At 72.2% G+C, this 57,149-nt stretch carries 48 protein-coding genes and 1 pseudogene (2 of these 49 running past the window's edge); 23 read left to right on the forward strand and 26 right to left on the reverse strand.

The window, feature by feature from the left end:
* Both MMF93_RS27185 and MMF93_RS27190 read right to left on the reverse strand, forming a co-directional pair.
* A pseudogene (locus MMF93_RS27185) lies at positions 1-34 on the reverse strand (MarR family winged helix-turn-helix transcriptional regulator); its annotated part reaches 449 nt to the left of the window's first position; the annotation flags it as partial.
* Between the two features lie 143 nt (positions 35-177).
* Positions 178-1,782, reverse strand: coding sequence for a CocE/NonD family hydrolase (locus tag MMF93_RS27190; RefSeq protein ID WP_242755567.1), 1,605 nt, complete (start codon positions 1,780-1,782; stop codon positions 178-180).
* 226 nt (positions 1,783-2,008) lie between these two features.
* On the opposite strand from MMF93_RS27190, the gene MMF93_RS27195 reads away from it, so the two are divergent.
* The 4 genes from MMF93_RS27195 to MMF93_RS27210 all read left to right on the forward strand — a co-directional run bounded on the left by MMF93_RS27195 (position 2,009) and on the right by MMF93_RS27210 (position 6,677).
* A complete protein-coding gene (locus MMF93_RS27195) occupies positions 2,009-2,851 on the forward strand; it encodes a nitrilase-related carbon-nitrogen hydrolase (RefSeq protein WP_242755568.1) in 843 nt (280 codons plus the stop codon).
* A gap of 116 nt (positions 2,852-2,967) precedes the next feature.
* Positions 2,968-4,242 (forward strand): aspartate aminotransferase family protein, encoded by a 1,275-nt coding sequence (locus MMF93_RS27200; protein ID WP_242757805.1) that lies wholly within the window; start codon positions 2,968-2,970, stop codon positions 4,240-4,242.
* Positions 4,239-5,639, forward strand: coding sequence for a dihydropyrimidinase (hydA, locus tag MMF93_RS27205; RefSeq protein ID WP_242755569.1), 1,401 nt, complete (start codon positions 4,239-4,241; stop codon positions 5,637-5,639). Before MMF93_RS27200 ends, hydA begins: the two co-directional genes overlap by 4 nt.
* Positions 5,640-5,651: 12 nt before the next feature.
* Positions 5,652-6,677 (forward strand): TIGR03842 family LLM class F420-dependent oxidoreductase, encoded by a 1,026-nt coding sequence (locus tag MMF93_RS27210; protein WP_242755570.1) that lies wholly within the window; start codon positions 5,652-5,654, stop codon positions 6,675-6,677.
* A 64-nt stretch (positions 6,678-6,741) separates the two neighbouring features.
* Here MMF93_RS27210 and MMF93_RS27215 read toward each other — a convergent pair whose 3' ends face one another.
* The 3 genes from MMF93_RS27215 to MMF93_RS27225 all read right to left on the reverse strand — a co-directional run bounded on the left by MMF93_RS27215 (position 6,742) and on the right by MMF93_RS27225 (position 10,282).
* Positions 6,742-7,071 (reverse strand): GNAT family N-acetyltransferase, encoded by a 330-nt coding sequence (locus MMF93_RS27215; protein WP_242755571.1) that lies wholly within the window; start codon positions 7,069-7,071, stop codon positions 6,742-6,744.
* A gap of 39 nt (positions 7,072-7,110) precedes the next feature.
* On the reverse strand, positions 7,111-7,713 hold the full coding sequence (locus MMF93_RS27220) for a thioredoxin domain-containing protein (protein WP_242755572.1): 603 nt from the start codon (positions 7,711-7,713) through the stop codon (positions 7,111-7,113).
* A 115-nt stretch (positions 7,714-7,828) separates the two neighbouring features.
* On the reverse strand, positions 7,829-10,282 hold the full coding sequence (locus tag MMF93_RS27225) for a penicillin acylase family protein (protein ID WP_242755573.1): 2,454 nt from the start codon (positions 10,280-10,282) through the stop codon (positions 7,829-7,831).
* A gap of 254 nt (positions 10,283-10,536) precedes the next feature.
* On the opposite strand from MMF93_RS27225, the gene MMF93_RS27230 reads away from it, so the two are divergent.
* A complete protein-coding gene (locus tag MMF93_RS27230) occupies positions 10,537-11,433 on the forward strand; it encodes an SDR family oxidoreductase (RefSeq protein WP_242755574.1) in 897 nt (298 codons plus the stop codon).
* 119 nt (positions 11,434-11,552) lie between these two features.
* On the opposite strand, the gene MMF93_RS27235 is transcribed toward MMF93_RS27230, so the two are convergent.
* Together MMF93_RS27235 and MMF93_RS27240 are read right to left on the reverse strand one after the other, a co-directional pair.
* Complete coding sequence (locus MMF93_RS27235) at positions 11,553-12,608, reverse strand: lipoate-protein ligase LplAB (RefSeq protein WP_242755575.1); 1,056 nt, start codon at positions 12,606-12,608, stop codon at positions 11,553-11,555.
* 10 nt (positions 12,609-12,618) lie between these two features.
* A complete protein-coding gene (locus MMF93_RS27240; RefSeq protein ID WP_242755576.1) occupies positions 12,619-13,116 on the reverse strand; it encodes a hypothetical protein in 498 nt (165 codons plus the stop codon).
* Positions 13,117-13,676: 560 nt separating this feature from the next.
* On the opposite strand from MMF93_RS27240, the gene MMF93_RS27245 reads away from it, so the two are divergent.
* Together MMF93_RS27245 and MMF93_RS27250 are read left to right on the forward strand one after the other, a co-directional pair.
* Positions 13,677-14,021 carry a DUF3870 domain-containing protein gene (locus tag MMF93_RS27245; protein ID WP_242755577.1) on the forward strand — a complete coding sequence of 115 codons (345 nt, stop codon included), beginning with the start codon at positions 13,677-13,679 and terminating at the stop codon, positions 14,019-14,021.
* 159 nt (positions 14,022-14,180) lie between these two features.
* The gene (locus MMF93_RS27250; RefSeq protein ID WP_242755578.1) at positions 14,181-15,326 is read left to right on the forward strand and encodes a DUF819 family protein; all 1,146 of its coding nucleotides are present in this window, start codon (positions 14,181-14,183) and stop codon (positions 15,324-15,326) included.
* A 112-nt stretch (positions 15,327-15,438) separates the two neighbouring features.
* On the opposite strand, the gene MMF93_RS27255 is transcribed toward MMF93_RS27250, so the two are convergent.
* The 3 genes from MMF93_RS27255 to MMF93_RS27265 form a co-directional block, all read right to left on the reverse strand.
* Positions 15,439-16,494 (reverse strand): C40 family peptidase, encoded by a 1,056-nt coding sequence (locus MMF93_RS27255; RefSeq protein WP_274709508.1) that lies wholly within the window; start codon positions 16,492-16,494, stop codon positions 15,439-15,441.
* A 149-nt stretch (positions 16,495-16,643) separates the two neighbouring features.
* Positions 16,644-17,747, reverse strand: a complete 1,104-nt coding sequence (locus MMF93_RS27260; protein ID WP_242755580.1) for a mandelate racemase/muconate lactonizing enzyme family protein — start codon at positions 17,745-17,747, stop codon at positions 16,644-16,646.
* A 2-nt stretch (positions 17,748-17,749) separates the two neighbouring features.
* Positions 17,750-18,688 carry a serine hydrolase gene (locus MMF93_RS27265; RefSeq protein ID WP_242755582.1) on the reverse strand — a complete coding sequence of 313 codons (939 nt, stop codon included), beginning with the start codon at positions 18,686-18,688 and terminating at the stop codon, positions 17,750-17,752.
* A 272-nt stretch (positions 18,689-18,960) separates the two neighbouring features.
* Here MMF93_RS27265 and MMF93_RS27270 point away from each other — a divergent pair, with 272 nt between their 5' ends.
* Positions 18,961-19,761: a FadR/GntR family transcriptional regulator gene (locus tag MMF93_RS27270; protein ID WP_242755584.1), complete on the forward strand. Its 801-nt coding sequence runs from the start codon at positions 18,961-18,963 to the stop codon at positions 19,759-19,761.
* Between the two features lie 115 nt (positions 19,762-19,876).
* On the opposite strand, the gene MMF93_RS27275 is transcribed toward MMF93_RS27270, so the two are convergent.
* Positions 19,877-20,686 (reverse strand): 3-oxoacyl-ACP reductase family protein, encoded by an 810-nt coding sequence (locus MMF93_RS27275; protein ID WP_423835537.1) that lies wholly within the window; start codon positions 20,684-20,686, stop codon positions 19,877-19,879.
* Positions 20,687-20,840: 154 nt separating this feature from the next.
* On the opposite strand from MMF93_RS27275, the gene MMF93_RS27280 reads away from it, so the two are divergent.
* Complete coding sequence (locus tag MMF93_RS27280) at positions 20,841-21,536, forward strand: B3/B4 domain-containing protein (protein ID WP_242755586.1); 696 nt, start codon at positions 20,841-20,843, stop codon at positions 21,534-21,536.
* Positions 21,537-21,638: 102 nt separating this feature from the next.
* On the opposite strand, the gene MMF93_RS27285 is transcribed toward MMF93_RS27280, so the two are convergent.
* Positions 21,639-22,412 carry an SIR2 family NAD-dependent protein deacylase gene (locus tag MMF93_RS27285; protein WP_242755588.1) on the reverse strand — a complete coding sequence of 258 codons (774 nt, stop codon included), beginning with the start codon at positions 22,410-22,412 and terminating at the stop codon, positions 21,639-21,641.
* Between the two features lie 77 nt (positions 22,413-22,489).
* Between MMF93_RS27285 and MMF93_RS27290 the strand changes: the two genes are divergently transcribed.
* The 3 genes from MMF93_RS27290 (at position 22,490) to MMF93_RS27300 (ending at position 26,001) form a co-directional block, all read left to right on the forward strand.
* Positions 22,490-23,293, forward strand: coding sequence for an inositol monophosphatase family protein (locus MMF93_RS27290; protein WP_242757808.1), 804 nt, complete (start codon positions 22,490-22,492; stop codon positions 23,291-23,293).
* An 18-nt stretch (positions 23,294-23,311) separates the two neighbouring features.
* Positions 23,312-24,742, forward strand: coding sequence for a phytoene desaturase family protein (locus MMF93_RS27295; RefSeq protein WP_242755590.1), 1,431 nt, complete (start codon positions 23,312-23,314; stop codon positions 24,740-24,742).
* A gap of 158 nt (positions 24,743-24,900) precedes the next feature.
* Positions 24,901-26,001 (forward strand): glycerate kinase, encoded by a 1,101-nt coding sequence (locus tag MMF93_RS27300; RefSeq protein ID WP_242757809.1) that lies wholly within the window; start codon positions 24,901-24,903, stop codon positions 25,999-26,001.
* Positions 26,002-26,210: 209 nt separating this feature from the next.
* Here MMF93_RS27300 and MMF93_RS27305 read toward each other — a convergent pair whose 3' ends face one another.
* The 10 genes from MMF93_RS27305 to MMF93_RS27350 all read right to left on the reverse strand — a co-directional run bounded on the left by MMF93_RS27305 (position 26,211) and on the right by MMF93_RS27350 (position 38,933).
* On the reverse strand, positions 26,211-27,119 hold the full coding sequence (locus MMF93_RS27305) for a CDP-alcohol phosphatidyltransferase family protein (protein ID WP_242755592.1): 909 nt from the start codon (positions 27,117-27,119) through the stop codon (positions 26,211-26,213).
* Positions 27,106-27,795 (reverse strand): phosphatidylserine decarboxylase, encoded by a 690-nt coding sequence (locus tag MMF93_RS27310; protein ID WP_242755593.1) that lies wholly within the window; start codon positions 27,793-27,795, stop codon positions 27,106-27,108. Before MMF93_RS27310 ends, MMF93_RS27305 begins: the two co-directional genes overlap by 14 nt.
* A 169-nt stretch (positions 27,796-27,964) precedes the next feature.
* A complete protein-coding gene (locus MMF93_RS27315; RefSeq protein WP_242755596.1) occupies positions 27,965-29,179 on the reverse strand; it encodes an acyl-CoA dehydrogenase family protein in 1,215 nt (404 codons plus the stop codon).
* Between the two features lies 1 nt (position 29,180).
* Positions 29,181-29,705 (reverse strand): MaoC family dehydratase, encoded by a 525-nt coding sequence (locus tag MMF93_RS27320; protein ID WP_242755598.1) that lies wholly within the window; start codon positions 29,703-29,705, stop codon positions 29,181-29,183.
* A 1-nt stretch (position 29,706) separates the two neighbouring features.
* On the reverse strand, positions 29,707-30,678 hold the full coding sequence (locus MMF93_RS27325) for an HpcH/HpaI aldolase/citrate lyase family protein (protein ID WP_242755599.1): 972 nt from the start codon (positions 30,676-30,678) through the stop codon (positions 29,707-29,709).
* Entirely contained in the window at positions 30,679-32,784 is a 2,106-nt protein-coding gene (locus MMF93_RS27330; protein WP_242755600.1) for a protein meaA, read from the reverse strand.
* Between the two features lie 8 nt (positions 32,785-32,792).
* On the reverse strand, positions 32,793-34,166 hold the full coding sequence (gene ccrA, locus MMF93_RS27335; RefSeq protein ID WP_242755601.1) for a crotonyl-CoA carboxylase/reductase: 1,374 nt from the start codon (positions 34,164-34,166) through the stop codon (positions 32,793-32,795).
* Positions 34,167-34,585: 419 nt separating this feature from the next.
* Positions 34,586-36,073: an amino acid permease gene (locus MMF93_RS27340; protein ID WP_242755602.1), complete on the reverse strand. Its 1,488-nt coding sequence runs from the start codon at positions 36,071-36,073 to the stop codon at positions 34,586-34,588.
* Between the two features lie 194 nt (positions 36,074-36,267).
* Positions 36,268-37,059, reverse strand: a complete 792-nt coding sequence (locus tag MMF93_RS27345; RefSeq protein WP_242755603.1) for a TetR family transcriptional regulator — start codon at positions 37,057-37,059, stop codon at positions 36,268-36,270.
* 89 nt (positions 37,060-37,148) lie between these two features.
* On the reverse strand, positions 37,149-38,933 hold the full coding sequence (locus MMF93_RS27350) for a 3-hydroxyacyl-CoA dehydrogenase family protein (RefSeq protein ID WP_242755604.1): 1,785 nt from the start codon (positions 38,931-38,933) through the stop codon (positions 37,149-37,151).
* 354 nt (positions 38,934-39,287) lie between these two features.
* Here MMF93_RS27350 and MMF93_RS27355 point away from each other — a divergent pair, with 354 nt between their 5' ends.
* The gene (locus tag MMF93_RS27355) at positions 39,288-39,872 is read left to right on the forward strand and encodes a HEAT repeat domain-containing protein (RefSeq protein WP_114017676.1); all 585 of its coding nucleotides are present in this window, start codon (positions 39,288-39,290) and stop codon (positions 39,870-39,872) included.
* Positions 39,873-39,930: 58 nt separating this feature from the next.
* The gene (locus MMF93_RS27360) at positions 39,931-40,533 is read left to right on the forward strand and encodes a pyridoxamine 5'-phosphate oxidase family protein (RefSeq protein ID WP_242755606.1); all 603 of its coding nucleotides are present in this window, start codon (positions 39,931-39,933) and stop codon (positions 40,531-40,533) included.
* A 34-nt stretch (positions 40,534-40,567) separates the two neighbouring features.
* On the opposite strand, the gene hpnR is transcribed toward MMF93_RS27360, so the two are convergent.
* The 3 genes from hpnR to MMF93_RS27375 all read right to left on the reverse strand — a co-directional run bounded on the left by hpnR (position 40,568) and on the right by MMF93_RS27375 (position 43,756).
* Positions 40,568-42,076 carry a hopanoid C-3 methylase HpnR gene (hpnR, locus tag MMF93_RS27365; RefSeq protein WP_242755608.1) on the reverse strand — a complete coding sequence of 503 codons (1,509 nt, stop codon included), beginning with the start codon at positions 42,074-42,076 and terminating at the stop codon, positions 40,568-40,570.
* A 165-nt stretch (positions 42,077-42,241) separates the two neighbouring features.
* Positions 42,242-42,655, reverse strand: a complete 414-nt coding sequence (locus MMF93_RS27370) for a RidA family protein (RefSeq protein ID WP_242755610.1) — start codon at positions 42,653-42,655, stop codon at positions 42,242-42,244.
* A 12-nt stretch (positions 42,656-42,667) separates the two neighbouring features.
* Positions 42,668-43,756: an Rv2578c family radical SAM protein gene (locus tag MMF93_RS27375; protein WP_242755612.1), complete on the reverse strand. Its 1,089-nt coding sequence runs from the start codon at positions 43,754-43,756 to the stop codon at positions 42,668-42,670.
* Between the two features lie 201 nt (positions 43,757-43,957).
* On the opposite strand from MMF93_RS27375, the gene MMF93_RS27380 reads away from it, so the two are divergent.
* From MMF93_RS27380 to MMF93_RS27405, 6 genes are all read left to right on the forward strand, one after another.
* Complete coding sequence (locus tag MMF93_RS27380) at positions 43,958-44,401, forward strand: SRPBCC family protein (protein WP_242755614.1); 444 nt, start codon at positions 43,958-43,960, stop codon at positions 44,399-44,401.
* A gap of 322 nt (positions 44,402-44,723) precedes the next feature.
* Positions 44,724-47,555 carry an MFS transporter gene (locus tag MMF93_RS27385; RefSeq protein ID WP_242755616.1) on the forward strand — a complete coding sequence of 944 codons (2,832 nt, stop codon included), beginning with the start codon at positions 44,724-44,726 and terminating at the stop codon, positions 47,553-47,555.
* A 377-nt stretch (positions 47,556-47,932) separates the two neighbouring features.
* Complete coding sequence (locus MMF93_RS27390; protein ID WP_242755618.1) at positions 47,933-48,766, forward strand: M55 family metallopeptidase; 834 nt, start codon at positions 47,933-47,935, stop codon at positions 48,764-48,766.
* Positions 48,759-50,246, forward strand: a complete 1,488-nt coding sequence (locus tag MMF93_RS27395; RefSeq protein WP_242755620.1) for a M20/M25/M40 family metallo-hydrolase — start codon at positions 48,759-48,761, stop codon at positions 50,244-50,246. Before MMF93_RS27390 ends, MMF93_RS27395 begins: the two co-directional genes overlap by 8 nt.
* Before the next feature lie 6 nt (positions 50,247-50,252).
* Positions 50,253-52,295, forward strand: coding sequence for a prolyl oligopeptidase family serine peptidase (locus tag MMF93_RS27400; protein ID WP_242755622.1), 2,043 nt, complete (start codon positions 50,253-50,255; stop codon positions 52,293-52,295).
* Entirely contained in the window at positions 52,292-52,825 is a 534-nt protein-coding gene (locus tag MMF93_RS27405) for a DinB family protein (protein ID WP_242755624.1), read from the forward strand. The genes MMF93_RS27400 and MMF93_RS27405 overlap by 4 nt, the downstream gene beginning before the upstream one ends.
* A 168-nt stretch (positions 52,826-52,993) precedes the next feature.
* Here the strand turns inward: MMF93_RS27405 and MMF93_RS27410 are convergent, their stop codons facing one another.
* On the reverse strand, positions 52,994-53,908 hold the full coding sequence (locus tag MMF93_RS27410) for an aminoglycoside phosphotransferase family protein (RefSeq protein ID WP_242755626.1): 915 nt from the start codon (positions 53,906-53,908) through the stop codon (positions 52,994-52,996).
* 367 nt (positions 53,909-54,275) lie between these two features.
* Between MMF93_RS27410 and MMF93_RS27415 the strand changes: the two genes are divergently transcribed.
* The 3 genes from MMF93_RS27415 to MMF93_RS27425 all read left to right on the forward strand — a co-directional run.
* The gene (locus MMF93_RS27415) at positions 54,276-55,100 is read left to right on the forward strand and encodes a 4'-phosphopantetheinyl transferase family protein (RefSeq protein WP_242755628.1); all 825 of its coding nucleotides are present in this window, start codon (positions 54,276-54,278) and stop codon (positions 55,098-55,100) included.
* Positions 55,097-56,005 (forward strand): arginase family protein, encoded by a 909-nt coding sequence (locus MMF93_RS27420; protein WP_242755630.1) that lies wholly within the window; start codon positions 55,097-55,099, stop codon positions 56,003-56,005. Before MMF93_RS27415 ends, MMF93_RS27420 begins: the two co-directional genes overlap by 4 nt.
* 222 nt (positions 56,006-56,227) lie before the next feature.
* A protein-coding gene (locus MMF93_RS27425) for a DUF5107 domain-containing protein (protein ID WP_242755632.1) crosses the window boundary here: on the forward strand, positions 56,228-57,149 show its beginning. The gene runs 1,070 nt beyond the window's last position; 922 of the gene's 1,992 nt are visible here — the first part of the coding sequence; it begins with the start codon at positions 56,228-56,230; its stop codon lies off the right edge, out of view.

A 57,149-nucleotide genomic window follows, 5' to 3' on the forward strand; every position in this document is an offset into this window, starting at 1 on the left:
GCTTACGGGCGCGTCCGCTGTCCTTGTGCGGCATACGTCGAGCCTACGATTTCGACAGGGAAACTTGCAAGTTTCCCTGTCGACGCGCTGCGCTCCGCACGCCGTCGGGCGGAGGTCCGCGGACGTCCGCTGGTGGGTGTCCGGTGGGCGTCCGCGCTCCGGCGGACGCCCACCAGCTCAGCCGGCGTCCGTCGGCCTCCCCGTCGGAACGGTCACGTTCGAGGGGTCGGCGGCCGGAGAGGTGAAGTCCAGGCGGGCGTCGTCCGGGTTGTGCTCGGCGTACAGCGGGTCGACGGTGTCGATGACGACGGCGAGCTTGTGGCCCTTCGGTACGTCGTAGGCGGTGGAGAAGAGGTCCAGGTCCACGGCGAACGGCTGGTCCGGGGTGCGGTCGTGGAAGGTGTGCGGGGCGTGGGTGATCAGCCTGCCCGCGCCGAGGGGGCCCACGTCGTACAGGTAGGCGTAGAAGGTGCCGCTCTCGGCGGTGCTGGTGACGGTGGTGTGCAGCTTCGCCGTGCCGCGCACGGGCGTGTCCTCGCCGTACCGCTCCGACTCCCACACGGCGGCCCGGGAGCGCGGCAGCAGCGGCACGGAGACGACGGGCGGCAGCTTGAGGAACTGGTCGAGGAGGCCCGTCAGGAACATCGTGCCGCCGTTGGCCCCGGAGTCCTTGCCGGTGTTGAGGTCCTTCTTCCCGTCCAGGGAGATGGCCCGCTCGCCCGAAGGGACCTCCTTCCAGCTCTTGTAGCCCTCGTAGGCGCCGGTCGACCTGGATGTGAGCTGGACCGGGGGTTCGGTGTCGATGCCGTTCCTCTCGCCCTTGAGGTAGCGGTCGAACCAGTCGTGCGCGTGTGACCAGGTGTCGTTGGGCAGTCCGAGCAGGCCGGTGGCCTCCGGGGTGGCGTGGTCGCCGGGGCGGAACTCCAGCCGCTTGGGTCCGCGCAGCTTCTCGTAGAAGTCGGCGTACTGGTTGGGCGGGAAGATCGAGTCGTTCCAGGCGTTGCCGAGCATGATGGCGGCGCCGTTGTCGTTGATCCGGTCGAGGTAGGTCGCGGGGGAGCGCTTCTTGCCCCACGCGATCATCTCGTCCTCCTTGTCGAGGTTGGACTCGGTGAAGTCCTTGAGTATCTGCCGCAGTTCGGGGCTGGGCCGTCCGGTCAGCTCGCCCGCGCCGCCGAGCAGCCCCGCGGCCTGGAGGTGCTGGGTGCGGCCGCTGTAGATGGAGCCGATCAGGTCGGCCCAGCCGCTGAGCGCGGTGACGGCCTTGATGCGGGGGTCGTGGCCGGCCGCCAGCAGGCTGATGCCGGCGCCGTAGGAGACGCCGCCCATGCCGACGCGGTCCTTGTCGGCGGGGGTGTGGGCGAGGGCCCAGTCGATGACGCGGGAGGCGTCGGCGATGTCCTCGGGGCCGCCGACCTCGATCTCGCCACCGGACTGCCAGAAGCCGCGCGAGTTGTAACTGACGACGACGTACCCGGCGTCGGCGAGCTTCTTGGCCTGTGCCAGGTACTCGATCTGCGGGAGGCCCCAGCTGGTGGGGAGCACGATCAGCGGGTAGGTGCGCGCCGAGTCGGCGGAGGCGCCGTCGGGCAGGGCGACGTTGGCCTTGAGGGTGGTGCCGCCGTCGCCCTCGATGTCCACGAAGTCGATCCCCGAGGCGGTGGCGCCGGTGGCGGCCGGCGCGGTCAGGGCGGTGGCGGGGGCGAGGGTGAGGCCGGTGGCGGCGAGTGTTGTGGCGAGGAGGACCGAGGCGTAACGCACTGCGGTGGGGGAGGGGCGCATGCACGGCTCCAGACGTCATCGGTGGCCCGGGCTGGAAAGTGACTGGAGAGTAACCACGACGGGCTACCGGAGGTAACCCATCAGTAGGTTACGGAGCGGTAAAGCCGGCGGCTCCCGTGCGCCCCCGCCGGGGTTCTTGTCACGCGCTCCGAGGCGACTTACCGTCGCAACCTCACGTATGTCTACGCGTGTCGAACAGGCTGCCGCCCTCACGAAGGAGCTGCTCATGCCCGATGTCGTACGTGCCGCGCTGGTGCAGGCGACCTGGACAGGCGACACCGAGTCGATGCTCGCCAAACATGAGAAGCACGCCCACGAGGCCGCCCGCCAGGGAGCGCGGATCATCGGCTTCCAGGAGGTCTTCAACGCCCCCTACTTCTGCCAGGTGCAGGACCCCGAGCACTACCGGTGGGCCGAGCCGGTGCCGGACGGGCCCACCACCCGGCGGATGTCCGAACTGGCCAGGGAGACCGGCATGGTGGTCGTCTCCCCGGTCTTCGAGGTGGACGGCTCCGGCTTCTACTACAACACCGCCGCCGTCATCGACGCCGACGGCACCGTCCTGGGCACCTACCGCAAGCACCACATCCCGCAGCTGCCGGGCTTCTGGGAGAAGTTCTACTTCCGCCCCGGCAACCTGGGCTGGCCGGTCTTCGAGACCGCCGTCGGCAAGGTCGGCGTCTCCATCTGCTACGACCGGCACTTCCCCGAGGGCTGGCGCGCCCTCGGTCTGGCCGGCGCCCAGATCGTCTACAACCCCTCGGCCACCTCGCGCGGCCTCTCCTCCCACCTGTGGCAGCTGGAACAGCCCGCGGCCGCCGTCGCCAACGAGTACTTCGTCGCGGCCATCAACCGCGTGGGCACCGAGGAATACGGCGACAACGACTTCTACGGCACCAGCTACTTCGTCGACCCGCGCGGCCGGTTCGTCGGGCAGCCCGCCTCGGACACGGAGGAGGAACTGCTGGTCCGCGACCTCGATCTGGGCATGATCGACGAGGTGCGGCAGCAGTGGGCCTTCTACCGGGACAGGCGCCCCGACGCCTACGAGGGGCTGGTGCGGCCGTGAGCCCGGAGCCCGGAGCCACCGCGGGCTCCGCCGCCACCGCCGTACCACTTACCGCCCCCTCCGCCGACGTCCACCGCGCGCTGCACGCCCGCCATCAGGCCGTGCTCCCCGACTGGATGGCCCTCTACTACGAGCAGCCCCTGGAGATCACCCACGGCGAGGGCCGCCACGTCTGGGACGCGGAGGGGCGCCGCTACCTGGACTTCTTCGGCGGCATCCTGACGACCATGACGGCCCACGCGCTGCCCGAGGTCACCAGGGCCGTCAGCGAACAGGCCGCGCGGATCGTGCACTCCTCCACCCTCTACCTCAACCGCCCCATGGTGGAGCTCGCGGAGCGGATCGCGGCGCTGTCCGGCATCCCCGACGCGCGGGTCTTCTTCACCACCTCGGGCACCGAGGCCAACGACGCCGCACTGCTGCTGGCCACCGCCTGCCGCCGCTCCCACCAGATCCTGGCGATGCGCAACAGCTACCACGGCCGCTCCTTCACCACCGTCGGCATCACCGGCAACCGCTCCTGGTCGCCCACCTCGCTCTCCCCCCTCCAGACCCTCTACGTGCACGGCGGCGTCCGCACCCGCGGCCCCTACGCGCACCTGGACGACGCCGCGTTCACCGAGGCCTGCGTCGCCGACCTGCGCGACATGCTCGGCCAGGCCGGCCCCGGTGTCGCGGCCCTGATCGCCGAACCCGTCCAGGGCGTGGGCGGGTTCACCTCGCCGCCCGACGGGCTCTACGCCGCCTTCCGCGAGGAGCTGAAGCAGCACGGCATCCTGTGGATCAGCGACGAGGTGCAGACCGGCTGGGGCCGCACCGGTGACCACTTCTGGGGCTGGCAGGCCCACGACGCGGCGGGGCCGCCCGACATGCTCACCTTCGCCAAGGGCATCGGCAACGGCATGTCCATCGGCGGCGTCGTCGCCCGCGCCGAGATCATGAACTGCCTCGACGCCCACTCCATCTCCACCTTCGGCGGCAGCCCGATCACCATGGCCGCCGCCCGGGCCAACCTCGCCCACCTGCTCGAACACGACCTCCAGGCCAACGCCCGCCGCGTGGGCGGACTGCTGCTGGAGCGGCTGCGCTCGGCCGCGGCCGGGCTCTCAGCCGTCCGCGAGGTACGCGGGCGCGGGCTGATGGCCGGCGTCGAACTCGTCGACCCGCGCACCGGCGAGCCCTCGCCGCGCGCCGCCTCGCTGGTGCTGGAGGCCGCACGCGAGGGCGGTGTCCTCATCGGCAAGGGCGGCGGCCACTCCGCCCCGAGCGTGCTGCGCATCGCCCCGCCGCTCTCGCTGACCGTCTCCGAGGCCGAGGCCGGCGCCGCCGTGCTGGAGACCGCCCTGCGCACCGCCGAGGCCGAACTTCTCCGAGGAGGAACCGCGGTATGAGCACCACCCTGATCACGGGCGGCCTGGTCGTCACCGCCGCCGAGGAGATGCAGGCCGACGTGCTGATCGAGGGCGGCCGCGTCGTCGCCGTCGTCGACCGGAACGCCGCCGCCGCGCGGAGCCTGACCGCCGACCGTGTCCTGGACGCGAGCGGCCTGTACGTCATCCCGGGCGGCGTGGACGCCCACACGCACATGGACTTCCCCTTCGGCGGCACCTTCTCCAGCGACGACTTCGCCTCCGGCACCCGCGCCGCCGCCTGGGGCGGTACGACGACCATCGTCGACTTCGCCGTCCAGACCAGGGGCCACGCGCTGCGCGAGGGCCTGGACACCTGGCACGCCAAGGCCGACGGGCAGGCCTGTGTCGACTACGCCTTCCACATGATCCTCTCCGACGTGAACGAGGGCACGCTGCGGGAGATGGACGCCCTGGTGGAGGAGGGCGTGACCTCGTTCAAGATGTTCATGGCGTATCCGGGGGTCTTCTACAGCGACGACGGCCAGATCCTGCGCGCCATGCAGCGCACCGCGGCCAACGGCGGGCTGGCCATGATGCACGCCGAGAACGGCATCGCCATCGACGTCCTGGTCGAACAGGCGCTCGCGGCAGGCCGCACCGATCCGCGCCATCACGGCGAGGTCCGCAAGGTGCTGCTGGAGGCGGAGGCCACCCACCGGGCCATCCAGCTCGCCCGCGTCGCCGGGTCGCCGCTCTACGTCGTCCACGTCTCCGCGCAGGAGGCCGTGGCGGAGCTGGCCACCGCACGCGGGATGGACCTGCCGGTCTTCGGCGAGACCTGCCCGCAGTACCTCTACCTGAGTACCGACGAGCTGGCCGAGCCCGACTTCGGCGGCGCCAAGTACGTGTGCAGTACGCCGCTGCGCCCCGCCGAGCACCAGGCGGCGCTGTGGCGGGCGCTGCGCACCGACGACCTGCAGGTCGTCTCCACCGACCACTGCCCCTTCTGCTTCACAGGACAGAAGGACCTGGGCAAGGGCGACTTCTCCAAGATCCCCAACGGGATGCCGGGCGTCGAACACCGCATGGACCTGCTCCACCAGGCCGTCGTGGACGGGCACATCACCAGGCGCCGCTGGATCGACATCGCCTGCGCGACACCGGCCAGGATGTTCGGCCTGTACCCGAAGAAGGGCACGCTCGCGCCGGGCGCCGACGCCGACGTCGTCCTCTACGATCCGCACGCCGAGCAGACTCTTTCGGCTCAAACCCACCACATGAACGTCGACTACTCCGCCTACGAGGGCAGAAACCTCACGGGCCGCGTGGTCACGGTGCTCTCCCGCGGCGAGACGGTCATCGACCGCCGTACGTACACGGGCCGCGCCGGAAGCGGCCAGTACGTGCCGCGCGGGATCTGCCAGTTCCTGAACTGAGGGGTTGTGCCCATGGACTTCGGACTCGTGCTCCAGACCGATCCCCCCGGCTCCGCCACCGTCTCCCTGATGCGCCGCGCCGAACGCAACGGCTTCACCTACGGCTGGACGTTCGACTCCCCGGTGCTGTGGCAGGAGCCGTACGTCATCCACAGCCGCATCCTCGCGCACACCACGCAGCTGACCGTCGGGCCCATGGTCACCAACCCCGGCAGCCGCGCCTGGGAGGTCACCGCCTCCACCTTCGCCACCCTCAACGAGATGTACGGCAACCGCACCGTGTGCGGCATCGGGCGTGGCGACTCGGCGATGCGGGTCGCCGGTCGGCCGCCGTCCACCCTCGCCAGACTCGGGGAGGCCATGACCGCCATCCGCGACCTGGCCGAGGGCAGGGAAGCCGTCGTGGACGGCGCCCCGATGCGGCTGCCGTGGGTGCGCGAAGGGCGGCTGCCGGTGTGGATGGCGGCCTACGGACCCAAGGCGCTGGCGCTGGCAGGCCGGGAGGCGGACGGCTTCATCCTCCAACTGGCCGACCCGGTGCTGACCGCCTGGATGGTCGGCGCCGTACGCGAGGCGGCCGTACAGGCAGGGCGGGACCCGTCGGCGGTCAAGATCTGCGTGGCGGCCCCCGCCTACGTGTGCGAGGACACCCCCGCAGCGCTCGCGCACGCCCGCGAGCAGTGCCGCTGGTTCGGCGGCATGGTCGGCAACCACGTCGCGGACCTGGTGGCACGCTACGGCGAGCACTCGGACGCGGTGCCCGCGGCGCTCACCGCCTACATCAAGGAGCGCGAGGGGTACGACTACGCCCACCACGGCCGGGCCGGCAACCCGGACACCGCCTTCGTGCCCGACGACATCGTCGACCGCTTCTGCCTGCTGGGCTCCGAGCGATCCCACGTGGCGCGGCTGCGGGAGCTGGCGCAACTGGGCGTCGACCAGTTCGCGCTCTACGCCATGCACGACGCCAAGGAGCACTCGATCGACGCCTACGGCACGGGGGTGATCCCGGCGCTGGCCGATCGCCCGCAGCGGTGAAGGCCACCCGCGCGGGGGCGACGGGCCGCTGCCGTGCGGAGCGACAGCGGGGCGCCCCGGGCGTTCAGCCGCGCTCGTGCTTGTCGTGCTTCTCGTCCTTGTCGTAGATCAGCGGCTGGTAGTCGGGGTGCTCGCGGATGTAGCGCGCGAAGTACGGGCAGACGGGTGCGACCTTCTCGCCCGCCTCCTGCACGGCCTGCAGGATGTGGTGCGAGAGGGCGCCGCCCACGCCCCTGCCCTCGAAGGCGGGTTCGACCTCGGTGTGCGTCACCGCGACCACGCCCGGGGCCCGCAGATACTGCGCCACCCCCGCCAGGGTGCCGCCGACGCGGGCCTCGTAGCGGCCCTCGGCGGCGTTGTCGCAGAACTCGATCCGCTGCTGCTCCTCGCCCATGCTGCTCACCGTGTCCCTCGGCTGTCCGCCTGCCGTTCCTCACTCCGTCGCGTCGTGGATCTGCGCCGTGAACTGTTCGGGCCGCACCGCTTCGCCCGCGGCGTCGAGTACGGCGACGGGGCGGTCGCGGAAGAGCACCGTCGGGGTCGCCTCGACCCCGCTCGCGTCGAAGGCGCGGCCGACCCGGCGGGCCCACGAGTCGTAGGCCTGGTCGAGGACGGCGTCGTCGAACGTGCGGCTGCGCAGCCTCGGCACGTCGTTGGCCAGGCCCAGCAGCATGCGTTCGGCGGCGAAGCCGTCGTGCTCCTCGTGCGGCTGGTTGCGGTAGAGCGTGTGCAGATACGTCAGGAACTGCGGCTGGCCGACATCGGCAGCGGCGCCCAGCGCGGCCAGCGCCCGGTGCGAGCCGTGCCCGCCCAACTGGGCGTCGAGGAAGGTGCCGAAGTGGTGGTGGAGCACGAACTCGCCCGCGTCGGCGAGCTGCCGCATCGTGTCCCCCAGCGCGTTCTCCACGGCCCGGCAGTAGGGGCACCGCAGGTCCAGGTACAGGTCCAGCACCGGCGGCCCGGGCTCAGGCGCCTGCGGGCCGGCGCCGTAGACGACCGTCGTGCCGCCCTCACCCGTCGTGTTCGCCGGAATCATGCCGCAAGCTTCACCGCGCGCCGCGCGGCCGGCAACGCCGGGCGGGCCACCGGAGTGACGCCGCCCGGCGCGGTGCGCGTCCGGAGCCGGGCGCGGCAGCCGCCCGGCTCCGGAATCAGTGTGCGGCGACGCGCACGGTCCGCAGCCCGGGGGCGGTGCGTACGTCCTTCTCGCAGAACCTCTCGCGGACCATGCGGCCCTGGGAGTACAGCGCCGTCTGGTCGCTGTAGTGGGGGGAGGTCGGGTCGGAGGACTGCGAGTAGGTCAGCAGCGTGTCGGCGCGGACCGGGCAGCCGCGGCGGCTGAAGGTGACGTTCTGGATGTAGCTGGAGCCGTGCCGCACCTCGCGGTAGCCGCCCCGTTCCTCGTCCCAGACCGGCTCGGTCTTGTTCCACACGCCCAGTGCCTCGGTGCCACCGGGTATGGGCAGGCGCTCGCCGTCGCGCGTCACGAACTGGTGCGCGCCCAGCGGCGCGTCCAGCGGGATGTCATGCGACCGCAGCTCGGCGGCGGCGTCCGCGAGAGCCGTGCGGAAACCGGGCGCGGCGGTGTTGAGCCCGCGCGGCGTCGCCACCGGGTGCTCCGCGTCGAACGGCACCTTCCACCGCTGCTCCGCGGGCACCTGCTGGACCAGTCGGCGCCAGAACCTGTCGAAGAGCAGCGCTCCCTCGCTCTTCGTGCGCATCGTGCGGTCCCAGCCCCGCAGGACCTCGCAGGCGCGGGAGACGTCGACCGTGTCGCCCTCGCTGGTGGCCGCCTCGCCTCCGGGGAGGGCGGCACAGGCCCGCGCCGCGTCCTCGGCCGCCAGGTCCCCTGCGGGCACCCGGTTGGCGAACTGCTGTTCGCGCAGGTCGGTGCGGGTGATGTCGCCCTTACGGGCCATCGCGTCGACGTCCCGCAGGGCACCCCTGGTCCGCATCGAGCGCTCCGTGCCCTGGTCGCCGAAGATCCGCGGGTAGCCGGTCAGCGGCCTGTCCGCGTTGGTCAGCCAGGCGCTGTCGTTGGAGTTCTCCACATACGGCACGTCCTCGAGCACCGGCATCTCCGACGGACCGAAGATGCCGGACTGCACCGCGTGGGGCCCCGTCTTCGGGGCGCAGTCGCCGCGCGAGCCGTCGAGCACGGCGAGCCCGGAGGCCGGGAACGTGGTGTGCCCGAGCGGCGTGCCGCAGCGCTCGGCCAGCTCGTCCGTCACCCGTGGCAGTACCTGCGACTGGGCCAGCAGGTTGTGTCCGGCGGAGTCCGTGGCGACGGTGTTCACCCACGGCAGGCCCTGCACCCGGTCGAGTGCGGCGCGGACCCCGTCCACGCCGCGGGCCTTGCTGAAGGCCAGCCCGGCGTCCGTCAGCCGCAGATTGCGCGCGTTGGGGTCGGCCAGTGCGAACGCGGTCGTCCTCGACCACGGCAGCTCGATGCCCTGCAACGCGCTCACCACAGGCCCGTACCGCGTCCACCACTGGGTACGGGACACCCGCTTGCCGTCCTCGGTGGTGACGGTGACCTCGCGCGGGCGCATCCGCTCGGCCTTGCCGTCGACGGTGTAGGCGGTCGGGTCGTCGGGGTCCAGCTTCAGCTGGTGCAGGTTGAGGGTGGTGCCCGTGGCTACCGTGTGGCTCCAGGCGACGTGCGCGTTGTGGCCGATGGAGATGCTGGGCGAGCCGAGCAGCGACCCGCCCGCCGCGTCCAGTTCGCCGGGTATGGTCAGGTGCGCCTGCCAGAAGCGGCGCCCGCCCGCCCACGGGTAGTGCGGGTTGCCGATGAGCGCGCCCTGGCCGTTCGCGGTCGTCGAGCCGTTGAAGGCGACGGCGTTGGACCCCATGTCGGCGGTGTCCTGGGCGAAGATGCTCCGGGCGGCGCGCGCGGCCTTCCGCGCATCGACGGCGCCGGGCTCCTCGCCGGTGCCGTGCGCGGTGGGGCCGTCCGCCGGGGGAGGGGCGGCGCTGGTGATGCCGTCGACGGCGACGCCCTGCCCGCCCAGCACAGCCAGGGCGAAGGCCCGGCGTGACAGGTCGAGTGAGGTGATGGGGCGCACCCACTTCTTCCCCGCACAGGCGGGATCGCGTATCTCGTCCTTGTGTGCGCGCAGCCAGGCGTTGTAGCCGGCCGCCCAGCCCCGCGACAGTTGCCTCACCTGGCGGCTCGGGCCCTCGGGCGCCGGCTTGGCGAGCAGTTTCTCCACCGTGTGGGAGGCGCGTACGCCCGCGAAGTACAGGTCGCTGGCGAGGTTCGTGCCGGCCGAGGAGAGGGAGCCGTCGGGCTTGCCCTCGGCTCCGAAGTGCCTGGCGCGTTCGCCGCGTACGGTCACGAAGCCCTCGGCCAGCACGCATATCTGGTCGGCTGCCTGTGCCCAGCCGTTCCCGAAGCCCAGCGAGGGGTAGTTCCCGGCCGTGATGTGGGGAATGCCGTAGTCGGTGTAGCGGATGACGGCGGACATGCCCCCGCCGGCCGGGTGGTGGATGCCGTGTGCCTCGCCCTCCTGGGCGCGCGGCGCCGCGGCGGCGGGCAGTGCCGTGACCCCGAGGGCGAGAGCGGCGCAGGCCAGCGCCGCTCTGCGGAGTCCCTGGTGCATGGGTGGTGCCTCCCAACTGCTGTGGCGGCAGAGCGCCTTGAGCATACCGAGCGGTTGGTCAGCGGTCAGGGGGTCGGAGGTGACGGAATCGCCCCGGGGGAAGCGGGAGGATCGCACCGGGGGAAGCGGGAGGATCGCACCGGGGGAAGCGGGAGCCCGTTGACGTGAAGTGCACTTCAACTCGCAGTCTGGTGTTCCACGCGGCTGACGGCGGCCGTGGTACTTCCTCACCCCGCTTCCGAAGGAGAACCACCGTGATTCTGGTGACCGGAGCCACAGGAAAGGTCGGCGGACAGGTCGCGGCACAGCTCGCGGAGGCCGGCACCCGGGTGCGCGCCCTCGTCCGCGACCCTGCCGCCGCCCGACTCCCCGACGGGGTCGAGGCCGTACGCGGCGACCTCGCCGACCCGGCGAGCCTGACGGCGGCCCTGACGGCGGAGGTGGACGGCGTCTTCCTCATGTGGCCGCTGCCCCACACACGCGGCGCCGCCGAGACCGTCGCCCTCCTCGCCGAGCGCGCCCGCCGCCTCGTCTACCTCTCCGCGCGCGGCGTACCCGAGCCCCCCGACGCCGGGCAGCCGGCCGCCGAAGCCGCCGAAGCCGCTGAAGCCGCCGAAGACAGAGAGGCGGACATCCTCGGCACCCACGCCCGTCTCGAACACCTGGTACGCGCGTCCGGCGCCGAGTGGACCCTCCTGCGTCCTGGCGGTTTCGCGAGCAACACCCTGGGGTGGGCCGCGCACGTGCGCGCGGGCGGCCCCGTACGCACCGCCTCTCCGCAGGCGGGGCGCACCCTCGTCCACGAGGCCGACATCGCGGCGCTGGCCGTCCGCGCCCTGCTGACCGACGACCTGGTGGCCACGGCCCCCGAGATCACGGGCCCCGAAGTGCTCACCCAGGCCGAACAGATCGCCACCATCCAGGACGTGGTGGGCCGCCCCCTCACGGTGCAGCGCATCTCCCGCGCCGAGTCCAGAGCCGAGCTGATCGGCGCGGGCGTCCCACCGGCCTACGCGGACGGCATCCTGGACGCCCACGCCGCGATGGAGACCACGCCGGAGACGCTCGCCCCCGACACGGCGCGCCTCCTCGGCCGCCCGCCGCTCACCTACCGCCGGTGGGTGGCCGACCACGTGGCCGACTTCAGCTGAGGAACGGTGCCGAGGGCTTCGGTGGGCTTCGGTGCGGTGGGCTTCGGTGGGCTTCCGTCAAAGGCCCCCGCCGGAGAACCTCCGTGGAGGCTCTTCGGCGGGAGAGGCCCGGCGCCCCGTCACGGCACCCGGGCCGTCCACTCCTCGCTGCTGTACCGGGAGAGCGCCAGCTCCTCGGCGCGTGCCCTCTCCTGCGGGGTCACGTGGCCCTCGGCCAGACCGTAGCGGCCGCGGAAGGAGGCGATCATCCGCTCGATGACCTCGCCGCGCGGCAGGCCCGTCTGCCGACGCAGCGGATCGACCCGCTTCTTGGCGCTCCTGGTGCCCTTGTCGGACATCTTCTCCTTGCCGATCCGCAGCACGTCGAGCATCTTGTCGACGTCGATGTCGTAGGACATCGTCACGTGGTGCAGCACCGCGCCTCCGCCCTGGGCGAGGCGCTTCTGGGCGGCACCCGCGATCTTGCCCTCCTTCGAGGCGATGTCGTTGAGCGGCACGTACCAGGCCTTGATCCCCATGTCGCCGAGCGCGGTGAGCACCCAGTCGTCCAGGTAGGCGTAGGAGTCGGCGAACGACAGGCCCGAGACGAGCGAGGCGGGCACCGAGAGCGAGTAGGTGATGGTGTTCGCTCTCTCCACGAACATGGCGCCGCCCCCGGAGATCCGCCGCACGACCGTCACCCCGTGCCGGGCGGCGCCTTCCGGATCCACCTCGTTGCCCAGCGACTGGAAGCTCCCGATGATGACCGCGGGGGAGTCCCACTCCCACACGCGCAGGGTCGGCGCCCGGCGCCCGGCGGCGACCTCCTCGGTGAGGACCTGGTCGAGAGCCATGTGGAAGGCGGGTGACTGCGGTGGCTCGTGGATGAGCTGCCAGTCGTAGTCCATCCAGTCGGTGGCCTGCGCGAGAGCGCGGCGCACGGCGACGGCGACCCCTTCGGCGGTGAGGCCGTACAGCACGGTTCCCTCGGGCAGTGCCGCCTCGACGCGGGCGGTGAGCCCGGCCGTGTCGGTGTCGGAGGGCGCGCCTTCGAGGGCCTGGTCGATGGCGGTGAGGGCCTCGTCGGGTTCGAGGAAGAAATCCCCCGCCACGCGGACGCCGCGCAGCACCCCGCCCTCGTCGTCCAGGTCCACCACCACGAGCTTGCCGCCCGGAACCTTGTACTCCCCGTGCACCCCGGACCACCTATCTACGCCATTTGCCCCGACCGGTCTCCAACCATACGTCCGTGCCCAGCCGCCGGGACCTGCGCGTGTGGCTGACCAGCAGGAAAGTGGACATCACCAGCGTGCAGGCCAGGGCGACGACGGCGAGCCGCTTGTCGTCGAACCACTCGGGCTCGTACATGCCGGGGAAGGGCCCCAGCTCGCCCACGTCCACGAACGCGTACACCAGCAGCAGCGCCAGCGCGGCCGCCGAGAGCAGCCAGGCGAAGGCGTCGGAGACGGCGCGCCACCACACCAGGACCAGCAGCGCCCCGAGCGCGGAGAGCCCCGCCTCGATGCGGAACAGGTCGCCCTGGCTGATGTCCGCGCTCACCCGGTCGTAGCCGCCGGAGAGGGTGGCGTGGACGTAGGCGTTCACGGCGAGCCCGCCCGCGGACAGCACACGGGCGCCGACCTGCACGGCGCGGTAGGCGGGGCTGTGCGCTGCGGGTGGCTGGTTGGAGCTGGTCGCGGTCATGGCCTGCGCCTGCCTCTCCCCGGGTCGGCGCCCGATATGGCTCCCCGCGGGCGCCTTCGCGCGCTGCTGGCCCGGCCCTCCGGCCCGGGGCGCTCGGCCGGTCGGTCGGGCGGCCTGCTGCGGGCCGCCCGACCAGAGCACCACGAGCGCGGTGCACCGGCCACTCGGCGGGGGCCGTCCCGCGTACGCCCACCGGCGTGCGGGCGTCCGTCGGCGCGCTGGCGTCCGTCGGCGCGCAGGCGTCCGTCGTGTGGGCACCCGTCGGCGTGCGGGTGTCCGTCGGCGTGAAAGGGAAAGGCGCTCCGGGCCCCCGCGCGAGCGGAGAAGGGGCGGCCGGACAAGCCGAAAACCAAATAGCCCCCAAGACCGGCGGTAACTCCTGCCGGGTAAGAGGGAAGGCTGTTATGGATTGCGGGTGCCGGGGGTGCGCGGAGCGGAAACCGGGAACGGCGGGAGGCTTCCGACCTGCCCTTGTGTGCCGGATGACAGTTCGATAACGTCTGCTCCCTGGCGTCTTTGACGACTATCCAACATCGACACTCCGCGTTTAGCCTGCCGCCATGCCCATGTCGTTTACCAGTACACCTTCGTCGGATTCGTCGGTCTTCGTGACCGGTGAGGCGAAAGCGTCTGCGAACAACCCGATCACCACGCAGTTCGGGATGTTCTACATCGCGCTGGTCGTCGAAAAGGGCACGCACCGAATCCTGGATGCGGAATGCTCGGCGACGTTGGCCCTGACGAACAGCTTCGTCAAGAGCTTGATCGCCGGAGAGTGCATCACGGAGGAAGGTCTCCTGGCGGAACGGATCACCACCCGCTACCACGGCTCCTCGCAGCGCGCGCTGCTCACGGCGCTCCGCAACGCCGCCACCAAGTACCGCGCCGCCGTCGGGCTCACGTAGCCACCAGGCAGGACCGAGTCGATTGCCTGGTCCCCACCGGACGCAGATCCAGTCGCCCTGCACCCCATAGGCATGTCCGTGCCGACCGTGCCCGGCTGCGTGTCGAGTACGCGCCAGGCGGCGGCACCGGCTTACCAGAAAGGCTGTGGCGACCCCCACATGATCACTGATGGCTTCCTGTACCTCGGCGTGCTGCTAGGGCTGGCGGCGTGCATCGTCTTCGTATCGCAGCGCGGCAGATCCCGCTTCTTCCGCTACGTTCCGGGATTCGTCCTGATGTACCTGGGCACCGCCGCGTTGAACACCGCGGGGCTCTTCGGAGAGTCCGACTCGGTCGAGTCGGCCGGCGGCTCGGTGCAGGACGCGCTGCTTCCCGCGATGATTCTGCTGCTGCTCTTCAAGTGCAACATCCGGCAGATCGTCAAACTCGGCCCGAAACTCCTGCTGACCTACGCCGTGACGGCGCTCAGCATCGTCGCCGGATTCGTCGTGGCGTTCCTCTTCCTGCACGGTGCGCTCGACGACGGTGCGTCGAAGGCGCTCGGCGCGCTCGCCGCCTCCTGGACCGGCGGCTCCGCCAACATGGTGGCGGTCCAGGGCGTCGTCCACGCGCCGGAGAACGTCTTCGGCTACGCCCTCATCGTGGACACCGTCATCTACTCGCTGTGGCTGCTGGTGATGTTCGGCTCGGTCGGTTTCTCCGAGCGCTTCAACCGGTGGACGAAGGCGAAGACCGCCTCCTTCGAGCAGCAGGAGACCGCCGGCGAGGAGGACCGCATGGACCTCACCTCGCTGATGACCCTCATCGGGTTCAGCCTCTTCGTCTCCGCGGCGGCGACCTGGGTCGGTGAGCAACTGCCCGAGGTCGGCGACGTCATCAACGCCACGACCTGGACGATCCTCATCGTCAGCATCCTCGGCCTGGTCATCGCGGTCACCCCGTTCGCGAAAACGGCGGGCTCGTCCGAGCTGGCCATGATCATGCTGTACCTCATCATCGGCATCATCGCCTCGGGTTCCGACTTCTCGTCGCTGACCGACGCACCGCTCTACCTGCTCGTCGGGGTCGTGGTCATGGTGGTGCACGCCGGGGTGATGGTCGTGTACGCCAAGCTCACCCGCACCGAGCTGTTCAGCCTCGCCGTGGCCAGCACCGCGAACATCGGCGGCGTCGCCTCCGCGCCGGTCGTCGCCAGCGCCTACAACCGCCAGCTGGTGCCGGTGGGCGTGCTGTTCGCGCTGATCGGCGCGTTCGCCGGCACGTTCCTCGGACTGACCACGGTCCAGATCCTCTCGGTCATCTGACGACGGAAAACGCCACGGTGCCCGGCGCGAGCCTCCTCGCGCCGGGCACCGCTCGGTCCGCGGGACCGGCTTGCGCACCCGGACTCTCCGGGTGCGCCGGCTCTGCTCGCCCTCACCCCTCCAGGAAGCGCCTCGCGCCCCAGTAGTCCCCGTCCAGCCGGGCTTCGGTGATCCGCACCGGGGTGGCCGCGTCGTACGCCTCGATCATCCGGCCGTCCCCGACGTACAGGGCGACGTGGTAGATCGACCCGTCGTCGTGCGCGTAGAAGAGCAGGTCGCCGGGGCGCAGGTCGGAGACGGCCACGGGCCGCCCGCCGCCCTCCCTGGCCTGCGCCTGAGCGTCGCGCGGGATGTCGAGGCCGAGGGTCTGGTACACGGAGGAGGTGAACCCCGAGCAGTCCAGGCCGAAACCGGAGCGCCCGCCCCACACGTAGGGGGTGTGCAGGAAGCTCTTGGCGTAGGTGACGACGTCGGCGCCTGTGGGCGTGGGGATCGCGTCGGCCGAGGGGCGGATGTGGACGTCCCGCGCGCTGACCCAGGCGGGCTTGTCGTCCGGCGTGCCGACCAGTACGGCGCCTCGGGTGCGGGCGAGTTCCGGCAGCCGGGTGCCGGCGCTGATCTGGAGCTTCTTCCGGTGCCTGCTCGCGTCGCCGTACAGCCAGGTGGTCGTGGCCCTATCGACCTGCACCACGGGCCTCGCATCGAGCGCGCGGCCGTAGGAGGGGTCCCGCGTGAGCTGGTTCTTCGGTATCCAGCCCGGGTAGCCGAGGGGGTTCTTGGGGGTCGCCTGCTGGGGCACGGCGACCTTGTACCAGTCGCCCTCGGAGTCGAGGATGCGCACCCGGCGGCCGTAGAGCGCCTGCGTCTGGGTGATGTTGCTGCTGGTCAGGTCGCGTTTTTGGGCCAGCGTCATGTCCGCGAGCCACTGTCGGGGGCGGACCGGATCGGTCAGGGCCGGCTTGTCGACGGGGCGGGGGCTGTCCGGGGACGTCCACACGGTGGCCACGGCCACGTCGACATAGGCGGTCTTGGGGGCGGAGGCGGTGGGCGGGTTGGCGGCTGCGGCCGGCACGTCGGCCGCGCCTGCGGGTGCGGCGACGGCGGCGACGGACGCCAGGGCGGCCGCCGAGGCGAGCGCGAGCCGCAGACGGGTGGGGGAGGGGCGCACGGGGTTCCTTTCGGGTTGGTGTTCCTACCGGTCGGGACCCTTACTGATGGGGCCACTTGCGGTTGGTTCCGCTCCGGTCCGCTTCCGGCGGACTTTCAGCGGACTTCCGGCGGACTTTCAGCGGACTTCCGGCGGAGGGGAGAGGGCGGTCAGCGGGGAGAGAGGGCGGGCGCCGGGTCGGCGAGTGCCGTGATGCCGAGACCGGGAGCGTCGGCCAGGACGAGTGCCGCGCCGTCGTAGCGGGGGCCGCCGGCCACGGGAGAGTGGGCGAGCCACCAGGCCGCGTCGAGGTCCGCGACGGGCCCGCCGCCCGAGGCGGTCGCGGCGAGCGCCGCGGTCGCCGCCACGCCGACGTGGGTCTCCATCATCGAGCCGAAGAGCACCCCCACCCCCGACGCCTCGGCCAGCGCCACGAGGTGCCGGGCGGCCCTGAGCCCACCGCACTTGGCGAGCTTGACGTTGATCAGGTCCACCGCGCGTGTCCTGACGAGGTGGAGGGCGTCGCGCGCGGACCAGACCGACTCGTCCGCCATGACCGGCAGTCCGACGGCGTGTGTGACCTCGGCGAGCCCCTCGAGGTCGCCTGCGGCGACGGGCTGCTCGACGAACTCGACGTTCAGCCCGCGGTCCTCCATGGCGCGGATGAGGCGGATGGCCTGCTTCGGCGTCCACCCCTGGTTGGCGTCGACCCGCAGCACGGTCGAGGCACCCGCCGCCTCGGCGATCTCGGTGAGCCGCGCCAGGTCGTCGTGCTCGCCCCGGCCGAGCTTGACCTTCAGCACGGTGAACCCCTCGGCGCGGCGGCGCCCGGCGGCGTCCCGCATCCGCTCCGGGGTGTCGACGGCCAGGGTGACGTCGGTGGCGACCGAGCGCCTGGTGGTGCCCAGCAGTTGGCCGAGAGGCACCCCCAGGCGGGCGGCGGCGAGGTCGTGCAGGGCGCAGTCGACGGCCGAGACCGCCGCCTGGTTCCCGGTGACGGTGGCGGCGAGTGCCCGGGTGGCGGGCTCCAGGTCGTCGGGGTCGCTCCCGGTGACGGCGGCGGCGAGGGGCCCGGCGACGGCCGCCTCGGCACCGGCGATGCTGGACCCTGTGACCCGCCAGTTCTCGGTGGCCTCGCCCCAGCCGCTCCTGCCGTCCTCGTCGCGGATCTCGACCAGGAGCGCCTCCACCTGGGAGGTGGAGCGGACGGCGGTGACGAAGGGGGTGTGGAGCGGGACGCGCACGCGGTGCGTCCGCACGTCGGTGACGGGCACGACTACTCCTCGCCCTCGGGTGCGGCGGCCTCGGGTGCGGCGGCCCCGGGCGCGGCGGCCCCGGATGCGTCGGCCCCGCGTGGGTCGGCCTCGGCGGGGCCGGCCCCGCTCGCACCGGCCCCGGGCGCGCCCTGACCCAGCCGCTGCCGGTCGAGCCAGCCGGCCTCGGCGACGCGGTGGATGGCGGACCTGGCGCGCTCCTCGGGCCCCCCGGCCACGCAGACCGCGAGCAGGTAGGGCGGCGCTTCGGGTGGCTCGATGAGCGCGACGTCGTGGAGCACCCCCGTGACCCAGCCGTTCTTGTTGGCGACGGGGGTGCCAGGCGGCAGCGCGGCCGGGATTTCCTGGGTGTAGCGCTGCTCGCGCAGCGGCCGCAGCAGACGCGGGTCGCCGGTGTCCAGCAGCGCCTGCATGACCTGGACGGCGGCGCGCGCGGTGACGGTGTTGGTCAGACCGGCCTCCGCGGCGGCCCGGTCGCCGATGGGGCGCCGCACCACCAGGCCCTCGGGGCAGGCCGCGGCGACCCGCTCCAGCCCGAGGTGCTCCACGAGGACACTGGTGGCCAGGTTGCTGCTGGAGCAGATCATCCGGTGACACAGCCGGCGCAGCGTCATCTCGCCGCCGAGGTGGCGCCAGGGCTCGTCGTCGTTGTCGTAGGCCCGGTCCGCGCGGTACGTGCCGCCGACGGCCGAGGCGAACTCCTCCCGCACGGTCACCGCGCGGTCCAGCGCGCCGGCGCGGTGCGCCGCCAGCAGGACGGCGAGCTTGATCATGCTCGCCGCGTAGTGGGGGCGGTCGGCCTGGTGCGTGACGGCGGGGGGCGCGCCGAGGCGTCCACAGCACACCGAGACCTCCAGCCCTTCATGGCGCGCGGCGGCGGCCGCCGCGAGCCGGGCCGGTGCCCCCGCCGAACCGCCCTGGGTGCCGCCGGTCCCGCTCACCGCCGCCTCCGCGCGTGCCGGTCCTGCGGTGCTGCGCCGTTGTGCGGGGGCGGGGGTGGGGGCGGGGCCGAGGGCATGGGGCCTCCTTGAGGGTGTCGAACCGTGCGCCAGGCATCCTCGCTCCGAAAAGGTAAGCAATCAAGACCTTTTCCTTTCGGTGGGTCACGGCATACGGTGGACCCCGCCCTCCGCGGCGGGTGCGGGCAGCCGCGTGCCCGCGTGCCGTGGACCGCGGACGGCAGGGCGGTCACGCAGGGGAGTCAGGAGCGCGGGTGTACCAGGAAGAGCCGGCAGGCGGCGCAGCGGACGCCGACGCGCCGGGGCGGCGCGCGAGCGCGCTGGGTCCGGTCAAGGTGGCCTCGGCCGTCGACGAGGTCGCCGACCGGCTGCTGACGGCGATCGCGCTGGGCGAGTTCAGCGTCGGCGAGCGGCTGCCCGCCGAACGCGACCTGGCCGCCGTTTTGGAGGTCGGCCGGCCCACGGTGCGCTCGGCGATCGGACGGCTGCACGAGTCAGGCTGCCTGGAGGTCGTGCGCGGCAGGGCGGGCGGCCACTACGTACGGGCCGGCTGGCGCGAGGAGTCGGGGCCCGCCGTGCGCCGTACCCTGCTGCCGCGCTGGGAGCGGATCAGGGAGCTCTTCGACACCCGCGCCCTGGTGGAGTCCCTCGTCGCCCGCACCGCCGCCGAGCGGTGCACGCCGGAGGACTCCCGCGACATCGAACGCGCGCTCGCCGCGTACGTCGAGGCCGTGGGCGAGGGCGAACCCGCCAGGGCGCGGCGTGCCGACGGGGCACTGCACGCCGCGATCGGGCGCGCGGCGAGGAACGAGCCTCTGGTGCGCTACGCCCGGCAGCTGTTGGCCGATATCGGCGCGGGATTTCCCATCGAACCGTTCCGGGGCGACAGGGTCGAGCAGGCCCTGGCCGACCACCGCGAGCTGAGCGGGGCCGTCATGGGGGGCGACGCCGACACCGCGGCCCGCGTCGCCCGCCGGCATTTCGTGCTCACCGAGGAGACGCTCCGCGCCGCCCTGGCGCGGAGCCTGCCGGACGAGGACGCCGCCTCCCTCTGAATCGCGGAACCCGCGCGCTCGCGAGCGCGCGGGTTCCGCTGCATCGGCGGCCGCGTCTGCTCTCGGCCGCACCCACTCTCAGAAGTGGGGATCCGGTGCCCCGTGCGCGGCGGATTCAGGCGGCGAAGCCGCCGTCCACCGCGAGGGACGCCCCCGTGATCCAGCGGCCGGCGTCGCCCACCAGATGGGCCACCGAGTCGGCGATCTCCTCCGCGGTGCCGTACCGCCCCAGCAGGGTGAGGGCCGCCTGGGCCGCGCCGCCGTCGCCGTCGGCCGGGTTCATGTCCGTGTCGACCGGTCCCGGCGCCACCTGGTTGACGGTGATGCCGCGCGCCGCCAGCTCGCGGGCCAGGCCCTTGGTCAGCCCGGAGACGGCCGCCTTGCTCATGGCGTAGAGGGTCATGCCGGGGAAGGGCACGTGGTCGGCCACGCAGCTGCCGATGTTGACGATCCGGCCGCCGTCGGCCAGGTGCGAGACGGCCGCCTGTGCCACCAGGTAGGCGCCGCGCACGTTCGCCGCCAGCACCCGGTCGAGTTCGGTCTCCTCCACCGTCTCCAGCGCGCCCATGGCGCCGGTGCCGGCGTTGTTGACCAGGATGTCCAGCCGCCCGAACGCGCCGACCGCCCCGTCCACGGCCGCCCGTACCGACGCCGCGTCCGCGAGGTCGGCCCGTACGGTCCAGGCCCTGGCGCCGCTCTCCTTGACGCGCTCGGCCACGTGCCGGGCCGACTCCTCGTTCGACTGGTACGTCAGCGCCACGTCCGCGCCGTCCGCTGCCAGCCGCAGCGCCACCGCCGCCCCGATGCCTCTGCTGCCGCCGGTGACGAGGGCGGCCTTGCCGGCCAGCGGCCTGGTGGTGGTGTGGGTGGTCATCGTCGTCTCCAGTGTCTTCGTCGTCGGTTCGTGTGCCGTCTCGGTGTCCATGTCTCGATGTTCGACCTGCGCCCAGCCGGAAACCGGCGCTCTTCGGACGGCGCGTTCCCCTCGCTCCCGCGGTCCGCTGCGTTGCACTTGCTGGTACGGTGGAATGGACCATGTGGTCCTGCCCCCTATCGCGAGGAGGAGCGAGACGCTCGCCATGAACACCACCGACGCGTGGCTGCACGCCGCCGCCATCGACCCCTCCGTCGGCGCCCTGCGCCCGGACTACCGCGCGCTGCTGATCGTCGCCGAGGGCCTGCGGCCGGGTCCTGGCGACGCCTTCAGCGAGGAGCTCCTCGCTGAGGCCGAGGCCAAGGCGTGCGACCCCGAGCAGCACCCGCACGTCGCCGCGTGGCGCGAGGCGTTCCGCGCCTTCGGCGCGAAGCCCAAGCGCACCCGGCCCAGCGTCGACGCCCTCCTGCGGCGCGCTCCCGACGGGCTGCCCCGCGTCGACCGGCTGACCGACATCTACAACGCGGTCTCCGTCGCGCACGTCGTCCCGCTCGGTGGCGAGGACCTCGACCACTACGCCGGTCCGCTCCGCCTCACCCGGGCCGAGGGCACCGAGCCCTTCGAACTGATGTCGGGCGGTGCGCCGGTGACCGAGAACCCCCGGCCCGGCGAGGTGGTCTGGCGGGACGAGAGGGGCGTCACCTGCCGGCGCTGGAACTGGCGCCAGTGCGTCCGCACCCGCCTGACGTCCCGGACCACGCGCGCCGTCTTCCTCCTCGACGCCCTCGGCCCCATGGACGACCCGGCCCTGGAGGCCGCGGGCCGCGCCCTGACGGACGCCCTGGTCGCGAGCAGCCCGGGCGCGGTGACGACCTCACGACTGCTGCGGGCGGCCTCCTGAGGGCCACTCCGACCGTGGGGGGGGAGCGGTCCAGCGCCCGGGCGGCCGGTCCCCGGCGGGCAGCCGCCCTCGGGGAGCCGCCCTCGGGGAGCCGGCCGCCACTCAGCTGTGCAGAGCGGCGAGCAGCGCGGGCAGGGACGCGCTGATGGGGTCGCGCACCACCTCGTCGGCCAGCGCGTCGTACGGGGTGGGTTCGGCGTTGACGACGACGAGCCGGGCGCCGTGCTCGGCGGCCAGCCCCGCCAGGGACGCCGCGGGCTGGACCTGGAGGCTGGTGCCGACGGCGAGGAAGACGTCGCAGGCTCGGGCCACCGCCATGGCCGAGCCCAGCACCTCGGAGTCGAGAGCCTGCCCGAACATCACCGTGGCGGACTTGAGAATGCCGCCGCACTCCGCACAGGCCGGATCGGCCTCCCCGGCCTCGACCCTGGCCAGCGCGCTCTCCATCGTCGAGCCCGCGCCGCAGGCCGTGCACACCACCGAGCGGGCGTTCCCGTGCAGCTCCAGCACCTTGCGTTCGGGGACGCCCGCCGCCTGGTGGAGCCCGTCGACGTTCTGGGTGATCACGCGGACAGGCGTGCCCGAGGCCTCCAGGCGCGCGATCGCCTCGTGCGCCGCGTTGGGCCGCGCCCGCCACACCGGGCTCTCGCCGCGCAGGGCCCACGAGCGCCGGCGGATGTCCGGGTCCGCCATGTAGTTCGCGTAGGTGACCAGCTTCTCGGCTTCCGGATTCCGGCGCCACACCCCCTGCGGGCCCCGGTAGTCGGGGATGCCGGAGTCCGTGGAGATCCCGGCTCCGGTCAGGACCGCCACCAGCGGTGCCGTGCCGCTCCCGGACCCGCCGTCCCCCGCGGGCGCGCTGTCGCGTTCGGTCATGGTCTCCAGCGTAGATCCCGGTCTCGCCGCCCGTCCCCGCCCCGTGCTTCCATGGAGCGGTGATCGACGACGAGCTGATGACAGCGGTGGAGGAGGCCGTCCGCGAGGCGGTGGACGCGGAGGTCGTGCCGCGCTGGCGCAAGCTCGCCGAGGACGAGATCACCACCAAGTCGGGCAGCCACGACCTGGTCACCGTCGCCGACCAGCGCGCCGAGCAGCGGCTGTCGGACGCGCTGCGCGCGCTGCTGCCGGGATCGGCCGTCGTGGGCGAGGAGGGCGTACACGCGCACCCCGCCTCCTACGCCGCGCTCGCCGGGGAAGAGCCCGTGTGGATCATCGACCCGATCGACGGCACCCGCCAGTTCGTCGCCGGGGAGGAGGGCTTTTGCACGATGGTCGCCCTCGCCCACCACGGTGAGACGCTGGGCGCCTGGATACACGCTCCCGTGCTCGGCCGTACCGCCCTCGCCAGGCGCGGGGGAGGGGCACTGGTCAACGGCGAGCCGCTGTACGCGGGTTCGCCCGAAAGCGGGGCGCCGTTGCGCGTCGCCGTCTCGCACCCGGACTACACGGACGAGTCCCAGAAGCGCTCGCTGCGCGGGCTGCACACCGAAGGCGTGGACGTACGCGACACCGGCTCGGCCGGCCTGGAGTACCTCGCCGTCGCCGAGGGCCGGCTGGACGCGGTGGCCTACACCTGGGAGGCCGCCTGGGACCACGCCGCGGGGCTGCTGACGGTCACCGAGGCAGGAGGCGCACACAGCACCGTCGCGTATGCCCCCTTCCGCCTCGCGGGGGACAACGCGCTTCCCTTCACGGCGGCGCGTGACGCGGACACGACGCGGCGTATGGTGGGCCTCCTGCGCGAGCAGCACGACTGACGGCGAGGGGAGCCACACGTGCCAGCGATCCGGGACGCGGTCGTCGTCGGAGCAGGCCCCAACGGGTTGACCGCGGCCGTGGAGTTGGCCCGCCGTGGGTTCGACGTCGAACTGTTCGAGGCGCGGGACGCGGTGGGCGGCGGCGCCCGTACCGAGGAGCTGACGTTGCCCGGCTTCCGCCACGACCCCTGCTCCGCCGTCCACCCCACCGGCGCCGGATCGCCCGCCTTCCGTTCCATGCCGCTTGGCCGGTACGGACTCGAATGGCTGCACCCCGAACTGCCCATGGCCCACCCGTTCCCCGACGGCAGCGCCGCCGTGCTCGCGCGCTCCGTGGGGGAGACGGCGGCCTCGCTCGGCCCGCGCGACGCGGGAGCCTACCGCCGGCTGGTGGGCCCCTACATCGGCCGCTGGGAGACGCTCGCCGAGGACTTCTTCGGCTACGGCTCGGTGCTCAACGGCCGCTTCCCCCTCGACCCCCTCCAGCTCGTCCGCTTCGGGCTGACCGGGCTCCAGCCGGTCACCTGGTCGAAGGCCAGGTTCCGGGACGCCAAGGGCCCCGCGCTGTTCGCCGGCATGGCGGGCCACGTCATCGCGCCCATGAACAACCCCTTCATGATGGCGCCGGCGCTCGTCTTCGCGCTCGCCGCGCACGCCGTCGGCTGGCCGGTGCCGCGCGGCGGCTCGCAGGCCATCTCCGACGCGCTGGCCGGCTACCTGCGCGCACTGGGAGGACTGATCCACACCGGTGTGGAGGTCAGACGCCTCGACGAGCTGCCGCCCGCGCGCGCCTACGTCTTCGACACCTCACCCACCGCGCTCGCCCGCATCGCGGGCCTGGGCAGCGCGTACGACAACGTCCGCTACGGCGCCAGCCTCTTCAAGATCGACTATGCGCTGGACGGCCCCGTCCCGTGGACCTCTCCCGAGGCGGCCCGCGCCGGCACGGTGCACATCGGCCCGACCATCGACGACATCGACACCGCGATGAAGGACGCCGTGGTCCGCGGGCGCGCCCCCGAGCGGCCTTTCCTGATCACCTCGCAGCCCAGCCTGACCGACCCGACCCGCGCCCCCGAGGGCAAGGGCGTCTTCTGGGCCTACGGGCACCTGCCCAACGGCTGGAGAGGCGACGCCACCGACGCCGTCGAGCGCCAGATCGAGCGCTTCGCGCCGGGCTTCCGCGACCGGGTGCTCGCCCGCGCCACCGCAGGGCCGCCCGAGCTGGCCGCCCGCAACGCCAACTACGTCGGCGGCGACATCGCCTGCGGCTCGGCGGCCGGGCTGCGCCTGCTCATCAGGCCCAAGCTCACGCGCGTGCCTTACGAGACCGCGCACCCCGCCGTCTACCTGTGCTCGTCGGCCACCCCGCCGGGCCCTGGCGTGCACGGCATGGCGGGGCACCACGCGGCCCGCGCGGTATGGCGCAGGCTGCACCGCCGTACGTGAAGGCCGTGGGGGCGTGACCGCCGTCGGGCCGACGACGGCCCCATGGTCGGGGAAGCCGCCCGGCAGATAGGGTCACGACGGCGCGACTGCCTGTTCGAACAACAGAGAGACCCAGGGGCAGAACCATGACTACGACGGCGCGGACCACACCGGCGCGCGTGCTGATCGCCGCGGACAAGTTCAAGGGATCGCTGACGGCCGTCGAGGTCGCCGACCGCGTGACGGCCGGAATCCGCAAGGCCCACCCCGAGGCGGAGGTCGAGGCCGTACCCGTGGCCGACGGCGGCGACGGCACCGTCGCGGCGGCCGTCGCCGGCGGCTTCGCCCGCCACGAGGTGGAGGTCACCGGGCCGACCGGGGCCCCTGTCACCGCCGCCTTCGCGCTCCGCGAGGGCACGGCCGTCGTGGAGATGGCCGAGGCGGCAGGTCTCCAGCACCTGCCGCCTGGGGTCTTCGTGCCCCTGACGGCCACCACCTTCGGCGTCGGCGAGCTGTTGCTGGCCGCACTCGACGCCGGTGCCACCACGATCATCCTCGGCGTCGGGGGCTCCGCCACCACCGACGGCGGCGCCGGCATGCTCGACGCCCTCGGCGCCCACCTCCTGGACCGCGACGGCGACTCCGTGCCGTGGGGCGGCGGCGGACTGCGCGAGCTGGTCACCGCCGATCTGTCGACCGTGGACGCGCGGCTGCAGAACGTCGAGGTCGTCCTCGCCAGCGACGTCGACAATCCGCTGACGGGCCCCAAGGGCGCGGCCGCCGTCTACGGCCCGCAGAAGGGGGCGAGCGAGGAGGACGTGCAGCTGCTCGACGGCGCGCTCACGCACCTCGCGGAGATCCTCGGCGAGCAGGAGGCCGCCGCGGCGCCCGGCGCGGGCGCGGCGGGTGGCATCGGGTTCGGCGCCCTGGTCGGGCTCCGCGCACGCTTCAGGCCCGGCATCGACCTCCTCATGGAGGAGCTGGGCGTCGAGGCCGCCATCCAGCGGGCCGCGCTCGTGATCACCGGTGAGGGCTCGCTGGACGAGCAGACCCTGCACGGCAAGGCTCCGGCCGGTGTCGCGGCGGCTGCCGGGCGGGCCGGCAAGCCCGTGGTGGCGGTGTGCGGGCGGCTGGCCATCGACCGCAAGCAGCTCAAGGCCGCCGGGATCGAGCGTGCCTACGCGCTGACGGACATCGAGCCGGACGTCCAGCGGTGCATCGCCGAAGCGGGGCCGCTGCTGGAGCAGCTCGCCGAGCAGCTGGCCACCGACCAGCTCTGAGCTTTTCCCCTACCCCGCCCCTTCCCGAAAACCGGGGGCTTGGCACCCAGACTCCCGGTGTCGCTCCGCTCGTCCTCAATCGCCGGACAGGCTGATGAATCAGCCTGTCCGGCGATTGAGACGGAGCGAAGCGACACCGGGGGCCTCTACACGCAGGAGAGGGGCCCGCCACACGTGTGGCGGGCCCCTCTCCTATGTGACGACGGTGGTTAGCCCTGCGCGGCGGCGCGCGCCTCGCGGCGGTTGTCGCGGAAGGCGTTCACCCGCCGTGCCGTCGCGAACAGCGGGATGACGGCTCCGAGGACGACCTGGAGCGCGCACCCGGTCTGGAGCAGCAGCTCACCGCCAGGGGCGTCGAACGCCCACGAGGCCAGCAGGCCCATGCTGAGCACGATCCAGCAGAGCATGGCCACCGCGAGCCGTCCGCGCGGCTTGGGGTACTCGACGCGGCTGACCATCAGCCATGCCACGCCCAGGATGCCCAGCGCGGTGGGCATGAACGGCAGCTCCAGCAGCACGATCGAGATGACGGTCAGCGCGCCGAAGGGCCCCGGCATGCCCTGGAACATCCCGTTCCGCATGGGCACGCAGGAGAACCGGGCAAGCCGCAGCACCACCGCCAACAGCACCACGATCGCGGCGACCACAGAGACGCGCTGGTTGGCGTCGTTGGCGACCATGCCCCACACGGCCACGAAGTAGGCGGGGGCGAGACCGAAGCTGATGAGGTCGGAGAGGTTGTCCAGCTCGGCGCCCATGGCCGAGCTGCGCAGCTTGCGTGCGACCAGCCCGTCGAAGAGGTCGAAGACGGCCGCCATCAGCATCAGCACCACGGCCGTGGCCGCGCTGTGCCGGGCCATGCCGCCGTCCTCGCTGCCCGTCAGGTGCGGGATGAGCACGCCCGTGGTGGTGAAGTACACGGCCATGAAGCCGCAGGTGGCGTTGCCCAGCGTCAGCGTGTCCGCGATCGACAGGCGCGTCGAGAGCGGCATCTCGTCGTCGGCGTCGTCCTCGAAGTCGTCCGCGGCGAAGTCGTCCGCGAAGTCGGCGCCCCGCTCGGCGGTGCGTTCGGCACCCGGGGCCCAGGTGGGCTGGGCGTCGGGATCAATCACGGTCAAGGCGAGTCACCCCCGCTGTCGTGGCCTGGCCGACCTCCACGGCGGCCTCTACCCCCTTGGGGAGGTAGACGTCGACCCGGGAGCCGAACCTGATCAGCCCGAGGCGCTCACCCTGCTCGACCTTGGCGCCGCTGGGCAGGTAGGGCACGATACGCCGGGCGACGGCGCCGGCGATCTGCACCATCTCGATGTCGCCGAGCTCCGTGTCGAAGTGCCAGACGACGCGCTCGTTGTTCTCGCTCTCCTTGTTGAACGCCGGAACGTAGCCGCCGGGGATGTGCTCGACGGACGCCACCGTGCCGGCCAGCGGCGCGCGGTTGACGTGGACGTTCAGCGGGCTCATGAAGATGGCGACACGGGTTCGGCCGTCCTCCCACGGCATGATGCTCTGCACCACGCCGTCGGCCGGGGAGATCACCCGGCCCTGACCGATTTCCCGCTCGGGGTCGCGGAAGAACCACAGCATCCCGGCCGCGAGGGCCGTGGCCGGCACGGCGACCAGCGCGGCGCGTGGCGACTTGCGCACGCGCGCCAGGCTGAGGGCCGCCGTCGCGACGGTCGGCACGAGCCACGGCGAGGCTCCGCGCGCGAGGCGCACGCGGGGCGCGCCGCTCGCGCCGGAAGCCGGTCCCGGCACGGGTGAGCCGCTGGGTGCAGTGGTAGGGCTGTGGGGCATGAATGACCTTCGTAGCGGAGGGAGCCGCTTAGGAGACAGGGGACGGCGGCTTTCCCGGGATGCTATCGGTTTCTGAGGGCAACTGGGCAAGCCAGCGGGCCAGTCAGTGGCCGAAGTCCCGGGCCGGGGTGTGATCTTGATCCCCAAGAAAACACCCCGAAAGGGACATTCAGCCCTGAGTGCGGTACTCCTCCAGCAGCCGCCGGCCCACGATCATTTTCTGGATCTCTGCGGTTCCTTCGCCGATCAGGAGCATCGGCGCTTCCCGGTAGAGCCGCTCGATCTCGTATTCCTTACTGAAACCGTACCCGCCGTGTATACGGAAGGAGTCCTCGACGACCTCCTTGCAGTACTCGGATGCGAGGTATTTGGCCATCCCCGCCTCCAGGTCGTTCCGTTGGCCCGAGTCCTTCTTGCGGGCGGCGCCGACCATCAAGGCGTGTGCCGCCTCGACCTTGGTGGCCATCTCGGCCAATTTGAACTGAATGGCCTGATGCCCGGCGATCGGCTTGCCAAACGTGTGACGCTGCTGTGCGTAGTCGATACCGAGCTCGAAAGCACGCTGGGCGACGCCGCAGCCACGTGCCGCGACATTCACCCGGCCGACTTCCACCCCGTCCATCATCTGGTAGAAACCGCGCCCGGTGGTGCCGCCGAGTACGCGGTCGGCCGGAACGCGCAGACCGTCCATGATGAGCTCGGTCGTGTCGACCCCCTTGTAGCCCATCTTCTCGATCTTGCCGGGGATGGTGAGACCCGGCTTGACCTGGCCGAATCCTGGCTCCTTTTCCACCAGGAACGTCGTCATGGACTTGTGCGGAGCCGTCCCCTGCCCATGGCCCTCCTCCGTCCGGCACAACACCGCCACCAGCGTGGACGAGGCTCCGTTGGTGAGCCACATCTTCTGCCCGCTCAGCAGGAAGTCGCCGGACTCGTCGCCGGCGCGCACCCCCTTGGAGGAGATGGCCGAGACGTCCGAACCCAGGCCGGGTTCCGACATCGAGAAAGCCCCGCGGACCTCGCCCGTCGCCATCCTCGGCAGAAAGTGGTCCTTCTGTTCCCGGGTGCCGTGCCGCCCCAGCATGTGGGCCACGATGAAGTGCGTGTTGATGATGCCCGACACGCTCATCCAGCCGCGGGCTATCTCCTCCACGCAGAGCGCGTAGGTGAGCAGCGACTCGCCGAGTCCGCCGTACTCCTCGGGGATCATCAGCCCGAAGACGCCCAGCTCTTTGAGGCCCGCCACGATCTCGTCCGGATACGCGTCCGCGTGCTCGAGTTCCGTGGCCACCGGGATGATCTCTTTGTCGACGAAGTCGCGAACCGTCGAGACGATTTCCCGCTGTATCTCCGTCAGGCCTTCCGTCTGCGCCAGACGTCCCATGTCACTTACCGCCCTTCGGTGCGGGCTCGGCCAACTCGGGACGTCCCGGCTGTTCCCCGCCGCGTGCGGCGACGTAATCCCGGGTCGGCACCATCACCTTCCGGCGGAAGACGCACACGAGCGTGCCGTCCTGGGTGTAGCCCTTCGTCTCGACGGACACGATGCCCCGGTCGCTCTTCGACCTCGACGGCGTCTTGTCCAGCACCGTCGTCTCGCCGTACAGGGTGTCGCCGTGGAAGGTCGGGGCGACGTGCCTGAGGGACTCGATCTCCAGATTGGCGATGGCCTTCCCCGACACGTCCGGCACCGACATGCCCAGCAGCAGGGAATAGACGTAGTTGCCGACCACCACGTTCTTGCCGAAGTCCGTCGTCGAGCCGGCGTAGTGGCGGTCCAGGTGGAGCGGGTGGTGGTTCATGGTGAGCAGGCAGAACAGATGGTCGTCGTACTCGGTGACGGTCTTGCCCGGCCAGTGCTTGTAGGTGTCGCCCACCGTGAACTCTTCGAAGGTGCGGCCGAACTGCATCTCAGGCCTCCTCGGGGGTGAAGGAGGTGGTGCGCCGCATGCCCGCGGCCCGGCCCTTGCCGGAGACGACCAGCGCCATCTTGCGGCTGGCCTCGTCGATCATCTCGTCGCCGAGCATCGCCGAGCCCTTCTTGCCGCCCGCCTCCGAGGTGCAGTAGGCGTACGCGTCGAGGATCATCTCGGCGTGGTCGTAGTCCTCCTGCGAGGGCGCGAAGACCTCGTTGGACGCCTCGACCTGTCCCGGGTGCAGCACCCACTTGCCGTCGAAGCCGAGCGCCGCGGCCCGCTGGGCGACCTTGCGGTAGCCCTCCACGTCGCGGATCTGGAGGTAGGGCCCGTCGATGGCCTGGAGGTCGTGGGTGCGGGCCGCCATCAGGATGCGCATCAGGATGTAGTGGTAGGCGTCGGCCGGGTAGCCGGGCGGCTGCTCGCCGACGACCAGCGACTTCATGTTGATGGACGCCATGAAGTCGGCGGGCCCGAAGACGATGGTCTCCATCCGGGGCGAGGCCGCGGCGATCTCGTCGACGTTCACCAGGCCCTTGGCGTTCTCGATCTGCGCCTCGATGCCGATGCGCCCGACCTCCAGACCCACCGTCTTCTCGATCTGCGTCAGCAGCATGTCCAGGGCCTGGATCTGCGCCGCGTCCTGCACCTTCGGAAGCATCACGCAGTCCAGCTCGGCGCCGGCGCCCTCCACGACGGTGACCACGTCGCGGTAGGTCCACTCGGTCGTCCAGTCGTTGACGCGGACGACGCGCGTCTTGCCGCTCCAGTCGCCCTCGTTGAGGAACTTCACGATGGTGTGCCGTGCCTCGGGCTTGGCCAGCGGCGCGCACGCGTCCTCCAGGTCGAGGAAGACCTGGTCGGCGGCCAGGCCCTGGGCCTTCTCCAGGAACCGCGGGTTGCTGCCGGGCACCGCCAGGCAGGAGCGGCGCGGACGGAGCGCACGCTGCTGGTTCTCGCTGCTCACTTAGCTGACCTCCACTGTCTCTCGCCGGCCGGGCGTGGCATCGCTCGTCCGGCCGCTGTGTTCGAGCTTGTTCCGTGTCCTGATCTGGTCGACGATACGGCCGATGATCTCGGTGATCCCGAAGTCCTTCGGGGTGAAGACGGCCGCGACGCCGGCCTCGATCAGCGCCCGCGCGTCCGCCGACGGGATGATGCCGCCCACGATCACGGGCACCTCGTCGGCGCCCGCCGTCCGCATCCGCTCCAGCACGTCGGGCACCAGTTCGGTGTGCGAACCGGAGAGGATGGACAGACCCACGCAGTGCACGTCCTCGGCGAGCGCCGCGGCGACGATCTCCTCGGGCGTGAGCCTGATGCCCTGGTAGACCACCTCGAAGCCCGCGTCCCTGGCCCGTACGGCGATCTGTTCGGCCCCGTTGCTGTGCCCGTCGAGCCCGGGCTTGCCCACCAGCAGCCGCAGCTTGCCGACGCCGAGCTCCTCGGCGGTGCGCTCCACCTTCGCCCTGACCCCGGCCAGCTCGGAGCCCTCCTCGGCGCTGACCGCCACCGGCGCCGAGGAGACCCCCGTCGGTGCCCGGAACTCGCCGAAGACCTCGCGCAGCGCCCCCGCCCACTCGCCGGTGGTCACCCCCGCGCGGGCGCACTCCAAGGTGGCCTCCATCAGGTTCGTCTCGCCGGAGGCCGCCTCGCGCAGGGCGGCCAGTGCCTGTTCGGCGCTCGGGTACAGGCCGGGATCGCGGGTGCCCTCGCGCCAGAACGGCTCGTCCCGCGAGGCGCGCCAGTCCCTCACGGCCTCCACCGTCGCCGCCTCCCCGGCCGGGTCCACCGTCAGGATCGCGGTGTCCAGGTCGGCGGTCAGCGGGCTGGGCTCGCTCGACTCGTAGCAGTTGACGCCGACGATCCGCTCCTGGCCCGACTCGATCCGGGCCCGGCGCTCGGCGTGCGAGGCGACGAGCTGGGACTTGAGGTAGCCCGACTCGACGGCCGCCAGCACCCCGCCCATCTGCTCGATGCGCTCCATCTCGGCCAGCGACTCCTCGACCAGCGCCTCCACCCGCTTCTCGACCACGTGCGACCCGGCGAAGAGGTCCTCGTACTCCAGCAGGTCGCTCTCGTGTGCCAGCACCTGCTGGATGCGCAGCGACCACTGCTGGTCCCAGGGGCGCGGCAGGCCCAGCGCCTCGTTCCAGGCCGGGAGCTGCACGGCGCGGGCGCGGGCGTCCTTGGAGAGGGTGACGGCCAGCATCTCCAGCACGATGCGCTGCACGTTGTTCTCCGGCTGCGCCTCGGTCAGGCCGAGTGAGTTGACCTGTACGCCGTAGCGGAAGCGGCGCTGCCTGGCGTCGGTGATCCCGTAGCGCTCCGCGGTGATCCGGTCCCAGATGCGGGTGAAGGCCCGCATCTTGCACATCTCCTCCACGAACCGGACGCCCGCGTTGACGAAGAACGAGATCCGCCCGACCACCTGGCCGAACTCCTCGGGCGGCAGCTGACCGCTGTCCCGTACGGCGTCCAGCACCGCGACCGCCGTCGCCATCGCGTAGCTGATCTCCTGGACGGGCGTGGCGCCGGCCTCCTGGAGGTGGTAGCTGCAGATGTTGACCGGGTTCCACTTGGGCAGGTGCGCCACCGTGTAGGCGATCATGTCGGTGGTCAGCCGCAGCGAGGGGCCCGGCGGGAAGACGTGCGTCCCGCGCGAGAGATACTCCTTGACGATGTCGTTCTGCGTCGTCCCCTTCAGCTGCGTAACGTCTGCCCCCTGCTCCTCCGCGACCACCTGGTAGAGCGCCAGCAGCCACATGGCCGTGGCGTTGATCGTCATGGAGGTGTTCATCTTCTCCAGCGGGATGCCGTCGAAGAGCCGGCGCATGTCGCCCAGGTGGGAGACGGGCACGCCGACCCGGCCGACCTCGCCGCGCGCGAGCACGTGGTCGGGGTCGTAGCCGGTCTGGGTCGGCAGGTCGAAGGCGACGGACAGCCCGGTCTGGCCCTTCTCCAGGTTGCGCCGGTACAGCTCGTTGGACGCCTCGGCCGTGGAGTGCCCGGCGTACGTGCGCATCAGCCAGGGCCGGTCCTTGGGGCGCCTGTCGTCCTGGGGCTGGGTCATGGCGCGCCTCACGCGTTCCGGCCGGGCCCGCTGGTCCGCTCACCCTCGGTGTCGCGGAACAGGTTGATGGCGTCGACGTGCCGGGCCCGCATCTCCTGGTCGCGCACCCCCATGCCCTCCTCGGGCGCCAGGCACAGCACGCCGACCTTGCCCTGGTGCACGTTGCGGTGCACGTCGTGGGCGGCCTGACCGGTCTCGGCGAGGGGGTAGACCTTGGAGAGCGTCGGGTGGATCTTCCCCTTGGCTATCAGCCGGTTGGCCTCCCAGGCCTCGCGGTAGTTGGCGAAGTGGGAGCCGACGATCCGCTTCAGCGACATCCACAGGTAGCGGTTGTCGTAGCTGTGCTCGTAGCCCGAGGTGGAGGCGCAGGTGACGATGGTGCCGCCCTTGCGGGTGACGTAGACGCTCGCGCCGAAGGTCTCGCGCCCCGGGTGCTCGAAGACGATGTCCACGTCCTCGCCGCCGGTCAGCTCGCGGATGCGCTTGCCGAAGCGCTTCCACTCCTTCGGGTCCTGCTGGTGCTCGTCCTTCCAGAACCGGTAGCCCTCGGCCTTGCGGTCGATGATGGCCTCGGCACCCATCCTGCGGCAGATCTCGGCCTTGTCCTCGCTGGAGACCACGCAGATCGGGTTGGCGCCGCCGGCCAGCGCGAACTGGGTGGCGTAGGAGCCCAGGCCGCCGCTGGCGCCCCAGATGAGGACGTTGTCGCCCTGCTTCATGCCGGCGCCGTTGCCCGAGACGAGCTGGCGGTACGCGGTGGAGTTGACCAGCCCGGGCGCCGCGGCCTCCTCCCAGCTGAGGTGGTCCGGCTTGGGCATCAACTGGTTGGACTTGACCAGTGCGATCTCGGCGAGCCCGCCGAAGTTGGTCTCGAAGCCCCAGATCCGCTGCTCGGGGTCGAGCATCGTGTCGTTGTGCCCGTCCGCGGACTCCAGTTCGACCGAGAGGCAGTGTGCGACGACCTCGTCGCCCGGCTTCCAGGAGTTGACGCCCGCGCCGGTGCGCAGCACGACGCCGGCCAGGTCGGAGCCGATGACGTGGTACGGCAGGTCGTGCCGCTTGGTCAGCGGGGACAGGCGTCCGTAGCGCTCCAGGAAGCCGAAGGTGGACATCGGCTCGAAGATCGAGGTCCACACGGAGTTGTAGTTGACCGAGGAGGCCATCACGGCCACCAGGGCCTCGCCCGGGCCGAGTTCGGGCACGGGCACCTCGTCCAGGTGGAGCGACTTGCGCGGGTCCTTGTCCCGGGTCTCCAGCCCTTCGAACATCCCGGCGTCGTCCTTGTGGACGGTCATGGCGCGGTAGGAGTCGGGCAGGGGGAGGGCGGCGAAGTCCTCGGGGGAGGTGTCGGACGCGAGGATCGCGTCGAGGATCTGGTTCACGGTATGCCTCCGGCGAAGCGCGAAAGTCGATAAGGAGTCCTCCGGCGTCGGGCCGGAAGATGCCCTGGGGGGTCGTCGGTTGTGAGGCAGCGCCGTCGGTTCGGCTGGTGCGTGTGCGCGGGTGTGCGCGGGGTCGCTCGTGACGCCGAGCGGTCCGGGGCGACACGGTTTCGGCCGCGGGGACAGCGCCCGGACTGATGCCAAGGTATGACACCCAGTGCCAGTGCACAAGACACCGAGTGCCGCGAATTCTCACCTGGAGACAGGTGCTCTCATCTGAGCGATGATCGATCAGCCCGGGCGGACCCGCAGGTCACAGCCGCAGGAACGAGTGCCGCGTCAGGGCACGTGGCGCTCGCGCCGCATCGGTGCACGTGGCGCTCGCGCCGCATCGGGGCAAGCGGTCCTCCGGTGCCGCGTCAGGGCACGTGGTGCTCCGGCGGCTCCTCGCCCTTCCGCAGCCGGCTCCGCTTGCGCCCGTAGACCGCGTAGAGCAGGGCACCGAGCACCATCCACGCCGCGAACCGCGCCCACGTCTCGGCGGGCAGATTGAGCATCAGCCACAGCGACGCCAGCACCGAGACCAGCGGCAGCACGGGAACCAGCGGGGTACGGAAGGCCCGCGGCAGGTCGGGCCGGGTGCGCCGCAGGACGAGCACGCCCAGTGCCACCATGACGAACGCGAACAGCGTGCCCACGTTCACCAGTTCCGCCAGCTCCGCGATGCTCGTGAACCCCGCGATGACGGCCACCACCACCCCGAGCAGCACCGTCGAACGGTAGGGCGTCTGGAAGCGCGGGTGCACCCGGGAGAAGAGGCGCGGCAGCAGCCCGTCCCTGCTCATGGCGAAGAACACCCGGGACTGGCCCAGCAGCAGGATCATGCACACGGTCGTGAGGCCGACCGCCGCACCGAAGCTGATCAGGCCGGCCCAGAACGGCTGGCCGACGGCCTTGAAGGCGTCCGCCAGCGGCGCGTCGACCGTCAGTTGCGTGTACTTGCGCATCCCCGTGACGACCACGGAGACCGCGACGTAGAGCACCGTGCAGATGACCAGCGAGCCGAGGATGCCGCGCGGCATGTCGCGCTGCGGAGCGCGGGTCTCCTCGGCGGCGGTGGCCACCACGTCGAAGCCGATGAAGGCGAAGAAGACGACGGCCGCCGCGGTGAAGACGCCCATCACACCGAAGTGGGTGGGCTGGTAGCCCGACACCAGCTGGATCAGCGGCGCCGCCCACCCGGAGCCGGATTCCGTGGCGCCCTGGGCGGGCGGAATGAACGGGTCGTAGTTGTCACCCTTGACGAAGAAGGCCCCGGCGATGATGACCAGCAGGACGACGCCCACCTTGATCGCCACCACGGTGGTGGTGACGCGGGCCGACAGCTTCATGCCCGCCACCAGGACCGCGGTCAGCGCCAGCACCAGCAGGCAGGCCAGCAGGTCGAATCCGAACCCGGTCTCCGCGCTGGTGCCCGAGAGCCACTGCGGCAGGCTCCAGCCGACGCTGTCCAGCAGGGAGCGCACGTAGCCCGACCAGCCGACCGCGACGACCGCACAGCCGAGTGCCAGTTCCAGCACCAGGTCCCAGCCGATGATCCAGGCGGGCAGCTCGCCCAAGGAGGCGTAGGCGAAGGTGTAGGCGGACCCGGCGACCGGCACCGTGGAGGCGAACTCGGCGTAGCACAGGGCGGCCAGCGCGCACACCCCGCCGGCGATCGCGAACGCGATGGCCACCGAGGGCCCTGCGGTCGTCTTGGCGACCTGCCCGGTCAGGACGAAGATGCCCGTGCCGATGACGACACCGACCCCGAAGACGGTCAGGTCCAGCGCGCTCAACGACCGCTTGAGCCCCCGCTCGGGATCGTCCGTGTCGCGAATGGACTCCTCGACGGACTTGGTCCGCAACCACTGTCTGGGGCTCTTCGGCCCGCCTGGCGCCACCGACACCGCCGCACCTCCACGTCGCCTCACGCGCCATGGTTTCCACTCCCCGGGTGCGGACGGGGGAACGCGGGGCGGGGCGCGGGCGCAATTCACCCGACTCCCTCGCCGCGCGCGCCAGGCCTGGCCGCGTGCGAGGCGGCGCGGGCCGCGTACGGTCAGGCCTGGCCGAGCGCGCGTTCGATCGTGGACATGATCTCGCCCAGCGGCGCGTCGGTACGCGCGACGGTCACCAGCACCTCGTCCTTGCGCTCCACGGCTGCGGCGGGGCGCTCGGAGCCGGGGCGGTGCGCGCCGAAGCCGGTACCGAAGGTGCGCCGTACGATGGCGAAAGCGTGGTCGAGCTGGGACATCACATCGCCGGTGCCGCCCGAGCGTAGCCAGCGCCGCAGCACGTGGTTGTGCGCGGTGACCACGGCGGAGGCCGCCACCTCGGCCAGCAGCGGCTCGTCGTAGCCGCTGACCCCGTCCCGGTGCGCCTCCTCGTCGAAGTGGCCCAGCAGATAACGGGTGAACAGCCGCTCGTAGCGTGCCACCGAGGCGATCTCCCGCTCGCGCAGCGCCGGCACCTCGCGGGTCAGCTTGTACCGCTCCACGCTGCCCTTGGGGGAGGCGGCGTACATCTTCATGACTTCCTTGATGCCGCGGCACACGGTGTCCAGCGGGTGCTCGTGCGCCGGTGCCGCCTCCAGCACCGCCTGCGCGCGCACCAGGGTGTCGTCGTGGTCCGGGAAGATCGCCTCTTCCTTGGAGCGGAAGTGCCGGAAGAAGGTACGCCGGGCGACGCCCGCCATGGCCGCGATCTCATCCACCGTGGTGGCCTCGTAACCCTTCGTGGCGAAGAGCTCCATGGCCGCCGCGGCCAACTCCCGGCGCACCTTGAGGCGCTGGGATGCGGCACCGTTCGCACGGGCACTGGTCGTACGGGAGTTCTTCTCGGGCTCTGGCATGTGGTGAACGTTACACGCCGTGACGGGGTGGGGGGACGGGCCGCTGCCCCCGGGATCCAGCAGCCCGCCCCACCCGGCCGTGCCCCCGGTCACCGGCGTGCGTACTCGCGGAAGCCGCGCCCCGTCTTCCTGCCCAGACACCCCGCGGAGACCAGGTGTTCCAGCAGCGGCGCGGGCGCCAGGCCCGGATCGCGGAACTCCTCGTGCAGCACCCGCTCGATGGCGAGCGAGACGTCCAGGCCGACGACGTCCAACAGCTCGAAGGGGCCCATCGGGTAGCCGCCGCCCAGCTTCATCGCGGCGTCGATGTCGTCCAGCGAGGCGTAGTGCTCCTGCACCATCTTCACCGCGTTGTTCAGATAGGGGAACAGCAGTGCGTTGACGATGAAGCCCGCGCGGTCGCCGCAGTCGACCGGATGCTTGCGGACCTGCGCGCAGACCGCGCGGACCGTGGCCCGCGCCTCCTCGCCGGTCAACACGGTGGTGACGACCTCCACCAGCTTCATCGCGGGCGCCGGGTTGAAGAAGTGCATCCCGATCACCTCCGCGGGCCGCGAGGTCGCGCGGGCGCAGGCCACCACGGGCAGCGAGGAGGTGGTCGTCGCCAGCACCGCCCCCCGCCTGCAGACCTGATCGAGCCGCCGGAACAGCGCGCGCTTGACGTCCAGGTCCTCGGCCACCGCCTCGACCACCAGGTCGGCCCCGGCCAGCGCGTCGAGCGACCCCGCCGGGGTGATCAGCGCCAGGGCGGTGTCCCGCTCCCCGCTCGTCATCCGCCCTTTGTGCACCGCGCGGTCCAGCGAGGCGCCGACCCGCTCCTTGGCGGTCTTCGCCTTGGCCTCGCTGCGGGCCGCGAGCACTGTCGGGAAGCCCGCCTTGGCGAACACCTCGGCGATTCCGCCCGCCATCGTCCCCGACCCCACGACGCCGACCGCGGCCACCGGGCGGCCCGCGGCGCCGGACGCCGCCGGGTCGGGGGTGAGCGCGTCGGGCACCACCTCGGCGCTGCCGGGCGCCGCGTAGGTGTAGAAGCCCCGGCCGGCCTTCCGGCCGGTCAGCCCCGCGTCGGCCAGCTGGCGCAGGACGGGGGCCGGCGCGTGCAGCCGGTCGTGCGACTGGGCGTGCAGGGCCTCCAGTACGGTGCGCGCCGTGTCCACTCCGATCAGATCGAGGAGGGCGAGCGGGCCCATCGGCAGACCGCACCCCAGCCGCATGGCGGAGTCGATGTCCTCGCGGCTGGCGTAGCGCGACTCGTACATCGCGGCCGCCTGGTTCAGATAGCCGAACAGCAGCCCGTCCGCGACGAAGCCGGGCCGGTCACCGACCGCGATCGGATCCTTGCCCAGTTCCTCGGCGAGTGCGGTGACGGCCGCCACGGCGCGCGGCGAGGTCAGCACCGAGGAGACGACCTCCACCAGCTTCATCGCCGGCGCCGGGTTGAAGAAGTGCAGCCCCAGCACGCGTTCGGGCCGGTCGGAGTCCGCGGCCAGCCGCGTCACGGACAGCGCGTTGGTCCCGGTGGCCAGGATCGTCTCAGGGCGCACGAGCGTGTCCAGCGCGGCGAAGACCTGGCACTTGGTGTCGTAGTCCTCCGGCACCACCTCGATGACCAGATCGGCTTCGGCCGCCGCCTCGATCCCGGTGAAGGTGCGGAAGCGCGCCAGCACGTCCCGGCGTTCGCTCTGTGTCATCCGCTCGCGTTCCACCGCGCGCGCGGTGGTGGACTCCAGCGCGGCAACGGCCTGCCGCGCGGCTGCTTCGTTCGTGTCAATGCCGATGACCTCTCGCCCGGAGCGGGTGAGAATGTCGGCGATGCCGGTACCCATCGTGCCGAGGCCGACGACGGCGATGGTGTGCAGGGGAGGACGGTCCATCAGGGGACTCCAGAGGGTGTGACACAGGCCCCCGAGGGGGCGCGGCTGATGAGGGTGAGGGTTTCGTGCACTACCGGGCGCACGGGCGTACACACACGCGAGGCAGGGGAGTTACCGGTCACGCCCCGCCGCGCGGCCCTGTCCCGGGGCCGGAGCGCGGGGCGGCCCGTGCGGGCCGCACGCCTGGGGCGCGGGAGGGCCCGCCGCCGAACCGACGTCACTCTCGGCGGCTGCGTCACCAAGCCGCCTGAGCGGGGGTACCGCTCTGATGAGCACCGTAACTCGTGGGTAATCAGAAAACCAGGGGTAGGAACACTTCCACGCTGTGGAACGCGGCACGTGAGGGGGACCGAAGTGGGCGACGCTTTTCGAGCGCTGATCGACCGGGTGCGGACCGAGGCCGAACCCGTCGAGTACGCGCGCCTGGTCACGCTGGCCAGGCAGCGCGGCACCGAGGCGCGCGATCAGCTCGCCGCCGTGCTCGTGGAGACCGAACGGCCGCTGTGGGCCCGCGAGATAGCGGCCTTCGCGCTGGGCAACGCGGGCGACAAACGGGCCTTCGAGACCCTCGTGTTCCTGCTGAACTACCGCGACCCGGTCTGCTGCGCGAGCGCTGCCCACGCCCTGGAGCGGTTACGCGACCCGCGCACCGCCAAGGCCGCCGCGGCCCTGGCCACCAACGAGCTGCGCACCGCCTACGCGCTCTACCCGGTCCGCCTCCTGACCGCCCTGCGGGCCCCCGAGTCCGTCCCCACTCTCATCAACGTGCTCCAGCGGCTGCTGATCGGCCCCCTGCACTACTGGCCGATCGCGGAGGCGTGCGTGGTGGGCCTCGGCGCGCTGGGGGACAAGCGGGCCGTTCCCGTGCTCGACGCCGCCGCCGAGCACCACCGTCTCTCCCCGTCGGCGAAAGCGGCACTGGCCCGGATCCCGAGTTGACGTCAACGCCACGCGAAACCAGACAGAGGATGTCCGGTTGGCGCGCCACAGTGGCGGCATGACGACGAGTGGCCGCACGACGGCGAACGAGAACGCGCCCCGCGCCGCGCACGGGGTGAGCTGGGCGGAGTTCCACAGGGCCGAACCCCGCTTCGCCGACGCCGTGGAACAGCGCTTCGGCAGGTACACCCACCATGTCCTGGCCACCCTGCGCCAGGACGGCTCACCACGGCTGACGGGGCTGGAGGCCGACTTCCGGGAGGGGGAGATGTGGCTGGGCATGATGCCGAACTCCCGCAAGGCGCTGGACCTGCGGCGCGACAACAGGTGCGCGCTGTACGCCAACCCGGGCGGCGGAGCGGACATGGACGGCGGGGATGTGCGGGTCTCAGGGCGCGCGGTGGAGGTGACCGAGCCGGCCGAGCTCGCGCGCTGGGCGGCGGGCATCCCGGAGGGCGACGTGCCGGAGAAGTTCCACCTCTTCAGGGTGGAGGTCGAGGAGGCGGTGCGCGTCACCATCGAGGACCCGGACATCGTCTTCCGTACCTGGAAGCCGGGCCGGCCGCTGCGGACCATCCGGCGAGGTAACGACGACGCACCGCCGCGCGAGGACGCGCCGCCGCGTGGCGACGCACCGCCGCGCGAGGACGGGGCCGGCTGAGGCGCGAGGGAGGCGAGGGCGGGCGGGCCCGCTGTCACTGCGGCGTCGTGGGCCCTGCCTGGGCCCGCGCGCCCGTCCTGCCGATCGTATGGACGAAGAGCTCCTTGCGTCCGGGTGCCGCGGTGCGCCGCTCGGGCAGCGGCAGCTCGTAGCGGACCTCACGCGCGTGGTCGGACAGCTGCCGGTTCGCGTTGTAGACCCGGCCGAACTTCCACAGCATCCGGGCGAAGTTCGTCTGGCCGTGCGCCAGGTTGCGGCCGAGGATGCGCATCGCGCCGATCGCCGTGCTCAGGCCGAGGTGCTTGCGGTTGATGACGGCCTGGGTGCGTACGAGCTCGCGGTAGAACTGTTCGAGCGGCAGCCGGGTGGGCACCACGGCGTGCTGGATGTCGAAGAGCCGGTAGTCCCGCGTGGTCAGCTGGCGGCTCTCGGTGTGCCAGACCTCGGTGCCCGGATAGGGCGTCATGACCGTCAGATGGACGATCTCGGGGACCGAGAGGGCGAACTCGCGCACCAGCCGGAACTGCTCCTCGTCCCAGGCGGGGTCGACGATCAGGTTGATGGCCACGCTGATGCCGAGCCGCCGCGCCGTCTCCAGCGCGCGGAAGTTCTCGTCCGGACTGATGCGCTTGCGGAACTGGTCGAGGCCGTCGGCGTCCAGCGCCTCCATGCCGAGGAACATGTAGCGCAGACCCAGCTTCGTCCAGCGTTCGAACACCTCTTCGTTGCGGAGCAAAACGTCGGCGCGGGTCTCCAGGTAGTACTGCTTGCGGATGTTGCGCCGCTCCAGCTCGGCGGCGATACCGTGCCCGTGGTCGGACTTGATGAAGGCCACGTCGTCGACGATGAAGACGTTGGGCTCGCGGATGGACGCCATCTCCTCGGCCGCCGCCTCGGGCGCGGCCCTGCGGTAGCTGCGGCCGTAGAAGGTCCACGCCGAGCAGAAGGAGCAGTCCCAGGGGCAGCCGCGGGTGAACTCGATCGAGGCGCACGGGTCGAGCTCGCCGATGAAGTAGCGGTTGCGCCGGCGCATCAGGTCGCGGGCCGGGCGGGGTGCGTCGATGCTCTCCAGCATCTTGGGTGCCGGGCCCCTGCCCTCGGCCGTCACGACGCCTGGCACGGTGTGCGCGGCCTTGTCGGGTACGGCTGCCAGCAGCGGGACGACCACCGTCTCGCCCTCTCCGCGCGCGATCGCGTCGACGGCGCCCTCGGCTTGTTCGAGCACGTGGTCGCCGATGAAGGAGACGCTGTGGCCGCCGAAGAAGACGAAGCACCCCGGGGCCGCCGCCTTGGCACTCTGTGCGATCTCGATGGCCTCGGGGATGTTCGCCAGGTAGTTGAGGGAGATCCCCAGGGCCTCGGGCTGGAAGGAGCGCAGCTCGCGTTCGAGCAGCTTGGGGGAGAGCACCTGGAGATCCACGACACGCACCTGGTGTCCCGCGTCCCTGGCGGCGGCTGCGACGCGTTCGAGCCCGAGTGGCTCCAGACGGAGGAAGATCTCCGAGTACATCAACGCGCTTGGGTGTACCAGCAGCAGGCGCATACGGGCGCTCCAGATCTCCAGGGCAAGGCAGTCGGCGTGCAGTCGCAGTCGTGGCCAGGGACGTTGCCCCTTCGACGTACGTTATCCACCTGAACGACTTTGGTCCTGGAACACGCCGATGTGCCCCTTACATCCGCTGCGGTCCCGGTATGCCGTGCGGGCGCGTCACGGCCGGGCGGCCCCGGAAGGCAGGACGGCCAGCGCTTCGATCTCGATCAGCAGTTCGGGGCGGACGAGTCCGGCGACCTGTACCGCGCTGCACGCGGGCAGCCGCTGGGGGTCCAGATACCGGTCGCGTACGGCCCGCAGCGCGGGCATCACCGCGAGATCGGTCACGAAGAAGGTGAACTTCGCGACCTGAGCGAACGTGGCGCCGGCCTCGTCAAGACAGCGCTGCAGATTGGCGAACACCTGCTCGGCCTGCGCCATGGGGTCGCCCTCTCCGACGACGTTGCCGTCCGCGCCGAGGGACACCTGGCCGGATATCGCGACGATCCTGCCCTCTCCCTGCACGACGTGGCTGTATCCGTTGCCCGGGGCGAGGCCCGCGGGGATGGCGATGTGGTTGAGCGTCGACATGCGCGCATGCTCTCAGAGCAGCGTGAGCTGCGTGCAGCGGTTTTCCGCGGGGAGCACGTGCGCACCCGCGTCCGCTTCCGCCCTGCCGTTCCCGTCCTCGTCAGGGCCCGCGGTCTCCGAGCCGATCCGCCGTGCCGCTCCCGGGGCCGAGGGGCCGACCCCGTACTCGGCGGCCAGCTCGTGCACCTGCCGCGTGATCCGCCGCTGGTACCACTTGGGCGCGTAGGCGCCGCCCGAGTACAGCGCCTCGTAGTGCCGCACGAGGTGGGGGTGGTGCCGGCGCAGCCAGTGGAAGTACCACTCGCGGGCGCCGGGGCGCAGGTGGAGGGCCAGCGGTGTGACGGAGGTGGCTCCGGCGGCGGCGATGGCGCGGACGGTCGTGCGCAGCTGGGCCGGTGAGTCGCCCAGGAACGGGATGACCGGAGCCATCAGCACCCCGCACGGGATGCCGTGCTCGGCCAGGCGGCGGATGACGTCGAGCCGCCGCTGCGGGGCGGGGGTGCCGGGCTCGACCGTGCGCCACAGTTCCTCGTCCGTGAAGCCCACCGACACCGAGACCCCGACGTCGGTGACGGCCGCGGCCGAGCGCAGCAGGTCCAGGTCGCGCAGGATGAGGGTGCCCTTGGTGAGGAGCGAGAACGGGTTGGCGTAGTCGCGCAGTGCGGTCAGGATGCCCGGCATCAGCCGGTACCGTCCCTCCGCCCGCTGGTAGCAGTCCACGTTCGTGCCCATGGCGATGTGCTGGCCGCGCCAGCGCGGGCTGCTCAGTTCCTTGCGCAGCAGCTCGGGAGCGTTGACCTTGACGACGATCTGGGTGTCGAACCCCGCGCCGGTGTCCAGGTCCAGGTAGCTGTGCGTCCTGCGCGCGAAGCAGTAGACGCAGGCGTGCGAACAGCCGCGGTAGGGGTTCACCGTCCATTCGAACGGCATGCGCGAGGCGCCGGGGACCTTGTTGACCAGGGAGCGGGCCCGTACCTCGTGGAAGGTGATGCCGCGGAACTCGGGGGAATCGAACGTCCGGGTGACGGCCGAGGTGCCGAAGAGGGCGGGTGCGGCGGCCTGGCCGTGTTCGTCGGTGTCCCTCAGTTCGTCCCAGCGCATGTGCGGCCTCCTCAGTGCTGGTGTCGCGTCCCTCTGGCGGCACTGTCGCTCTCTCGTACCTGACGTCCCCCACAGAATAGAACACCTGTTCCCACTGGCCGTGTCAAGGTGGATTTGGGGACCCGGGGTGCGGGTGGTTGGCTGGTCGCGATGTCCGTAGAGCCCCGCGCCGCATGCGGGGCGACCAGCACAGGAGGAGCCATGGCGCAGGTCGAGGCGACCACGCAGCGGGAGATCGCCGCCGAGCCCGAGAAAGTGTTCGATGCGCTCGCCGACTACAACGGAACCCGGTCCGAGGTGCTGCCCGAACAGTTCAGCGAGTACGAGGTGCGCGAGGGCGGCGACGGCGAAGGCACCGTCGTGCACTGGAAGCTCCAGGCCACGACCAAGCGCGTCCGCGACTGCCTGCTGGAGGTCAGCGAGCCCGCTGACGGCGAACTGGTCGAGAAGGACCGCAACTCCTCGATGGTCACCACCTGGCGGGTCACCCCCGGCGCGCGGACGAACAGCGCCCGGGTCACGGTCACCAGTGTCTGGAACGGCGCCGGCGGCATCGGCGGCTTCTTCGAGAAGACCTTCGCGCCCAAGGGCCTGGCCCGTATCTACGACGACCTGCTGGCGCGGCTCGCCTCCAAGGTCGAGTGACCGCTCGCCAAGGGCGGCCGCCGCCTCGCCGGTGAGCCCGTGCGGGGTTGCTTCCCCGCGAGGTGGGCCCGTACGGGAGCGCTCACCGGAGAGGTCGCCTTGCGCTCGGCGCTCACTGGATCGGGTGGTTTCCCTGTGCGCGGCCTCGACCGCCGACGGCGGTGCCCTGTCGGGTAAAACCCCTGTTCGGCGGGTCGAAAGACGCCTGGGGCAACCGAGTTGAGTCCCATCTGTCCCATGCCGCGCACCAGAACCGCGGTTGAACGCTCTTGTCGTGCAATGCGAGAAATACTCCCCCGAAAGCAGCGGCAAGGGGAGTGCGATGGGCGGGACCGGCGGGACGATCCTCGACAGCAGGGACGACGAGCATCCCGCGTCCGGAGGGGGCGCGGCCCGGGTCCGGGCCGCCCACAGCCCGGCCGTGGTCGAGTTCAGGGTGGAGGTGCCCGGCCGCCGCGAGGCGCCGGTCGCGGCCGTCCCGGTGCGGCCCCCGGAAGTGGCGGGAGCCGGGGCCGACACCTGGACCGGTACCGAGGCCCACACCCCGGCCGAGACCTGGGCCGGTGCCGCAAGCGCCGGGCGCCCCGGCGCGGACGCCGGACATCCCCTCTGGGACGCCACCCGCCAGGGCGGTGCGCTCACCGTTGGGCAGTCCCCACCTGCGGAGGAGGCCGGGCAACCCCCGCCACCCGCTGCGACCGAACGCCCCCCGTTCCCTCGCGAGGCCGGTCCGGAGCAGACGGTCAGGCCGCCCGAGGGGGAGCCCCCGCAGGCGGCCGCCGCGGGGACCCAGCCGGAGATCCCGCTCAGCCCGGGCCGCCTGCGCCTGGTGTTCTGCGCGCTGATGCTCTCCCTGCTGCTCGCCGCGCTCGAACAGACCATCGTCGCCACGGCGCTTCCCAAGATCGTCGGCGAACTCGACGGCCTGAGCCAGATGTCCTGGGCCGTCACCGCCTACCTGCTGGCCGCGACCATCGGGCTGCCCATCTACGGCAAGCTCGGTGACCTCTTCGGCCGCAAGGGGCTCTTCCTCTTCGCCATCGCCGTCTTCACGGTCGGCTCCGCTCTCGCGGGCTGGGCGGGGTCCATGGAGACACTGATCGTCTACCGCGCCATCCAGGGCACCGGCGCGGGTGGTCTCATGATCGGCGTTCAGGCGATCATCGCGGACGTTGTGCCGCCCCGGGAGCGTGGCCGCTACATGGGGCTCATCGGAGGCGCCTTCGGGCTCGCCTCCGTGGCGGGCCCGCTGCTGGGCGGCTGGTTCACCGACGACCTCTCCTGGCGCTGGTGCTTCTGGTTCAACGTCCCCGTCGGCCTGCTGACCCTCCTGGTCACCTCCTTCGCACTCAAGCTCCCGCGCCCCCGCGTGCGCCCCCGGCTCGACGTGTTCGGCGCACTCCTGATGGCCGCCTTCTCCACCTGCCTGGTCCTGCTGACCAGCTGGGGCGGTACGACGTACGAGTGGGGCGACCGCGTCATCTGGGGTCTGGCGGCCGGAGCCGTGGTCAGTGGAGCCCTCTTCCTGGTCGCCGAGCGCTTCGCGCCCGAACCCCTGCTCCCGCTGCGGCTGTTCAAGGACTCCGTCTTCAATGTCACCGGACTCGTCGGCGTCGCCATCGGCGTCGCGCTGTTCGGCGCCGCCAGCTACCTGCCCAGCTTCCTGCAGATGGTCGAGGGCGTCAGCGCCACGACGTCCGGACTGCTGATGCTGCCGCTGATGTGCGGTGTGGTCGTCTCCTCCACGCTCTCCGGGCAGCTCATCTCCCGCACCGGGCACTACAAGATCTTCCCCATCATCGGCTGCGCGCTCTCCGCCGAAGGCATGTGGCTGCTCTCCAAGCTGGACGAGGACACCTCGCGCCAGGTCTTCGGCGTCTGGTCCGGCATCCTCGGGCTCGGCATCGGCTTCGTGCTGCCCGTCCTCGTGCTCGCCGTGCAGAACTCCGTGCGGTCCGCCGACCTCGGGGTGGCCACCAGCGCCAACAACTACTTCCGGCAGATCGGCGGCAGCGTCGGAGCGGCGCTGTTCGGCACCCTGCTCGCCGACCGGCTCGCGGAAGCGCTCGCCCGTGAACTGCCCACGGGCCAGGGCAAGCTGCCCGACCCCGAGTCCATCACCCCCCAGCTCGTGCGCGCCCTGCCCGCACCGCTGCGCGACGGCTACATCGAGGCGTACGCCGAGGCCATGCCGCGCATCTTCCTCTACCTCGTCCCTGTGCTCGTCCTCGGGCTGGCACTGTCCCTCTTCCTCAAGGAGAAACCACTGGTGTCCCAGCACACGTCCGTGCCGCAGGCCCGTACGGCCGACCCTTCCGCCGCACCGGCGCCCGAGGCCAACGGCGCGGCCCCCCGCCCGCACGCGCAGCCCTCGCCCACACCGGCGCCGTACGCCGCAGGCGTCCCGGTCTGCGGCACCGTGCGGCACCACGACGGCAGTGCCGTCCCCCGCGCGGCGCTCACTCTCGTCGACACCGGCGGCCGGCAGATCGGCCGCGGCGCGACGGGCGACGACGGACGGTACGCGCTGAGCACGCCGGGGGAGGGCGCCTACGTGCTGATCGCCGCCGCGGGCGGGCACCAGCCGCGTGCCGTCAGCGTCAGTGTGGGGGAGCGCCCCGTCGACCTCGACGTGGTGCTCGGCGGGGCGGGACGCCTGGCGGGCAGCGTGCTGACCGCCGACGGCAACCCCGTCAAGGACGCCACGGTGACGCTGACGGACGTGCGCGGCGAGGTCGTGGCCACCACCCGCAGCGGACGCGAGGGCACCTACGTCATCACCGAGCTCGTCGCCGGCGAGTACACGCTGGCCGCCAGCGCGCCCGTCTACCGTCCCGCCGCGCTGCCGATCTCCGTCCAGGCCTCCCGCGAGACCAGGCAGGACATCGAGCTGGCGGGCGGCGCGGTGCTGCGCGGCACCGTGCGGGCCAGCGGCGGGCGGCCCGTCGAGGAAGCCAGGGTCACGCTGCTGGACGCCGCGGGCAACGTCGTCGACACGGCCACGACCGGAGCGGACGGCATCTTCCGCTTCGTCGACCTCGCCTCCGGCGAGTACACGGTCGTGGCCGCCGGCTACCCGCCGGTGGCGACCGTGCTGCAGATCGCGGCCGGCGGCCGCACGGAACGCGACGTGCAACTGGGGCACGAGGACTGAGCCGGGCCGCGCCGGGCCGCGCCGGAAGGCACCGGGCGGCGGGTTCGCGGACCGGCGCGGTGCAGATCCCCCGGCCGGTCCGTTGCCGCGCCTGTGGGTGCCCCGCCCCTCCCGGCGGGCGCCCTCACCGCCCTCCAGTGGGCGCCCTCACCGCCCTCCCGGCGGGCGCCCTCGCCGCCCTCCGGTGGGCTCCCTCGCCACCCTTCGACGGGCGCCCTCGCCGCGCGGTACGGCGCGGCCTGCCGGCCGGGAACGCGCAGGTCAGCGGCGTGATGTGGGCAGGTCCTCACCCGCCCGGGTGGATTCAAGTGGTCTAAACCAGTGGAGTTATCCACAGGGGTGTCCTGGTGGGGGCCGACCGCGTAACGTTCCGGGACATGAAGATCCTCATCAGCGCCGACATGGAGGGCGCCACGGGAGTCACCTGGCCGGCGGACGTGCTGCCGGGCACCCCGCAGTGGGAACGCTGCCGGTCGATGTTCACCTCCGACGTGGACGCGGCCGTGCGCGGCTTCTTCGAGGCGGGCGCTGACGAGGTGCTCATCAACGAGGCTCACTGGTCGATGCGCAATCTGCTGCTCGAACAGCTGGATGAGCGCGCGGAGATGCTCACCGGCAGGCACAAGTCCCTCTCGATGATCGAGGGCATCCAGCACGGCGATGTCGACGGAGTCGCCTTCCTCGGCTATCACACGGGCGCGGGCAGTGAGGGCGTGCTCGCCCACACCTTCCTCGCCAACTCGCTGACCGGCGTGTGGGCCGACGGCGTGCGGGCGAGCGAGGGGTATCTCAACTCGCTGGTCACCGCGGAGTACGGCGTGCCGATCGTGCTGGTGACGGGCGACGACCGCACGGTCGAGGACGCCAAGGGGTACGCACCGGAGGCCGCGGGCGTCGCCGTCAAGGACTACGTGTCGCGGTACGCCGCCGTCTGCCGCCCGCCCGCCCGCACGGCGGCCGAGATCCGGGACGCGGCTCGCCGTGCCGCCCCCCTGGCCACCCGGCGCACCCCGCCCGCGCCCGAACCGCACACCATCGAGATCGAGTTCGACGCGGAACACCTCGTGGGCGCGGCCACCGTCGTCCCCGGCGTCGCCCGCACCGCCGAGCGCCGGGTCTCCTACACCTCGCCCAGTGCCTACGAGGCCATCCGGTGCTTCAAGGCCGTCACGACCGTCGTCTCCTCGGCGGTGGAGGAGCAGTATGGCTGAGCCGGCAGGACGACAGGCACCCGGCGCGGGCCGGCAGCGGCCCGGCCCTGACCATCTGGACGCCCAGGTCTTCGAGGAAGTGGTGAAGAACACCTCCGAGCTGATCAGGATCGACACCACCAACCGCGGCGGCGGTGAGGGCGACGAGCGGCAGGCCGCGGAGTACGTCGCCTCCCGGCTCGCCGACGCGGGGATCGAGCCGAGGCTGCTGGAGAAGAAGCCAGGACGCACCAACGTGGTCGCCAGGGTCCCGGGCAGCGACCCCTCGGCGGACGCGCTGCTGCTCCACGGCCACCTCGACGTCGTCCCCGCCGAGCCCGCCGACTGGACCGTCCACCCCTTCTCCGGAGAGGTGCGCGACGGCGTGGTGTGGGGGCGCGGCGCCATCGACATGAAGAACGCCGACGCGATGGCGCTCTCCCTGGTGCGCGCCTGGGCCCGCGCGGGCGTCAGGCCGCCCCGCGACATCGTCCTGGCCTTCACCGCCGACGAGGAGGACAGCGCGGAGTTCGGCTCCGACTTCCTCGTCGAACAGCACCCGGAGCTGTTCGAGGGCTGCACGGAGGGCATCAGCGAGTCCGGAGCCTTCACCTTCCACGCCGAGAACGGCCTGCGCCTCTACCCGGTGGCCGCCGGTGAGCGCGGGACGGCGTGGCTGAAGCTGACCGCCCACGGCAGGGCGGGGCACGGCTCCAAGGTCAACAGGGCCAACGCCGTCAGCCGGCTGGCGGCCGCCGTCAACCGTATCGGCGAGCACGAGTGGCCCGTCCGGCTCACCCCCACCGTGCGGGCCGCGCTCGCCCGCCTGGCCGAGGTGCACGGAGTGCGCCCGCTGGGCCCCGGCGCGAAGGACGCGGAGGTGGACGCGCTGCTCGCCCAGCTCGGCCGGGCCGCGGCCCTGATCGAGCCGACGGTGCGCAACAGCGCCAACCCGACGGTGCTGGAGGCCGGTTACAAGGTCAACGTCATTCCGGGGACGGCCACCGCGCGCGTGGACGGGCGCATGCTGCCGGGGGCCGAGGAGGAGTTCCACACCACGTTGGACGAGCTGAGCGGCCCCGACGTGCGCTGGGAGTTCCAGCACCGCGAGGTCCCGCTCCAGGCGCCCGTCGACTCCCCGCTGTTCGCCGCCATGAGCGAGGCGCTGGAGCACTTCGACCCGGGAGCGCATGCCGTGCCGTACTGCATGTCGGGGGGCACGGACGCCAAGCAGTTCTCCCGGCTGGGCATCGTGGGATACGGCTTCACGCCGCTGAAGCTGCCCGCGGGGTTCGACTACCAGGCGCTCTTTCACGGCGTGGACGAGCGGGTTCCCGTCGAGGCCCTGCACTTCGGTCTCCGCGTGCTCGACCGCACCCTGCTCGGTACCGGAGCCCCGGCAACGGGCACAGGGAACGCGGACCCCGCCGCGGGGGATGCCGCGCACCCGCCCACCGACCACCCGCCCGCGCGCGACGCGAACGTCCCGTCAGGAGGCTGACCACCCGTGACCTCCCAAGCCCCCTACGGCACCTGGCCCTCACCCATCGACGCGCGGACCGTCGCCGCGCACGACGGGCGGCCCGAGTTCCTCGGTTCCGTCGGCGAGGAGCTGTGGTGGACCGAGCCGCGCCCCGAGGAAGGCGGACGCCGCGCCCTGCTGCGGTGCGCCGCGGACGGACAGCCGGCCACCAGCGTGCTGCCCGCGCCGTGGAACGTGCGCAACCGCGTCATCGAGTACGGCGGCCTGCCCTGGGCGGGCGCCCCACGTTCCCGGGGCGGCCCCCTGGTCGTCTTCACCCACTTCGCCGACGAGCGGCTCTACGCCTTCGAGCCCGAAGCCCCGGACGCCGAGCCGCGCCCGCTGACCCCGCTCTCGGACGTGACGGAGGCGGGGCTGCGCTGGTGCGACCCCGTCGTGCTCCCCGAGCGGGGCGAGGTGTGGTGCGTGCTGGAGGAGTTCACCGGGGAGGCGCCGACCGAGCTGCGCAGGATGCTGGCCGCGGTCCCGCTCGACGGATCGGCCGCCGGGGACCGCACCCGCGTGCGGGAGCTGACCGGGGACGGCGACCGGTTCGTGACCGGCCCCCGCCTCGCCCCGGAAGGAGACCGCGCGGCCTGGCTCGCCTGGGACCACCCCGCGATGCCGTGGGACGGCACCCGTGTGATGACCGCGCGGATCCTCGACGACGGCACGCTCGGCACCCCGCGCGTGGTCGCCGGCGGCCCCGAGGAGTCCGTCGCCCAGGTGGAGTTCGCCCAGGACGGCTCGCTGCTCGTGGCGACGGACGCGAGCGGCTGGTGGAACCTGGCGCGGGTGGACGTCGATGCGGCCGAGGCAGCCGAAGCCGCCGAGCCGGGACGGGGCCCGACGCTTCCCCGGGTGCCGCTGTGCCCCCGCGCGGAGGAGTTCGCCGGTGCGTCGTGGAAGATCGGCCAGCGCTGGTTCGCGCCGCTGCCCGGCGGACTGGTGGCCGCGTTGCACGGACGAGGCGCCCAGCGGCTCGGCGTGCTCGACCCCCGGACGGGGGAGCTCGTCGACGCGGCAGGGCCGTGGACCGAGTGGGCGGCCTCGCTCGCCGTGGTCGACTCCCGGGTGGTGGGCATCGCCGCCAGTCCGCGCACCTCGTACGAGATCGTCGAGCTGGACACCAGGACGGGGCACACCGTCGTCCTGGCGGCCCGGCACGAGGACCACGTGGACCCGGCCTACTACCCCGAGCCGCAGATCCGTACGTTCACCGGACCCGGCGGACGGGACATCCACGCCCACCTCTACCCGCCGCACCACCCGGACCGCACCGCACCCGAGGGCGAGCTGCCGCCGTACGCGGTGTGGGTGCACGGCGGCCCCACCAGCCGCTCACCCCTGGTGCTCGACCTGGAGATCGCCTACTTCACCTCGCGCGGCATCGGAGTCGCCGAGGTCGACTACGGCGGTTCGACGGGATACGGCAGGCAGTACCGCAACCGGCTGCGGGAACAGTGGGGTGTCGTCGACGTCGAGGACTGCGCCGCGGTGGCCCGCACCCTGGCCGCCGAAGGCACCGCGGACCCGGCGCGGCTCGCCATCCGCGGCGGCAGCGCCGGCGGCTGGACCAGCGCGGCCTCCCTCACCTCTCCGCTCGCGGAGGGCGTCTACGCCTGCGCCACCATCTCCTACCCGATCCTCGACCTGGCGGGGTGGGCCACGGGGGAGACCCACGACTTCGAGTCGCGGTATCTGGAGTCCCTGGTCGGCGCGTTTGCGAAGGTGCCGGGCAGGTACCGCGAGCGCTCTCCGGTGCATGGCGCACAGCGGGTCGCGGCACCGTTCGTGCTGTTGCAGGGGCTGGACGACGTGATCTGTCCGCCCGTCCAGTGCGACCGCTTTCTGGAGGAGGTCAAGGGCCGGGGCGTCCCCCACGCCTATCTGGCGTTCGAAGGGGAGGGGCACGGTTTCCGCAGGGCCGACACCCTCGTCCGTGCGGTCGAGGCAGAACTGTCCCTGTACTCGCAGACATTCGGGCTCGCCCGCGAGGACATCCCGCAGCTGGAGCTGCGCCCATGAGCGTGCCCCCGCTGCCCGAGGGCGAGCCCGGCCCGTCCGTGGCCGATCCGCACGCCCTGCTGGAGGGCTACCTCGACTACTACCGCCGCACCCTGCTGCGCAAGGCCGCCCGGCTCTCCGAGGAGGAGCTGCGCACCAGCCGGCTCCCCTCCGGCTGGACACCACTGGAGCTGATCCGCCATCTCCAGTACGTCGAGCAGCGCTGGCTGCACTGGGGCTTCCGAGCCGAACAGGTCGCCGATCCGTGGGGTGACCGGGAGCCGGACACCGAGGCGGACCGCTGGTACGTGCCTGACGGCATGAGCGTCCAGGAGGTCCTGGAGGCGTTCACACGGCAGTGTGACCGCTCCCGGCAGGCGACGGCGGACGCGGCGCTGGACGGAAGGGCGGCGGTCGGCGGCCGCTTCCCCACCCCGGAGGAGGCCCCCAGCCTCGCCTGGATCCTCTTCCACCTGCTCCAGGAGTACGCGCGGCACGTCGGCCAGCTCGACGTGGCCGTCGAGCTGGCGGGCGGCGGCACGGGGGAGTGACATCCCACGTGTGACAGGCGGGAGCGGCGGTCCGGGGGAGGAGCCCGGGCCGGCGGTCCGAGCCGGGGCCTGGGCGGGCGGCCCGGGCGGGCGGCCTGGGCGGGCGGCCTGGGCGGGTGGGGCTCGAGCGGGTGGTCCAGGTGGGCTGTTCCCGCCTCGCCGTGGTGGTCACAGCGCCGCCACGTCGGCGAGGACACGCGCCTGCCGCATGAGGGTGATGCTGTGGTGCAGGTCGGCGTCCTCGTCCACGGACCAGAGCGCGTACTCGACGTGCCGCGCCACCGCCCAGGCGCGGACGCGGGCGACGTCTTCGCCCACGGCGTCCGCGAACAGGGCCGTGCGGTGGCGGAGTACGCGGCGCGGATCGGGGTGCGCGAACGGGGCGTCGACCTGGTCGAGCAGCGGCCACGGATCGAAGGCGGGGTCGCCCGTCATCGGTTTGGGGTCGATGGCCAGCCACGGGGTGCGGCGGGCCGACAGGGGTGCCGACAACAGGTTTCCGGGGTTGAAGTCGCCGTGCAGGACCACCGTGCGGGCGGCGGTGGACGGCAGTGTGCGGTACAGCCGCTCCGCAAGCCGGAAGAGACCTGCGTCCAGTGCGGCGGGCCATGCCCTGGCGGCCTGCCGTTCGGCCACGCGGGCCCAGCCGTCCGTGATGTCCGCCAGCGCGTCGACCCCGAGCTCGGCGGCCTTGGCCGCGTCGGCGGACCACAGGCGGCGCAGCACCTCGGCGGCCGACAGCAGGCGGTCCTCGGCAGGCAGGTGGTCGGAGCGGCCCAGCTCGGCGCCGGGTTCGACTCGCTCCAGCAGCAACGCGTAGTCCTCCGCGTCCTGTTCGTGCACGCGGACGGCGCCGTCGCCGTTCCACAGGCTGAGCGCGGTGCCCTCCGTGCGGGCTTCCGGGTGGGGCCACGTCAGCTTGAGTACGGCTCGGCTGCCGTCCGCTCGTTCGGCAGGGGCCACCCAGGAACAGCTGCCGCCGTGGAAGGGCGCTCCCAGACGCAGTCGCCACCGTGCGCGCATCTTCTCGACGAGCGCGGGCAGGCCGGTGAGCCACGCGCGTCCGCTGTCCGTGCGGCTCATGTCGGTGAGCACCGGCAGAGTCCGCGGGAAGAGGGCAGCCGGTGCCGCGCTCCAGAGTGCCGAACTTGCGAGTGCCGAGCGCCGGGGGGAGGCGGAAGGGCTGGGCCGCGGAGGGGAGGGGGTGTGTGCCTCGGAGGAGAGGTCGGTCACGGCACAGTCCTTGATGGTCGAGGGACGACGGTTGAGCAACGACGGTCGAGGGACGAGGGTTGAGGGACGAAGGCGAGCTGCGGTGGTGGTCGTGGGGAAGCCCGCCCGCCACCGCTTCGGCCGGTACGGCCTGGGCCCCACCGTAGGGGGACGCCTTTCGTTCGTGTGTTCGCGGACTCGCGCGTGGGCGCTTCACTCCTTCGGGTACGGTCACCGCATGACGAGTGCCGCCTCCGGTACCAACGAGCCCCGCCGCTCTCCTGTCGTGCGCCTCGTGCGCGTGTCCGAGCACGCTGCCGCCGCGGCGGCGCCAGGTGCGCAGGAACCGCTCTCCGCGGAAGAGCGCGAGCGTGCCGCCAAGTTCGTACGGCAGGCCGACCGCGACCGCTATCTGGTCGCGCACCTGGCGCTGCGCGAGGAGCTGGGCAGGCTGCTCGGCCTCGCCCCACAGGACGTGCCGTTCACCCGTGCCGACTGCCCTGTGTGCGACGGTCCGCACGGGCGGCCGTCCGTGCCTGGAGACCCGGTGCACTTCTCCCTCTCGCACGCCGGTGACCTGGTGGCGCTGGCGTTCGCCGCCGCACCCGTCGGTGTGGACGTGGAGCAGCATCCGTCCGTCGCCGCCGCCATCCAGACCGCGTCCGCGCTCCACCCGAGCGAGCAGACCGAACTGGCCGCCCTCGCGCCGGACGCGCTGCCCGCCGCGTTCGCCCGTTGCTGGACGCGTAAGGAGGCCTATCTGAAAGGCACCGGGGCGGGTCTGGGGGAGGACCCCGCCCTCACGTACGTCAGCTCGCTGGAGCGGCCCGCCCGGGTCCCCGGCTGGCAGTTGGCCGATCTGGCGGTGCCGGATGGTTACGCGGCTGCGAGCGCACTGCGGCAGAGCGAGGCGCGCGGTGAGGGCACGGACGCCGCCTCGCGGACGGGATCGCCGACGGAAGCGCCGACGGGATCGCTGACGGAAGCGCCGACGGGATCGCCGACGGAAGCGCCGCCGGGAGCGCCGCCCGGGCGTGGGCCGGGGGAGAGCGAGTCGCGATGAGCCGGCGCACCGTAGTGATCGAGGCGCCCGCCAATCTGGGGCTGCGCCCTCCGGCGCCCGGCACCGTGCCGGGCTGCGGCAAACTGCCGGGTGCCCTGCGCGACCAGGGGCTGCCTCGTGCGCTCGACGCCGTGGACGGCGGGGTCGTCGTCGCTCCCCGGTACGACCTGGGCGGGTGGGAGCCGGGCGACGGGGTCTTCCACGCGGAGCAACTGGCCGGATACGCCCGCCGCCTCGCCGACCGGCTCGAAGGGCACGTACGTGCGGGCGACTTCCCCGTCGTGCTGGGGGGCGACTGCTCTATCGTGCTGGGCACCGCGCTGGCGCTGCGCCGCGTCGGGCGCTACGGCCTCGCCTATCTCGACGGGCACGACGACTTCCGGCACCCGGGAAACTCGGCGCGGATCGGCGCGGCGGGTGGCGAGGCCCTGGCGCTGGCCACCGGGCGGGGGCAGCGCGACCTGGCCGACCTGGAGGGGCGGGGTCCGCTCGTGCGGGACGCCGATGTGGCGCTGCTGGGGCTGCGGGACCCGGAGAACGAACCGGAGAACGTGTTCGACGAACTCGCGGAGCACGGGATCGCACACGCGGCCGTCGCGGCCGTGCGTGAGCGCGGCCCCCAGGCCGTGGCGCGCGAGGCCCTCGACCGGCTGGAGTCGGGCGGCCGCGACGGCTTCTGGGTGCACCTGGACGCCGACGTGCTCGACCCGACCGTGCTGCCCGCGGTGGACAGCGCCGAGCCCGGCGGCCTCTTCCCGGGAGAACTGCGCGCTCTCCTCGCACCGTTGGTGGCGTCACCGCGCTGCGCGGGCTTCCAGCTGACGGTCTACGACCCGGACAGGGACGCGGCGGAGATGCCAGGTGCGCGACTTCTCGCCGAACTGCTGACCGAGGTGCTGCGCTGAGGCGACCCCTCGGCGCGCAAGAGCCGAGGGCACCGGCCGACGCGGACCGCCCTGCTCCGTCGCGGACAGCCGGCATGCTCCGCAACCAGCCGGGGGAGGCGCGGCGGCGGAGAGGCGCGGAAAGGATCTGGCGCACGCGGGGCCGAGCGTGTTCCATGGTCATCGGGGGTCCCGGTCAGGCGGCGGCGCCCGTGGACGACGCGTGAAGAAGCGAGGTTGCCCGTGGCCACGACCGTACGACGCAGCACCCGGACCCTGCCCGTCGCGCCACTCGGCCCCGAGAACCCGCTGCCCGCGCTGCTGCCGCTGGACGAGGCCCACACCCTGGAGGAGTCCGAACGCGCCGCGCTGCCCGCCGAGATGGCCCGCCAGGTCGAATACGGCCCGCTGCGCTCGGTGCTGCCTGCCCGGGTGTTCGACGGTTACGGGCGGCGGCGCGCCCCTGCCCCGCTCGACACCCTGGTCCTGGAGAACGACCGCCTGTGCGTCACCGTTCTCCCGGGCCTCGGCGGGCGCGTGGCCTCGCTCTTCCACAAGCCGAGCGGCCAGGAACTCCTCTACGCCAACCCGGTCTTCCAGCCGGCCGACTTCGCCCTCAACGGCGCCTGGTACTCGGGAGGCATCGAGTGGAACATCGGTGCGACGGGGCACACGACGCTCTCCTGCGCTCCCCTGCACGCGGCGCGCGTGCCCGCACCCGGAGGGGACGGCGCGATGGTGCGGCTGTGGGAGTGGGAGCGGCTGCGCGACACCCCGTTCCAGGTGGACCTGTGGCTGCCCGACGAGTCCGACTTCCTGTACGTGGGCGCCCGTATCCGCAATCCGCACGACCGCACCGTGCCGGTCTACTGGTGGTCGAACATCGCCGTCCCCGAGGACGAGGGCACACGCGTTCTCGCACCCGCCGAGGAGACCTGGTACTTCGCCTACGAGCGCCGGCTGCGCCGCATCCCCGTTCCCGAGTGGCGCGGCACGGACCTCAGTTATCCGCTGCACAGCCGGTTCCCCGCCGACTACTTCTACGAGGTGCCCGAGGGCGCCCGCAAGTGGATCGCCTCGCTCGATGAGAAGGGGCAGGGACTCGTCCAGACCTCCACGGACGTGCTGCGCGGCCGCAAGCTGTTCGTCTGGGGCTCGGGTCCGG

The sequence above is a fragment of the Streptomyces tubbatahanensis genome, from assembly GCF_022699385.1.
Lineage (GTDB): Bacteria > Actinomycetota > Actinomycetes > Streptomycetales > Streptomycetaceae > Streptomyces > Streptomyces diacarni.

Coding starts and splice junctions, on each gene's coding strand:
- MMF93_RS27200 (WP_242757805.1), top strand. CDS start 2,968: ATGGCCCTCTACTACGAGCAGCCCCTGGAGATCACCCACGGCGAGGGC.
- MMF93_RS27310 (WP_242755593.1), bottom strand. CDS start 27,795: ATGCCCCACAGCCCTACCACTGCACCCAGCGGCTCACCCGTGCCGGGA.
- MMF93_RS27375 (WP_242755612.1), bottom strand. CDS start 43,756: ATGCGCTGGGACGAACTGAGGGACACCGACGAACACGGCCAGGCCGCC.
- MMF93_RS27345 (WP_242755603.1), bottom strand. CDS start 37,059: ATGCCAGAGCCCGAGAAGAACTCCCGTACGACCAGTGCCCGTGCGAAC.
- MMF93_RS27220 (WP_242755572.1), bottom strand. CDS start 7,713: ATGATTCCGGCGAACACGACGGGTGAGGGCGGCACGACGGTCGTCTAC.
- hpnR (WP_242755608.1), bottom strand. CDS start 42,076: ATGCGCCTGCTGCTGGTACACCCAAGCGCGTTGATGTACTCGGAGATC.
- MMF93_RS27415 (WP_242755628.1), top strand. CDS start 54,276: ATGACGAGTGCCGCCTCCGGTACCAACGAGCCCCGCCGCTCTCCTGTC.
- MMF93_RS27225 (WP_242755573.1), bottom strand. CDS start 10,282: ATGCACCAGGGACTCCGCAGAGCGGCGCTGGCCTGCGCCGCTCTCGCC.
- MMF93_RS27330 (WP_242755600.1), bottom strand. CDS start 32,784: ATGACCCAGCCCCAGGACGACAGGCGCCCCAAGGACCGGCCCTGGCTG.
- MMF93_RS27275 (WP_423835537.1), bottom strand. CDS start 20,686: ATGGACACCGAGACGGCACACGAACCGACGACGAAGACACTGGAGACG.
- MMF93_RS27190 (WP_242755567.1), bottom strand. CDS start 1,782: ATGCGCCCCTCCCCCACCGCAGTGCGTTACGCCTCGGTCCTCCTCGCC.
- MMF93_RS27245 (WP_242755577.1), top strand. CDS start 13,677: ATGCCCATGTCGTTTACCAGTACACCTTCGTCGGATTCGTCGGTCTTC.
- MMF93_RS27195 (WP_242755568.1), top strand. CDS start 2,009: ATGCCCGATGTCGTACGTGCCGCGCTGGTGCAGGCGACCTGGACAGGC.
- MMF93_RS27320 (WP_242755598.1), bottom strand. CDS start 29,705: ATGCAGTTCGGCCGCACCTTCGAAGAGTTCACGGTGGGCGACACCTAC.
- MMF93_RS27315 (WP_242755596.1), bottom strand. CDS start 29,179: ATGGGACGTCTGGCGCAGACGGAAGGCCTGACGGAGATACAGCGGGAA.
- MMF93_RS27215 (WP_242755571.1), bottom strand. CDS start 7,071: ATGGGCGAGGAGCAGCAGCGGATCGAGTTCTGCGACAACGCCGCCGAG.
- MMF93_RS27420 (WP_242755630.1), top strand. CDS start 55,097: ATGAGCCGGCGCACCGTAGTGATCGAGGCGCCCGCCAATCTGGGGCTG.
- MMF93_RS27380 (WP_242755614.1), top strand. CDS start 43,958: ATGGCGCAGGTCGAGGCGACCACGCAGCGGGAGATCGCCGCCGAGCCC.
- MMF93_RS27360 (WP_242755606.1), top strand. CDS start 39,931: ATGACGACGAGTGGCCGCACGACGGCGAACGAGAACGCGCCCCGCGCC.
- MMF93_RS27280 (WP_242755586.1), top strand. CDS start 20,841: ATGAACACCACCGACGCGTGGCTGCACGCCGCCGCCATCGACCCCTCC.
- MMF93_RS27210 (WP_242755570.1), top strand. CDS start 5,652: ATGGACTTCGGACTCGTGCTCCAGACCGATCCCCCCGGCTCCGCCACC.
- MMF93_RS27410 (WP_242755626.1), bottom strand. CDS start 53,908: ATGAGCCGCACGGACAGCGGACGCGCGTGGCTCACCGGCCTGCCCGCG.
- MMF93_RS27350 (WP_242755604.1), bottom strand. CDS start 38,933: ATGGACCGTCCTCCCCTGCACACCATCGCCGTCGTCGGCCTCGGCACG.
- MMF93_RS27390 (WP_242755618.1), top strand. CDS start 47,933: ATGAAGATCCTCATCAGCGCCGACATGGAGGGCGCCACGGGAGTCACC.
- hydA (WP_242755569.1), top strand. CDS start 4,239: ATGAGCACCACCCTGATCACGGGCGGCCTGGTCGTCACCGCCGCCGAG.
- MMF93_RS27385 (WP_242755616.1), top strand. CDS start 44,724: ATGGGCGGGACCGGCGGGACGATCCTCGACAGCAGGGACGACGAGCAT.
- MMF93_RS27285 (WP_242755588.1), bottom strand. CDS start 22,412: ATGACCGAACGCGACAGCGCGCCCGCGGGGGACGGCGGGTCCGGGAGC.
- MMF93_RS27240 (WP_242755576.1), bottom strand. CDS start 13,116: ATGACCGCGACCAGCTCCAACCAGCCACCCGCAGCGCACAGCCCCGCC.
- MMF93_RS27250 (WP_242755578.1), top strand. CDS start 14,181: ATGATCACTGATGGCTTCCTGTACCTCGGCGTGCTGCTAGGGCTGGCG.
- MMF93_RS27290 (WP_242757808.1), top strand. CDS start 22,490: ATGACAGCGGTGGAGGAGGCCGTCCGCGAGGCGGTGGACGCGGAGGTC.
- MMF93_RS27395 (WP_242755620.1), top strand. CDS start 48,759: ATGGCTGAGCCGGCAGGACGACAGGCACCCGGCGCGGGCCGGCAGCGG.
- MMF93_RS27370 (WP_242755610.1), bottom strand. CDS start 42,655: ATGTCGACGCTCAACCACATCGCCATCCCCGCGGGCCTCGCCCCGGGC.
- MMF93_RS27405 (WP_242755624.1), top strand. CDS start 52,292: ATGAGCGTGCCCCCGCTGCCCGAGGGCGAGCCCGGCCCGTCCGTGGCC.